44 protein-coding genes, 1 tRNA gene and 1 pseudogene are annotated in these 43,879 nt (G+C 56.2%); 15 read left to right on the top strand and 31 right to left on the bottom strand.

Going from position 1 to position 43,879, the window contains the following annotated elements; all coding sequences use genetic code 11:
- Positions 1-342: pseudogene (gene glyA / locus GOW31_RS20820) on the top strand (serine hydroxymethyltransferase); the annotation flags it as partial.
- 273 nt (positions 343-615) lie between these two features.
- On the opposite strand, the gene GOW31_RS20815 reads toward glyA, so the two are convergent.
- A complete protein-coding gene (locus tag GOW31_RS20815; RefSeq protein WP_171172661.1) occupies positions 616-990 on the bottom strand; it encodes a hypothetical protein in 375 nt (124 codons plus the stop codon).
- Positions 991-1,081: 91 nt separating this feature from the next.
- Between GOW31_RS20815 and GOW31_RS20810 the strand changes: the two genes are divergently transcribed.
- Positions 1,082-1,840 carry an alpha/beta fold hydrolase gene (locus tag GOW31_RS20810; protein WP_171172660.1) on the top strand — a complete coding sequence of 253 codons (759 nt, stop codon included), beginning with the start codon at positions 1,082-1,084 and terminating at the stop codon, positions 1,838-1,840.
- On the opposite strand, the gene GOW31_RS20805 is transcribed toward GOW31_RS20810, so the two are convergent.
- The 6 genes from GOW31_RS20805 to GOW31_RS20780 form a co-directional block, all read right to left on the bottom strand.
- Positions 1,841-2,026 (bottom strand): hypothetical protein, encoded by a 186-nt coding sequence (locus GOW31_RS20805; protein WP_152457401.1) that lies wholly within the window; start codon positions 2,024-2,026, stop codon positions 1,841-1,843. It lies immediately after the preceding gene.
- Between the two features lie 93 nt (positions 2,027-2,119).
- A complete protein-coding gene (locus GOW31_RS20800) occupies positions 2,120-2,497 on the bottom strand; it encodes a rhodanese-like domain-containing protein (protein WP_171172659.1) in 378 nt (125 codons plus the stop codon).
- A gap of 79 nt (positions 2,498-2,576) precedes the next feature.
- A complete protein-coding gene (locus tag GOW31_RS20795) occupies positions 2,577-3,929 on the bottom strand; it encodes an HlyD family type I secretion periplasmic adaptor subunit (RefSeq protein WP_171172658.1) in 1,353 nt (450 codons plus the stop codon).
- 2 nt (positions 3,930-3,931) lie between these two features.
- The gene (locus GOW31_RS20790; protein WP_171172657.1) at positions 3,932-6,148 is read right to left on the bottom strand and encodes a type I secretion system permease/ATPase; all 2,217 of its coding nucleotides are present in this window, start codon (positions 6,146-6,148) and stop codon (positions 3,932-3,934) included.
- A gap of 38 nt (positions 6,149-6,186) precedes the next feature.
- A complete protein-coding gene (locus GOW31_RS20785) occupies positions 6,187-8,127 on the bottom strand; it encodes a type I secretion protein (protein WP_171172656.1) in 1,941 nt (646 codons plus the stop codon).
- Positions 8,128-8,258: 131 nt separating this feature from the next.
- Positions 8,259-10,541, bottom strand: coding sequence for a hypothetical protein (locus GOW31_RS20780; RefSeq protein WP_171120791.1), 2,283 nt, complete (start codon positions 10,539-10,541; stop codon positions 8,259-8,261).
- Between the two features lie 763 nt (positions 10,542-11,304).
- Between GOW31_RS20780 and GOW31_RS20775 the strand changes: the two genes are divergently transcribed.
- On the top strand, positions 11,305-11,895 hold the full coding sequence (locus tag GOW31_RS20775) for a response regulator transcription factor (protein WP_171172655.1): 591 nt from the start codon (positions 11,305-11,307) through the stop codon (positions 11,893-11,895).
- Positions 11,888-12,385 (top strand): hypothetical protein, encoded by a 498-nt coding sequence (locus tag GOW31_RS20770; protein WP_152457395.1) that lies wholly within the window; start codon positions 11,888-11,890, stop codon positions 12,383-12,385. Before GOW31_RS20775 ends, GOW31_RS20770 begins: the two co-directional genes overlap by 8 nt.
- Before the next feature lie 973 nt (positions 12,386-13,358).
- Here the strand turns inward: GOW31_RS20770 and GOW31_RS20765 are convergent.
- From GOW31_RS20765 to GOW31_RS20740, 6 genes are read right to left on the bottom strand one after another with little or no spacing between them, the layout of a single operon-like run.
- Positions 13,359-14,297, bottom strand: coding sequence for an HAD family hydrolase (locus tag GOW31_RS20765; protein WP_171172654.1), 939 nt, complete (start codon positions 14,295-14,297; stop codon positions 13,359-13,361).
- Complete coding sequence (phnE, locus tag GOW31_RS20760) at positions 14,261-15,076, bottom strand: phosphonate ABC transporter, permease protein PhnE (protein WP_171120783.1); 816 nt, start codon at positions 15,074-15,076, stop codon at positions 14,261-14,263. The genes GOW31_RS20765 and phnE (GOW31_RS20760) overlap by 37 nt, the downstream gene beginning before the upstream one ends.
- Positions 15,076-15,891, bottom strand: a complete 816-nt coding sequence (gene phnE / locus GOW31_RS20755; protein ID WP_171120782.1) for a phosphonate ABC transporter, permease protein PhnE — start codon at positions 15,889-15,891, stop codon at positions 15,076-15,078. The genes phnE (GOW31_RS20760) and phnE (GOW31_RS20755) overlap by 1 nt, the downstream gene beginning before the upstream one ends.
- Positions 15,888-16,682, bottom strand: a complete 795-nt coding sequence (phnC, locus tag GOW31_RS20750; protein ID WP_171172653.1) for a phosphonate ABC transporter ATP-binding protein — start codon at positions 16,680-16,682, stop codon at positions 15,888-15,890. Before phnC ends, phnE (GOW31_RS20755) begins: the two co-directional genes overlap by 4 nt.
- A gap of 60 nt (positions 16,683-16,742) precedes the next feature.
- On the bottom strand, positions 16,743-17,717 hold the full coding sequence (gene phnD, locus GOW31_RS20745) for a phosphate/phosphite/phosphonate ABC transporter substrate-binding protein (RefSeq protein ID WP_171172652.1): 975 nt from the start codon (positions 17,715-17,717) through the stop codon (positions 16,743-16,745).
- Positions 17,718-17,775: 58 nt separating this feature from the next.
- Positions 17,776-18,558, bottom strand: a complete 783-nt coding sequence (locus GOW31_RS20740) for a DeoR/GlpR family DNA-binding transcription regulator (RefSeq protein WP_254441781.1) — start codon at positions 18,556-18,558, stop codon at positions 17,776-17,778.
- Positions 18,559-18,829: 271 nt separating this feature from the next.
- Here GOW31_RS20740 and GOW31_RS20735 point away from each other — a divergent pair, with 271 nt between their 5' ends.
- From GOW31_RS20735 to GOW31_RS20715, 5 genes are read left to right on the top strand one after another with little or no spacing between them, the layout of a single operon-like run.
- Positions 18,830-19,294, top strand: a complete 465-nt coding sequence (locus GOW31_RS20735; protein WP_171120775.1) for an NUDIX hydrolase — start codon at positions 18,830-18,832, stop codon at positions 19,292-19,294.
- A 58-nt stretch (positions 19,295-19,352) separates the two neighbouring features.
- Complete coding sequence (locus GOW31_RS20730; RefSeq protein WP_171172650.1) at positions 19,353-20,378, top strand: ABC transporter substrate-binding protein; 1,026 nt, start codon at positions 19,353-19,355, stop codon at positions 20,376-20,378.
- The gene (locus GOW31_RS20725; RefSeq protein WP_171172649.1) at positions 20,379-22,595 is read left to right on the top strand and encodes an iron ABC transporter permease; all 2,217 of its coding nucleotides are present in this window, start codon (positions 20,379-20,381) and stop codon (positions 22,593-22,595) included.
- Positions 22,592-23,662: an ABC transporter ATP-binding protein gene (locus GOW31_RS20720; RefSeq protein ID WP_171172648.1), complete on the top strand. Its 1,071-nt coding sequence runs from the start codon at positions 22,592-22,594 to the stop codon at positions 23,660-23,662. Before GOW31_RS20725 ends, GOW31_RS20720 begins: the two co-directional genes overlap by 4 nt.
- Positions 23,663-24,229, top strand: coding sequence for a histidine phosphatase family protein (locus GOW31_RS20715; RefSeq protein WP_171172647.1), 567 nt, complete (start codon positions 23,663-23,665; stop codon positions 24,227-24,229).
- 3 nt (positions 24,230-24,232) lie between these two features.
- Here GOW31_RS20715 and GOW31_RS20710 read toward each other — a convergent pair whose 3' ends face one another.
- Both GOW31_RS20710 and GOW31_RS20705 read right to left on the bottom strand, forming a co-directional pair.
- Complete coding sequence (locus GOW31_RS20710; RefSeq protein WP_171172646.1) at positions 24,233-25,024, bottom strand: inositol monophosphatase family protein; 792 nt, start codon at positions 25,022-25,024, stop codon at positions 24,233-24,235.
- A 350-nt stretch (positions 25,025-25,374) separates the two neighbouring features.
- A tRNA-Leu gene (locus GOW31_RS20705) sits at positions 25,375-25,460 on the bottom strand.
- Positions 25,461-25,516: 56 nt separating this feature from the next.
- On the opposite strand from GOW31_RS20705, the gene GOW31_RS20700 reads away from it, so the two are divergent.
- The 3 genes from GOW31_RS20700 (at position 25,517) to GOW31_RS20690 (ending at position 27,714) form a co-directional block, all read left to right on the top strand.
- On the top strand, positions 25,517-25,729 hold the full coding sequence (locus tag GOW31_RS20700) for a hypothetical protein (RefSeq protein ID WP_152457382.1): 213 nt from the start codon (positions 25,517-25,519) through the stop codon (positions 25,727-25,729).
- A 117-nt stretch (positions 25,730-25,846) separates the two neighbouring features.
- Complete coding sequence (locus GOW31_RS20695) at positions 25,847-26,773, top strand: MBL fold metallo-hydrolase (protein ID WP_171172645.1); 927 nt, start codon at positions 25,847-25,849, stop codon at positions 26,771-26,773.
- Positions 26,770-27,714: an MBL fold metallo-hydrolase gene (locus tag GOW31_RS20690; protein ID WP_171172644.1), complete on the top strand. Its 945-nt coding sequence runs from the start codon at positions 26,770-26,772 to the stop codon at positions 27,712-27,714. The genes GOW31_RS20695 and GOW31_RS20690 overlap by 4 nt, the downstream gene beginning before the upstream one ends.
- A gap of 1 nt (position 27,715) precedes the next feature.
- On the opposite strand, the gene GOW31_RS20685 is transcribed toward GOW31_RS20690, so the two are convergent.
- The 14 genes from GOW31_RS20685 to GOW31_RS20620 all read right to left on the bottom strand — a co-directional run bounded on the left by GOW31_RS20685 (position 27,716) and on the right by GOW31_RS20620 (position 40,639).
- Positions 27,716-28,774, bottom strand: coding sequence for a YeeE/YedE family protein (locus GOW31_RS20685; protein ID WP_171172643.1), 1,059 nt, complete (start codon positions 28,772-28,774; stop codon positions 27,716-27,718).
- A 58-nt stretch (positions 28,775-28,832) separates the two neighbouring features.
- A complete protein-coding gene (gene hemA, locus GOW31_RS20680) occupies positions 28,833-30,056 on the bottom strand; it encodes a 5-aminolevulinate synthase (protein ID WP_171172642.1) in 1,224 nt (407 codons plus the stop codon).
- A 1-nt stretch (position 30,057) separates the two neighbouring features.
- Positions 30,058-30,492 (bottom strand): DUF302 domain-containing protein, encoded by a 435-nt coding sequence (locus GOW31_RS20675; RefSeq protein ID WP_171172641.1) that lies wholly within the window; start codon positions 30,490-30,492, stop codon positions 30,058-30,060.
- A gap of 81 nt (positions 30,493-30,573) precedes the next feature.
- Positions 30,574-31,836, bottom strand: a complete 1,263-nt coding sequence (locus GOW31_RS20670; protein ID WP_171172640.1) for an NAD(P)/FAD-dependent oxidoreductase — start codon at positions 31,834-31,836, stop codon at positions 30,574-30,576.
- 24 nt (positions 31,837-31,860) lie between these two features.
- Positions 31,861-32,568 carry a c-type cytochrome gene (locus GOW31_RS20665; RefSeq protein WP_171172639.1) on the bottom strand — a complete coding sequence of 236 codons (708 nt, stop codon included), beginning with the start codon at positions 32,566-32,568 and terminating at the stop codon, positions 31,861-31,863.
- 2 nt (positions 32,569-32,570) lie between these two features.
- Positions 32,571-33,896 (bottom strand): c-type cytochrome, encoded by a 1,326-nt coding sequence (locus GOW31_RS20660; RefSeq protein ID WP_171172638.1) that lies wholly within the window; start codon positions 33,894-33,896, stop codon positions 32,571-32,573.
- A complete protein-coding gene (gene soxC, locus GOW31_RS20655) occupies positions 33,880-35,142 on the bottom strand; it encodes a sulfite dehydrogenase (RefSeq protein ID WP_171172637.1) in 1,263 nt (420 codons plus the stop codon). Before soxC ends, GOW31_RS20660 begins: the two co-directional genes overlap by 17 nt.
- A 24-nt stretch (positions 35,143-35,166) precedes the next feature.
- Positions 35,167-36,864: a thiosulfohydrolase SoxB gene (soxB, locus tag GOW31_RS20650; RefSeq protein WP_171172636.1), complete on the bottom strand. Its 1,698-nt coding sequence runs from the start codon at positions 36,862-36,864 to the stop codon at positions 35,167-35,169.
- An 87-nt stretch (positions 36,865-36,951) separates the two neighbouring features.
- Positions 36,952-37,797: a sulfur oxidation c-type cytochrome SoxA gene (gene soxA / locus GOW31_RS20645; protein WP_171172635.1), complete on the bottom strand. Its 846-nt coding sequence runs from the start codon at positions 37,795-37,797 to the stop codon at positions 36,952-36,954.
- 70 nt (positions 37,798-37,867) lie between these two features.
- The gene (soxZ, locus tag GOW31_RS20640) at positions 37,868-38,197 is read right to left on the bottom strand and encodes a thiosulfate oxidation carrier complex protein SoxZ (protein WP_171172634.1); all 330 of its coding nucleotides are present in this window, start codon (positions 38,195-38,197) and stop codon (positions 37,868-37,870) included.
- Between the two features lie 36 nt (positions 38,198-38,233).
- Positions 38,234-38,650 (bottom strand): thiosulfate oxidation carrier protein SoxY, encoded by a 417-nt coding sequence (soxY, locus tag GOW31_RS20635; RefSeq protein WP_171172633.1) that lies wholly within the window; start codon positions 38,648-38,650, stop codon positions 38,234-38,236.
- Positions 38,651-38,697: 47 nt separating this feature from the next.
- The gene (soxX, locus tag GOW31_RS20630; RefSeq protein WP_171172632.1) at positions 38,698-39,174 is read right to left on the bottom strand and encodes a sulfur oxidation c-type cytochrome SoxX; all 477 of its coding nucleotides are present in this window, start codon (positions 39,172-39,174) and stop codon (positions 38,698-38,700) included.
- Positions 39,175-39,305: 131 nt separating this feature from the next.
- Positions 39,306-39,884 (bottom strand): thioredoxin family protein, encoded by a 579-nt coding sequence (locus GOW31_RS20625; protein ID WP_171172631.1) that lies wholly within the window; start codon positions 39,882-39,884, stop codon positions 39,306-39,308.
- Between the two features lie 14 nt (positions 39,885-39,898).
- The gene (locus GOW31_RS20620; protein ID WP_171172630.1) at positions 39,899-40,639 is read right to left on the bottom strand and encodes a cytochrome c biogenesis CcdA family protein; all 741 of its coding nucleotides are present in this window, start codon (positions 40,637-40,639) and stop codon (positions 39,899-39,901) included.
- 80 nt (positions 40,640-40,719) lie between these two features.
- Between GOW31_RS20620 and GOW31_RS20615 the strand changes: the two genes are divergently transcribed.
- From GOW31_RS20615 to GOW31_RS20605, 3 genes are all read left to right on the top strand, one after another.
- The gene (locus GOW31_RS20615; protein ID WP_171172629.1) at positions 40,720-41,094 is read left to right on the top strand and encodes a hypothetical protein; all 375 of its coding nucleotides are present in this window, start codon (positions 40,720-40,722) and stop codon (positions 41,092-41,094) included.
- 100 nt (positions 41,095-41,194) lie between these two features.
- Positions 41,195-41,503, top strand: coding sequence for a metalloregulator ArsR/SmtB family transcription factor (locus GOW31_RS20610; protein ID WP_152459831.1), 309 nt, complete (start codon positions 41,195-41,197; stop codon positions 41,501-41,503).
- A 41-nt stretch (positions 41,504-41,544) separates the two neighbouring features.
- Complete coding sequence (locus tag GOW31_RS20605) at positions 41,545-42,606, top strand: YeeE/YedE family protein (RefSeq protein WP_171172628.1); 1,062 nt, start codon at positions 41,545-41,547, stop codon at positions 42,604-42,606.
- 20 nt (positions 42,607-42,626) lie between these two features.
- On the opposite strand, the gene GOW31_RS20600 is transcribed toward GOW31_RS20605, so the two are convergent.
- Both GOW31_RS20600 and GOW31_RS20595 read right to left on the bottom strand, forming a co-directional pair.
- Entirely contained in the window at positions 42,627-42,878 is a 252-nt protein-coding gene (locus tag GOW31_RS20600; RefSeq protein WP_171172627.1) for a hypothetical protein, read from the bottom strand.
- Positions 42,879-43,498: 620 nt separating this feature from the next.
- Positions 43,499-43,702 carry a hypothetical protein gene (locus GOW31_RS20595; protein ID WP_171120730.1) on the bottom strand — a complete coding sequence of 68 codons (204 nt, stop codon included), beginning with the start codon at positions 43,700-43,702 and terminating at the stop codon, positions 43,499-43,501.
- Positions 43,703-43,879 lie beyond the last annotated feature (177 nt).

Raw genomic sequence — 43,879 nt, 5'->3', positions numbered from 1 at the left:
GGCACCGACACCCATGTGGTGCTGGTCGACCTGCGCCCCAAAGGCGTCAAGGGCAACGCCACCGAGAAAGCCTTGGGTCGCGCGCATATCACCTGCAACAAGAACGGCGTGCCGTTTGACCCCGAAAAGCCGACCATCACGTCGGGCATCCGTCTGGGGTCACCCGCCGGCACCACCCGCGGCTTCGGCGAGGTCGAATTCCGCCAGATCGCCGACTGGATCATCGAGGTGGTCGACGGCCTGGCCGCCAATGGCGAAGACGGCAACGACGCGGTCGAAGCTAAGGTCAAGGCCGAAGTCGCAGACCTCTGCGCACGCTTCCCGATCTATCCGAACCTGTAACTGGTCCATCCTCCAACACGGAACGGCGCCATGAGGCGCCGTTTTTTTGCGTCAGATCCCTGAAAACGTTCTGGATCTCGCCCAGCGCAAATCCGGTGTTTTGGGCAAGGTCCCGGGCCCCACGGTCGCCCAAGCCATTCTGGTCAATACGCGCTTTTTCCGCCCCGACCAGCCTTTCGCGCAGCTGGTCACACCGAATCCGTGCATTCGATGTCACCGCACACAGGGGTTTGCGCCATGTTCAGACCTTGGCGCGTTGTCCAGAATCCAAGCTCAGATCAAGCCGCGCCACCACAGAAAAACCAACAGAAGTGTCGTCAGTGCCAGCATGTTGAAGGCCAGCCCCCCCAGCAGGCCAAGGAACCAACCCCATCTGCGATCCGCAAGATTGATGGACCCCAGATGTTCCTGCACCACGTCGGACGCCTTGATCAGCTTGGGGTTGTCCAGAACCAGCCTCAATTTGGGATGAGAAGCCATCGCCTCGGCCCGGGCCAGAATCAAGGCCTGCTTGTAGACGCGCCGCGGCAGTCGGCGCTTGGCCTTGCGGATTGATGCCTCGAGCGTCTTGTCGCGCAACCCGAGCTTTGCGCGCAGCAACACAACCGTTTCGGCGATCCGAGTCTGAATGTCTGGGTCCTGCGCCATTGGTGGCCTCCTGCGGAGGCAATCTAGCGGCAGCGTCTATGACCTACAATGGGGCTGGTCGTTTCCGGCGGTGACTTGTATCACGCGGTACATGCTGAACACCATCATACATGGCGAACCGACCGCCCGACCGCCCCTTGTCATTGCCCACGGCCTGTATGGGTCGGCCCGAAACTGGGGCGTGATTGCCAGACGGCTATCAGACCAGCGGCAGGTTGTGGCCGTCGATATGCGTAACCACGCCTACAGCGCGTGGGACGCTTGTCATGACTATCCACATCTGGCGCAGGATATCGCCGAGGTCATCGAACGGATCGGCGGGACGGCGGACGTACTTGGGCATTCAATGGGCGGCAAGGCCGCGATGACACTTGCGCTGCAACACGGCGCGCTGGTGAACAAACTGGTGGTCGCAGATATTGCGCCGGTGAAATACACGCACAGCCAAATTCAATTTATCGAGGCCATGCGTGCCGTGGACTTCTCGCGCATTACACGCCGCTCGGATGCCGAACAGCAATTGGCCGAGCAAGGCGTTGAAAAAGCATTGCAGAGCTTCTTCACCCAATCGCTAGACATCAAGGGAAAGCGTTGGCTGCTAAACCTGGACGTGTTGGCGGACCAGATGCCAAATATCATGGGCTTTCCCGAGTTGGACGCCCAGTGGCAAGGCCCCGCGCTGTTCCTGTCGGGGGCCGAGTCAGATTACGTCTTGCCGGAACATCGGGCCAAAATCCGCGCACTGTTCCCCGGCGCGCGATTTGCCAAGATCCCCGGCGCCGGGCACTGGCTGCACGCCGAAAAACCGCGCGAGTTCGAAGCTGCCGTCAGGACCTTCCTGAACGCCTGATCAAGCGCCTTGATACAACCGCCTGGCCACCATCCAGGATGCCGGAGCTGCGATTACGGCCCCCGCGGCCGCGGCGCCCACAATTGCGCTGACGGACACCATTCCGGCCGACAGCACGGCGATTACGGCCGAACCAGACAGAGCAGTTGCAATCAGTGAATACAGCATAGCGGCAAGGCGAAACATGGCCGGGCTTTCCTTTTTATGGCTTCCGGCCAAATATTTCACGATTCGAATGTGTTGTACTTTGATTTGTGTCAGTTTCAGACGGTTCCGAAGCTAGGATTTGGCGATTTCACCGCCCCCATTCACCCAGTCCGTCAATCCACCAAGATTGTACACCCTCTGGTATCCCATATCCTTCAGGAGTTTTCCGGCCAAAGCCGCGCGCCCGCCTGATGCGCAGTACAACACGATGGGGCGATCCTTGCGCAGTTCAGGGTCATGTGATTGCAATGCATCATCTGCCCGAAACTCCAGCATGCCGCGGGGTATATGATGCGCTCCGACGGCGCGGCCCGTCTGTTCCAGCTCATTCGCATCGCGAATGTCCAACAGTAGCGCGCCCTGTTCGGTCATCGCCTTTGCCTTGGCCGCATCGATACGCTCGACCACCGCGTTGGCCGCCTCCATCATCTCTTTCACAGTCACCGGCATGTGAGTTCTCCTTTGCGTCACCGCGCAGAGGTTAACATGCGAATTTTGGAAGGTGTAGACATGGAAGGAAACGCGCGTGTTACTGCTCGCGAAACGCGCGCGACATGCTGTCTGATACCGGTTTGGCGATATAGGCCGCAAAGGTGCGCTCCTCGGTCTGGATCATGATTTCTGCGGGCATCCCCGGTGTCGGAACAAAGCCGCGCACGCGCTGCAACTCATCCGGGGTCAGTGAGACTCGTGCCAGATAGACTTCCTGCGGAACACCGGTCGAATCCTCAAGCAGCGCATCGGCCGAGATATAGAAAACCTCGCCATACAAAACAGGCGTCGTGCGTTGGTTCAACGCGATCAGGCGGACTGTGGCGGTCTGCCCCGTGACGACACTGTCAATCTCGGTACGCGGAATCTGTGCCTCGATGATCAGGGGCGCATCTGCGGGCAGGATTTCGGCTATCGGTTCCCCGGTCTCAATCACACCGCCCGGCGTGTGATAATGCAATCGCACCACCGTTCCGGTTACCGGCGCGCGCACCACGGCCCGGTCAAGAACGCTGCGCGCCTGTCGGGATTTTTCACGCACGCTTTCCAGATCGGCTTCGATCACGCCCAGTTCATCCAGTGCGGCCTCACGATAGGCGGACCGCGTACGCGCGATCTGTTCGTCATATTTCAGCAGCATCTGGTTGATTTCAGCGGCTTCCGCCTGCAACCGGGCCTGCTGACCTTCGGCTTCGGCCTGAACACGACGGATCGTGTTCAACTCCCCTTTGCGGACAAGGCCCTTTTCGAACAGTTGGCTTTTGGCCTCAAATTCCTCCTGCAATATCTCGGCACGCCGGGCCATGCTATCCAGTTGCGCCTCAAATCCGCTGGATCGGATTTTCAGCGCTTCCATATTGCGCTCCAGCAAAGCCAAGTCATTCAGCAGCGTCTTGCGCGACACATCAAAGCTGAGCTTTTGACCATCCAGAATGGCCATTACTTCAGGATCTTCTGATGCTTCGACAAGCGCCTGCGAAAACACGAGGCGGTCGCGTTCCCCGTACTCGGCCAGCAACCGCTCGGTCATGGCCTGAAGGCGCAGCTTGCGAATATGCAATTCACGCTCATTGGCCTGGGCCGAGGTCTGGTCCAGGGTCATCAACACTTGACCTGCCTGAACCGCCTGACCTTCCACAACCTTGATGTCTTCGATGATCCCGCCTTCAAGATGTTGCACAATCTTGTTGCGGCCCGTGGCCACAAAGCTGCCTTGCGCGATGACCGCTGCGGCCAGTGGGGCACTGAAGGACCAGACCCCGAAACCGCCGAAGCACACGACAAGCAAGACCACCCCGATCACTATCAACCTGTTGATCGAGCGCGGAACCTCGGCATACCAGACTTCTGGTTCATTGGCTGAGTTGTTCACAGGTACGAGGTCATTCATGGTCAGCCCCCCTGCTGGCCTTCAATTCCAGTCTGCTTGCGCGGCCCGTTGATCTGCTGAAGAACCTGATCACGCTGACCGAACAGGGCCACACGCCCATCCGTCAGCAGCATGATCTTGTCGACAACATTCAACAACGTTGGCTTCTGCGTAATGACGACAACGGTGATCTTGCTTTGACGTGCCTGTTCGATTGCACATGCCAGCGCCTTGTCGCCCGCGACGTCGAGATTTGAATTCGGTTCATCCAGCACAACCATTCTGGGGTTGCCGAAGAACGCCCGTGCCAGTGCGATACGCTGCTTCTGACCACCGGACAAAGGCGAACCATCAGCGGCCACCACGGTTTCATATCCCTGCGGCAACGTTGCAATCATGTTATGAACATCGGCCAGAACGGCGGCATCGTGGATCTGTTCGTCAGTGGCATCCGCCCGCATCCGGCCGATATTGTCCTTGATCGTGCCCGGGAACAGCTGAACATCCTGCGGCAGGTAGCCGATGCTTTCGCCAAACTGGCGCGGGTCCCAGTTTCGGATGTCCATCAGGTCAAGCCTGACGCTGCCCGATGTGGGCAGAATGGATCCCACCAGAGTTTTCCCAAGCGTGGTTTTCCCGGCACCGGAATTGCCGATGATGGCCAAAGTTTCGCCGGGAACCAGCGAGAACGTGATGCCGTTCAGAATCACGCGTTTGGTTCCGCCCGGTACATAGAGCAGACGTTCGACATCCAGCCGACCTTCGGGGCGGGGCAGACGCAGTTTTTCGTATTGCAGGGCCGAGGTCGACAGAAGCGCCTTGATCCGGCCGTAAGCTCCGCGCGTCAGCAGATAGCTGTTCCATCCTTCAATCGAACCTTCAATCGGCGCAAAGGCACGCCCAGCAATGATCGAGGCCGCAATCACCATACCGCCTGTGATCTCTCCTTGCAGCGCCAGAAACGCGCCCCAACCCAGAATTCCGATCTGCGTCAAAAGGCGAACGGCGCGCGAGATTGCAGCGAAGATCACGTTGCGGTCCTGTGCCCGCACCTGCCAGGTCAGCGATTGGGCGGTATCCCGCCCCCAGATCCGCACGGCCTCGGGTATCATTGCCAGAGCATTAATGATCTGACTGTTGCGAGACATCGAATCCAGATGCAGGTTCGCCATGGACTGCGCCTTGTTGGCCTCGGCAAACGGCTTGGCAGTCGTTTTCTGGTTGATCAGTGCAATCGTCATAAGAATCAACGCAGTAACCACCACGATCATGCCCAGTTGCGGATGCACAAGGAAGATCATCAGAATGAACAGCGGTGCAAACGGCACGTCCAGAAATGAAAGCAGCGTGCCCGAGACCAGAAAACCACGAAGCTGTTGCAGATCGCCCAGTGTCTGATACTCGCGCCCGTTTCCGTGCAGCGACGCATGCGCCGCCGCGCTCAGAACCGGTGCGCCCAGCCGGGCCGCCACTTCAACCCCTGTCCGCATGAGCATGAACCGCCGCACCGCATCAAAAGCAGACTGGAAGATCACCGCCCCTGCCACGATGGCCGTCAGCATGATCAGCGTATCCAGCGACCGGCTGGTCAGAACACGGTCACTGATCTGGAACAGATAGATCGGAATCGCCAGGATCAGGATGTTCGTGGCGCAGGTCAGGACCAGAACAAACGCAAGATTGCGCCGGATCGCCCGCATCGAAACGCGCAACGTGCGCTGGAAATCTTCGGGCGGGGTGCGTTTGTGGAAGGTTTGGGGTGGCCCGTTCCCATCACCGCCGCCGGAATTCGTTTGCAACAGTGGCTGGTTTGCCTTGGCCTCGATCGTGGTGCCTATGCCGTTCTCACCGGATGCGCGTGCAGAGGGGGTCTTGCGCGCAGTCGAGTCCCCGGCGGATGCCGGATCCGGGCCGTCGGCATCGGCCACCCCATTGCCGCCACCCGCCGGGTCTTCATCTTGCGCGGGTTGCGGCTGCGCACGCTGATGGGGAGGATCAGCGCGCCGTTGTTCGCGTGAGTGTTTTTGGTCTTTGGATTGCTGTGGCGCTTCGCTTTCAACCGTCGAATCTGGATCTGACTCAGACACGCGCATCTCCTGCGTCAGGTGCAACCGGGCTTTGACCCGTTGTGTCGCTGGATCTGCCCCACCGTCTGCGCGCTGGCGCTTCGGGCCCAAACCGCCCTGCCTGTCCAGTGGACTGGATAAGAGTGGACGGCGCGACGAAAAAACAATCGACATATACTAACCTTCTGGTCACTCGATAAAAACTTGGGGGGTCAGGCCAGCATGGATTGCAGGCCGTCATCTGGTGTCGTTGTGTCAGTGGATTGTGCGTCCAGTGCCAGGGCCGCATCCGGTTGCGGCACAGACATGTCCGCCATGATTGCGGCGATCGCCTCGTTGGTCATATCTGTGATTTCCTGGTTGTCCGGCACGTCAATCAGGCTGGCCTGATGAAGCAGCAGGTCAGAATAAGATCCGTCAGCGGCCATAACCGTCGAATCCACACCCATTTTGGTCAGATTGACGGAGTTCAAAAGGGCGTTGCTGCCTGCGACGACATCGGTATCGGCGGCACTGGGACCGGACAGGTCAATTTGATCCTGATCCAGCATCATGGTGACCTGTTCAACGATGTTCACCTGCAACAAGTCTCCGTCGATCTTGAGCACGCGCAACTGCTCCATCCCTGCGAACAAGGGATCGTTGAGCAGCGCATTCTCCAACGCATCCACATCCGTTTGATCAAGCGCCATGGCGTCGGACAGGTTCTGCTGCAAATCCTGATGTGTATCTGCGCCTACGGTTTTGACCGACGCGTCATTCATGATCACGTTTTCATCATCTCCGGCCATTGCGCCGGGCATACCGCCGCTGATGATATCGTCATCCATCAGGGCGTTGGTCTGGTACAACATGTCCACGGAAATCATATTCCCGTCGATCATGATCAGGTCGTAAAAACTGCCCAGCTGCACGATGTCGGTGACATTGAACATTTCGTTGTCGCCCAGCGCGTACAAGGTCGATGCGGCCGAAATCTCGGTCTGTATGTTGTCGATATCCGTGGCGTCGATAACTTGCTTGACGAAGTTGGCCACAACCAGATCACCGTGGACCCAATCCACAACGATAAAGTCAGGCTGTCCGGTTGTTCCGGCGCCATTGTCCAGCCAGGGGGCATCTCGGCCTTCGACTTCGATCTTCGAGGACTGAATCACATTGGTGCCGCTGCCCGTTCCCGGTGCCCCCACATCCCAATCTGACACAAGCGCAACCTGGCTGATGGCGGTCAGGCTGATCGCCTGCCCTCCGACGGCGATATAGGGGGCATCAACCCAACCTACAGATGCCGAGACAGCATTGATCGCAAGGTTCCCTCCGGTCACGACCAGGTGTCCGTCGTCAAAGTCAGGATCTTTCGACTGATCCCACTCGGCCGGAAGCATGGCCTCTGCCTCATTCTCTCCGGCTTCATCCGGCTGATGGAACGCAGGCAGGATGTCTGTCCATATCGGAGCTTCTTCAACGTACTTACCGTTTACGATCACCCCCAACGCATCATTGCCATGAAACTGATGTACCGTGACCCCGTCGATATTCGCGTTTGCCGGGGCCAACATCTGTTCGGCCAGCGCCTCGAGCATTTCGGTCGACTTGTAATCCGCGAGCGAAAGCGAAGGGGCTGCCATGGCATGAAGCGACAGCGCCATGTCCATCATCTCTTCGCCCTGGGCGATCAGCGCCTCGGTATCGCGAAAGTCCCCTTCCCCCACCGTGTCGTTGTCGCGCATGACCACCTTTTGCACGGTGAACGTCATTGCCGAACCCAATGGCACCGTATCCGGTCGCAGAATAATCAGTTCAGGTGAAGAAGACGGGCCGGATACGCTGTCTGGAACAAATCGCGTGGATTCCGCGCTGTCACCATTGAGGATGATGACCGACTCATGCACCGGCCCGACAGGAGCCTTCGGCAACGGAAGTTCTGGTTGAGAGGGAAGAAAATTGAATGGCAGGGCTTTGTATTCGCCCGCCGGGACATCCAGATCAGCTTTGATGTTGATCGAGGTAGGCTCGTCAAGCCCGTCTATTTCGGCTTTACGCCTCAGGGCGCTGAATTCCTCGTACTGATCCCTCAGGCGGGCTTGTTCTATCGTAAGCTCAAAAGTTCCAACAAAATGCGCTATCGTTTCCGTAATACCGTCAAGTGCCATGTCGGTTATCCTTTTTGCCCGCGGCGGCTCGTAATTTCCGCTTTGGGTTCAGTTGGGCCGGGGCCGCGTTTTGCGGCCCCGGCATTTTCGAAAGGTAGCAAGGCCCGAAAATGCGAGCCCCGCCTTTTGACTTAAACGTCCGTGTCGTCGCTGGCGTGGGACATGTTCATCGAACCACCCACCATGGTCGTATCGACCGTGTTGCCCAGGACGTTGGCGCCCATGATGATCGACTGGTTGAACGCAGACGTATCAACAACAGCTGCCGCCGATGCATAGGACTCACCGGTCACGATGCCATCGCCACCATTGTTCGCGCCCCAGGCACCACCATTGCCGCCGGCACCACCGTCACCTGAATAGGCGCCGCCACCGTTACCACCGGTGATCATGCCACCCATGGTATCGCCTGACGTTGCAGTGCCCATCGAAGCTCCGCTGGTTCCACCGTTCGCGGCGGATGCGCCACCGGCACCACCGTTGCCCGAGTCAGCCGCACCAGCTGCGTCGCCCGACCCAGTCGATGTGGCATCATTGTCGGAACTGCCTTCGCCGCCGTATCCGGCAATTGCTTCGGCCAAGCTGTCAGCCGCACCGTTTGTGTCGGCGTCTCCGAAGATGTCGGCAGCTCCGCCGTTGCCTGCGGTATTGGCCGCGTCGGCAGACCCGGCTCCGTTGCCGGTAGACGATGATGTTGGCGTTGTGCTACCGCCCGCACCGCCGTCGCCGTCGGCAGCCGATGTTCCGGTACCGGCCGCATCCGCTGCGCCATCTGCTGCGTTCGACCCGCCGTCACCGCCGCTTCCGTCGGTGTCTTGCGAGTTGCTGGCCGCGCCGTTCACGTCGCCCGGGCTCTGGTCGATATCCGGCCCGCTTGCCGACTGATCGCCAACACCCTGAGCATCGGAATCCGCGTCAGCGGTCCCACCGGAGCCGTCGCCGCCCGAGCCGTCGCCACCTGAACCGTCGCCGGCCGTGCCGTCGCCACCGGTGCCGTCACCGCCGGTTCCGTCGCCGCCTTCGCCTGCTTCGGCGTCAATCATGCCCAGCTCTTCCTGCAGAGCCATGATTGCAGCTTCGACCATCGCGCCGAATCCACCTTCGCCGTCGCCGCCAGTGCCGTCGCCACCGGTGCCGTCACCACCAGTGCCGTCACCGCCGGATCCGTCACCACCGGTTCCGGTTCCGCCAGAGCCGTCAGCCGAGCTGTCTGCGCCGCTGTCAGCAGAGCCGTCCGCAGTGTTGTCACCCGCAGTGGCATCATTTGCATCAGTGTTGCTGTCGCTTGTGTTCGAAGCCGAACCATCTGCCGCAGCATTACCATCGCCACCGTCCGCGCCGGACGCGTCCGCAGCGTTGTCCGCCGTTCCGGTCCCGGTTCCGGTCGAGTCGGAATCGCTGTCGCCGCCGTTTGCGTTACCGGCTGCGTTCGAACCGGACAGACCCAAGCCCAGACCCAGACCAAACGAATCCGCGCTGCCGCCGGCTCCGCCGGTTCCGCTGCCATCGGCACTTGTGCTGCCATCATTGTCGGACGAGGCTGAGCCATCTGCGGCACCGCCATCTCCACCGGCACTGTCACCGTCGGATCCTGCGCCCGCCATACCAACACCATTGCTGGCATTGCTTGCGTCACCGGTCGATCCGCCCCGACCAGCGCTGGAATCGGCATCCGCACTGCCGGTATCGCCACCGTCAGCCCACGCGTGGCTGCCCAAGGTTGATGAATCGGCCGCGCCACCGTAGCTGGTTCCACCGTCGCCCGATTTTCCACCGCCGGCATCCGAGCTGATACCTTCAGCCGCAGTTGCCGTGCCACCATTGGCATCGCCGTTCTGGGTGAAGTCGGCGTTGTTGGATACGGTCGGTGAATCAAGCGTGTCGTCGTCGCTCAGGCTGGCGACCTGGCTGTTCACGGATGACATTGCCGTTCCGGCGCCGTCCATCGAGATATCCAGATTCATGTCATCGCCTGGATCATAGGTCAGATCGCGACCAGCAGTGATCACGTCACCCACTGTCGCCGAATCGCCGAGGTCCAGATCAACCTGATCATCGTCGCGCGGAATCCACTCACCGCCACCGAAATCGATATTGATTGAGTTGCTGTTGGAGTTGTCGTTGGTGTTGTCGCCGGCATTAAGCGTCTGGTCTTGATCCTGACCCTGGTCCTGATCCTGACCTTGGTCCTGATCCTGACCCTGGTCTTGATCCTGGCCTTGGTCCTGACCCTGATCCTGACCCTGTTCGTTGGCGTTCTCTACATTCTGGTCCTGCTGCTGTTGCTGCGCAGTCACATCAGCTTCGACAAGAGCCTCATCAACCTGAATTTCAACATCCACCGGAGCATCCAGGTTTTCGACAACGATTTCGTCAACGGTCGTTACGTTTGTATTATTAACATTGCGTCTCATAACAAATTCCCATTTCTGGAACGCCTGACCGCCATTCATCTACAAAGCGGCAACGGGCGTGATTGAAACTAAAATACCCGCACAGCGTTCAAGCACGCTGAATGCGGTTCACGGTAGTTTTTCTGAGGCCACCTCCTTTCCCGGCTAAGCCGAATACGCGGCCGTTCACAATCGATGCTGAAATGCGCAAGGAACGGGCGCGGCAGGGACAGACGCTTTCACAATTAAAGCCTGACCATGTTCGCAGCGACGCACGCTTGCGACTAGCTAACTGAAAGTTCTGATGAGGATAAACTATTGTTTTTTATGTTTATTTTGAGAATATTGCGGAACTTTCGCCGGGCTGGAACAAAAAGTTCTAAATTAAGAAAGCAATAAAAAATAATGCAATTGTTTCCGCTGGTTACACAATGCCACACCGAAAAACCTAAACAATAGTTCTATATCTAAGGCACTTGAACTATACCGTCTGGTTGTAGAAAATCACGTTTTCAGCTACAATAAACCTCACGTAATTCTTTGATTAGTTAACTACTTTTACACCGGTAATTCCATTTCGATAAAGCCATTTCCGATTAACCCCGTTTTGTGAGGGAATATAATGAGTGAGTCTTTGAACAATGAATCTGGCAATCAGAGTTTTTATTCAGAAGATTTTTCAATTGTCTTCCTCGGGAAAGAACTATTCTATTCAAATCAAACCCTAAGAAGCGTTCAAACCGAGTTTGGTGTCCGCGCTTTTCGCTTCGAAACACTCGAGGCTATGCGTGCAAGTGTTCCGGACAGCGGCAAGATCGTCGTCGTGGATCAGATGTTGATCGAAGACCTGTTGGCGCGCCCAAATGCATACACCAAAAGTGCAGGTTCCGGCTGTCTTGCCTTCGCCTATCGCAAAGAGGAATCGGCCCGGCACCTGTTCGAAGGCTGGAACCGCGCGCAGTTTGGAGATGTTGGCTTTCTACCGATGAACGTGGCACCGGACGCGTGGCGCGCCATCCTCAGACTGCTGATGCACGAGGAACTTTATCTTCCCAGCTTTCTGGCTGACTGTGTTTCAACCCCCTGTCAGCGCGCGCCCGAGAGACCACGGCAACGGGAGACAATTACATCCAACGGCGCGGATCGGCACGCACAGTACTCCAAGCTGACACGCCGCGAAAAACAGGTTTTGCAACTGGTCTCAGAAGGCAAAAGCAACAAATTGATTGCGGCCAAGCTGGGCATCACGGAACACACGGTCAAGCTGCACATGCATAACGTTGTCGGAAAGATTGGCGTCAGCAACCGGACGGCGGCTGCTCATTTCTATTTCGAGGTTGCGCCTCATGAGGCGCAGCAGACCGCCCTTGACTGATCCCTTTGAAGCCCGGTTCGACCGCCTGATCCTTTTGGTCGGCAGGCTGAACTACATGTGGACAAACACCGAGAGCCTGCTGATCCATCTGATCGCTGGCCTGACTGGAACGTCCAAGGACGTGGCCGTAATCATCTTTCTGACTTTGAACACCACCCGCGCGCGAATAGATCTGGTTGAAAGACTTGCAAAAATGGAAGGGCGCCCTGCCCAGCTCCGAGATCCGATCCTTGAACATACGCAAAGGCTGGCCAAGCTTTCTGGCATCCGCAACAAGTACAACCATTGCATCTATTCCTTCGACCCTGAAAGCGGAAACCCGAAAACGATCCTTATGCGGATCGCTGACCGAAAAACCGACATAAAACTCGGCCGCGAAGATACCGTGGACGACAATGCTCTGCTCCAGATCGAAGCAGTCGTTGATCAGCTGTCAGCCGCGAACAGGGACATTTGGAAACTGATCCGACAATTGGGGTTTCCGGTTTAAGCATAGTTGCACAGCAGAGTATTATGGGGGGCTTTGCAGCTCCCGTGCGTTCTGCCACGCACACATAAGTCACGGCATTTTTCTTATTCTTTTTGGTACGGGCGGTGAGCACGATGCGGCTTGTACAACATGCTGCATATAGACCCTAAGAACTTAATATTATTATTAAATTAGTCCGTCACCTGCAGGACACTGCAACAGAATTTGGGAAAGCACCGCGCTGAAAATGTGGGGCAGTTAAAGCAAGAGACGAAAACCGACTATCAGCAGCGCAGGTAATAAATGCCGCGCTTTGTATCGTTGTTCAATACAGTGGCGGGCTCTTTCTCAAGAAGTCGCAGAACGGCAGTCGCTGGTTCTATCGGTTCTAAGACAACGGCAAGCGCCAGGATGGGGGATTGGATCTTTCCCTGACATGTCCCTGTTTGATGCGCGCACAGAACGAAAAAATGGTCCTCTAAAACGGAACGCGACGACGATCCGATTGCGGAACTTGAGCTCCGGCGTCTTGATGCAGAAAACAACCCGAACGACCCGACATTTGAGGACATGGCGCTCATCGCGTTTGATCGGTTCAAGAAACGGCTGCGCGGCGACGGTGCGCGCGGTCGCTGGTTCGGGGACTTGATTCGATGAGATAGACGGCGACTTGTGAACGGTCTCGAAAGAACCCATAAAAAGCTAATGGAAAAAGTACACGGTTTCTGAAACCCGCTGTGGACTGAGGCCGTGAACCTGATTGAGATATGCTGCGAATTGCGGTCAAAGCGGCCGATACGTCAGTTTGTTGGGATGTGTGATAACAGTCCAATCCAGACATGAGTTCAGAGTTCTGTGGTTGCGGAGGAGTTTTCCAAAGCCGCCGCTCACACGTGGCACTGCATGTATATGGTCGGCATGTTTGCCACGCGGTGTCAGCCGACATACGAGTAAGCGTTAACAGGAAAACGCATCTAAGGGTGACGCCTTAGAATCAAGGCCGGCTTACGACAAAGTTTGGGACTATCCCTGCCTTTATGATCGCTGCTTTAACATCATGCCCTGCGAAGAAACCGTATCCCGAGATGAGGGCGGAAGCTATGCCTGCTTCTCGTGCGCCCAGTATGTCGGTGTGCAGGCTGTCGCCCACCATCAGAACCCGAGACTTGTCGATGTGCCCGAGACATTGGAAAGCAAGATCATAGATATTGGCAAAAGGCTTTCCAAAGAACTGAGGGGCGACGCCTGTCCGGTCTGCCAACCGGTGCGCGTAAAGACCGGGTTCCTTGGAAAAACCGTACTCGCGCGGAGCGACAATGTCAGGGTTGCCGACCAATACCGGGCGGGGACGCTCTTGCAAAGTGGCCTCCAACATGGCTTGTCGTGCTTCAGTCCAAACCGCTGACCCGATCAACAAGAACCCGTCGACGGTTTCGTAGGGCTTCGGGTCATCCTCCAGATAGGACAGTTTCAGCCCCTCCAGATCGCGAAGGCCGGCACTGGGAGCCGCCATCAACCCCCACTGCAAATCACTTTGGCCGTTCAGTTCAGACAACAACGTGGCCCGGCTGGTGATCACGTCTTGTGGTGCGAAATCGTAACCAAGCCTATTGTACTTCTCCATAAGAGTTGCGTGGGGAAACCCGGCGGCATTCGACACGATCAGAACACGTTTGCCAGCGGCTGTCAGCGACCTGACCCGTTCTGGCGTATCCGGGATTGCCGTATCGCCAATATTGAGAACCCCGAAAGCATCGAGGAGGAACACGTCAAACTCATGAGCTATGTCCTCCAGCGTGTCCGCCTGGCGATAGTTCAATTCAGTAGATCTGGTTTGCGGCAGGCGATGTCGTACAGCCTCGTAGGCGTCAAAAGCATCTTGCACAGAGAAACCGGTCAAATGATGGCTCCTCGTACCTTCGCCGAAACCCATTCGCTGATCATAACCGCGACGAGAATGACAATCAGGATCAGGCTGACTTGTGGCCAAGCCAGAACGTTGAGCGAAGCCGACAATTGCAACCCGATACCTCCGGCTCCAACTAGCCCGAGCACCGTGGATTCGCGGATGTTGATATCCCAACGGAAAACAGCAATGCCTGCAAACGCGGGCAGGATTTGCGGTACGATCCCATAGGCCATTACCTGCCAGCGTGAAGCACCGGTTGCCGTTATTGCTTCGACCTGCGTGTGATCAATCTCCTCAATCGCTTCGTAAAGAAGCTTTGCGCAAAACCCGATTGAACGAATGGCGATTGCTATGACACCGGCGAACACTCCGGGACCAATAATCGCGATCAGAAGAAGCGCCCAGATCAACGAGTTGATAGAGCGAGTCGAGACAATGACCAACAGGGCAATCGGCCGTATGAACAAAGCCGACGGCGTGGTGTTGCGGGCCGCCAAAAAGGCAACGGGCACTGCCATGCATAGGGCGATGATTGTTCCCAGGGTGGCAATGTTCAGAGTGTCCCAAATCGGGCGGCCCAGTTGGGTGATGTACTCCCATTTGGGAGGCGTTGCCCGGGTCCAGATATCATTGGCGATGCGGGGCGCGTCCCAGACGAAAAACCAAGTGGTCGATTCCGAAATCAGCTGCCAGCAGTAAACAAAGATCGCCACGCCCAACAGCCAGCCGAACCAACGAACCAAGCTCTGACCTGTTGTCCGGCGACGCCAGATTTGCGCATCGTCGCGTTCAAGTATCGGCATTACTGAACCCTCGCTCGAATAATCCCCGAAAGGTATTCCAGAGCCATCACGATGCCGATGATCAGAATGAGAATGGCCGCCGCGGTGTCGTATTCATAGCGGTCGAATGCGGTGTTCAAAGTCGCACCAATTCCGCCAGCCCCCACGAGCCCGAGGATCGCGCTTTCCCGGAAGTTGATGTCGATCCGATACATGGAAAGGCCCACAAGTCGCGGCATCACTTGCGGCTGAACTCCATAGTTGATCCATTGTGGCCAACGCGCTCCAGAGGCCTTGATCGCCTCGGCCTGAACCTTGTCCATGGCTTCGATATCTTCGGCCAGAAGTTTCGAAAGAAACCCTATGGTGGCGAAGGAAAGCGTCAGAAATCCGGCCAACGGGCCAAAGCCGAAGATCGCCACAAGCAATATGGCAACGATGATCTCTTGCAATGCCCGGCTTATCGCAACAATGCCTCGGCAAATCATATAGACTGGCAATGGCGCGATGTTGCGTGCAGCCCCCAGCCCAATCGGGATCGATATCAGGATACCCACGACCGACGCGGCCACGGTCATCACGATACTCTCCAGAAGGCCGCTCCAAATATCTGACCACCGTGAAATGAAGTCTGGGCTGGTGAATGCAAGCACAAACGCCCAGCCGCGATCCAGCCCTTCATAGACACGACCCCAATCGACTTCGATGGTCATAAAGGCTGCGATCAGGTAGGCGAAAAATCCAAGGAGCAATGCCCAGCGGAGCACTGGGTTCTTGACAAAGGCAGGTTTACGCCAGCCTTTTCCCAGCATGTCGTCCAGTTCTCGATGGCTCATTCTGCGGCCTCGACATCTTCATCTTCGTCCACTTTTTCGATGGTTGCTTCCCAGTCCTCTTCCCCATAGATCTCGGTCAGCTTCTCAGGGGTAAGGCCGGTGGGAAGCCCATCATACACAATTTCGCCAAATCGGAGCCCCACGACGCGCGGAACAAACATCTGAGCGAGCGCCACATCATGGATATTGATAATGGCTGCCAATCCGCGTTCCTGACATAACTCGGTGATTAGCCGCATTATCTGACGGCTGGTTTTGGGGTCCAGCGACGCAGTTGGCTCATCAACCAGCAACAGTTTCGGGTTTTGAATCAAGGCGCGGCAGATGCCCACCCTTTGGCGTTGACCACCCGACAGTTCATCCGCCCGTTTATCCGCCATGTGCAACAGCCCCACCCGATCGAGCAAGCGGAAGGCTTCGTCCACATCCGATTGCGGATACCGTCTTAGGAAGCTGCGCCAGAATCCCACGTATCCCAGCCTGCCGGACAATACGTTTTCCATCACAGTGAGGCGTTCGACCAAAGCATATTCCTGAAAGATCATACCCATTTCGCGGCGTGCTTTCCGCAACGCTCCCGAGCCGAGTTTGGTCACGTCAACGTCATCCAGAAGGACACCGCCGCTTGTCGGTTCAACCAACCGGTTGACACAGCGGATCATGGTCGATTTGCCCGCGCCCGAAGGCCCGATCAATGCAAGAACCTGTCCTTTTGGAACGTCAAGATCAATCGCCTTCAGCGCCTGATCTCCGGTCTTGTATGTTTTCGTCAGCTTTTGAAGACGCAGCATGAAATGCCCCAGATTAGGGTGAACAGCGGGCCCTTTCAGGCCCGCCGGATTAGTGAAAGGTTATTGGCAGGCGTAGGAAACGCCATTTGCTGCGTCAATTTTACGAATGACGTCCCAGAACTCCTGATAGGTCATCTCGAGGAATTGGCCTTCGTTTGATTTTGAGAACTCAGCTTCAAGTGTCGTCCCCTCCCAATCGAAATTGAAGAAGGCATTGCGGATCTTTTCCTGCAGCTCGGGCGTCAGGTTGTAGACGGTCCCAAACCCTGTGGTCGGGAAGGTCTGCGACTTGTAGATCGTAACGACATCATCTTCCTTGATCACATCGCGCGAGATCATCCGGGATTTTACCGAATTCGCGATCGAAGCCGCCAGGTAATCCTTGTTGGCTACACCCAGGATCGAGTTGTCGTGCTTGCCCGAGTAGACAGGTTCGAAATCGCGTTCGGGCAGAAGATCAAAATCGCTTTTCAGGATCGCCGAGGGCGCTTTGAATCCCGAGTTGGATGTAGGCGATGTGAAAGCCAGTTGCTTCCCCTTGATGTCTTCGACCTTTTCGATGCCCGAACCCGGATAGGTGATGATCTCCATCTCGTAACCAAAATTTCCGTCCTTCGAAGCCATGATCGTGAACGGACGGAACCCGGCGCAGTTTACCGCAAGTGGGTTGGAACCGGTGTTGAAGCCTGCAATGTGCAAACGCCCCGAACGCATCGCCTCGATCTGGGCCGCGTTGTTTTGAACAGGGAAAAAGACGACGTCCTTGCCAGTTTCCGCTTTCAAATGGTCAAGAAAATCTGACCACGCGGTTTTGTATACGGCGGGATCTTCAACCGGCGTATAGGCAAAAATCAAAGTGTCAGGATCTATCTGCTCGGAAGGATCTGTGGGGATATCCGCGATCAAATCCCCGTCGGCATCACAAAAACGCTCGTCCAAGTCACCGCGTGGACAATCCTGCGCCGACGCCGTTCCACTTATCGACATGAGCGCGATTGCAGATGCCCCAAGCAATAGTTTGATATCGATCTTCATGTTTTCCTCCCAGTCAAGTGCGGTGCTTTTTATCCGCCGTTAATCAGTCATTTCATATCTACCCGGCGACGAGAACGTCGACCCGGGCGCTTTCAATGGCGTTACGCAATTCTCCTGTTGGTTTTTTGTCGGTGACTATTGAATCCAGGTCGTCAAGGTCCCCTACTTGAGACAGGCCTTTCCGGCCGAACTTCCCGGAATCAACAAGAAGGTGCCGTTTCTGGGCGCGCGACAGCATTGCCCTCTTTATTGCCGCAAAGCCGCGCACTGTTTCTGAAGGTCCATCGGTCGAAAACCCCGAGGAACCAATCATGCACCTGTCGACGTTGAAACGGGACAGAAACTCCAGCGTCTCGGTTCCGATCGTTGCAGACTCAGTTGCCAAGTATTCCCCCGGGCATAACAGCACTTGTGCAGCCCCATGGCCAAGGGTCATGGCTACGGGAATGGAATTGGTGATTACGGTGCAAGATGTGCCAATATAAGCCAGTGCACGTGCCATTTCGATTGTGGTCGAGCCGGAATCGATCATGACCGTTTCACCGCTCTGGATCAGTTCTGCCGCTGTCGCACCTATCCGTTCGCGCTCCTCAACCTGTGCGTTTGTTCGTTCATCCAGACCCGGATAGTGCCCTTGCGCGGCGGCCGATGCCCCCCCGTGTGCCCGCGCTATCAAGCCATCATTCGACAGAGCATCGAAGTCTCTGCGAACCGTCTCGGTGGAGACGTTGAACCGCTGCGCCAGTTCGTTGATGCGAACGTGCGGGCGCAGCTTCAGTTCCAGCAATATCTGCTGGCGCCGGTCGGATTTCTTTACCCGGCTGTGGTTCTTTTCAGACATTTTGCCGCGCGTTTTAGTTTTGGACATCCGACGACCCGACTAGGTTTCGAAATCCACTTTTGTGGGCTTTCGGTCATAATGCAATATTTTTTGTTGCATAACCCTCGGAAGGTTGTGAGAATTCGAGCGAACACAAGTATTTCGAAGCGCAAAGCAAAGATGCACAGGCTGATCAAATTCAGAATACGAGCCAAGGCAAAGCGTTGACCGGCCAACTTGCCAACAAGACAGCTTCCTTTTGGTTCTTGATCGTGTGGCATTGAGAGGCGGCATGAGCGACAGCGAAACGGCAGATCAGATTGCGGCGCTTCCGATGCGCTGGGACAAGACTGGCAAGTTGCGCGTTCTTATGGTCACTTCGCGGGACACCGGCCGGTGGGTTATCCCGAAGGGCTGGCTAATGGACGGCAAAAAACCATGGCAAGCTGCTGAAATCGAAGCGCAAGAAGAAGCTGGCGCCGTCGGCACCATATCGAAACGGCCAATCGGTCATTTTTTCTATGATAAACGATACGAGGGGCAAAGCAGCGTTCGCTGCCGCGTCACCCTTTATCCGATGGTCGTCGAAAAACTGAAGCGACGCTGGAAGGAAAAAGGTGAACGTACGCGTCACTGGTTTTCACCGGCAAAGGCCGCAAAGTTGGTTCAAGAAAGCGACCTGTCAGATTTACTGAACAATCTGACAGACAATCCAGAAGTCAAAATTGTCATAAAGAAACTTCGACAGGCTGCATGAGGAAGGGCATGAAAGAACCGGGAAACCCGGACGCATCAAGCTCAAAGGGAGGAAGAAAATGAGGAAATTGATATCCACCACGGTTGGATCGGTGATCGCCCTGGCTGCGTCACTGTCGGCGGCACAGGCCGACAAGCTGACACTTTATTGTTCGGCGCAAGAAGACTGGTGCCAACTGATGGCGCGCAGCTTTGAAGATGCGACAGGCATCGACGTCAACATGACCCGGAAGTCGTCAGGGGAAACCTTTGCACAAATACGCGCCGAAAGCTCGAATCCGAAAGGAGACGTTTGGTGGGGCGGTACGGGTGATCCGCATTTGCAGGCCGCCGAAGAGGGCTTGACGATGGAATACACTTCGCCGATGCGCGACCAGCTTCATGATTGGGCGATATCCCAGGCAGAAAGCGCGGGCAACAAGACGATCGGCATCTATTCAGGCGCACTTGGCTACGGCTACAATTCCGATCTTATCGCTGCAAACAACCTGCCCGAACCGGCCTGTTGGAAAGACCTGCTGAAGCCCGAATACAAGGGCCACGTTCAGATGGCGAATCCGAACTCATCAGGTACGGCCTATACCACGCTGGCGTCGATGGTTCAGATCTTTGGCGAGGATGAAGGCTTTGAGTTCATGAAAGGTCTGCATTCGAACATCAACCAATATACCAAGTCTGGGTCTGCGCCGATCAAGGCCGCCGGTCGTGGTGAGAACACCATTGGTATCGTCTTCATGCATGACGCCGTGAAGCAGGCCGTTTCAGGATTCCCGATTAAGGTCGTCGCGCCATGCGAGGGCACGGGATACGAAATCGGCTCGATGTCGATTATTGAAGGGGCGCGCAACGAAGAAGAGGCGAAAAAGTTCTATGACTGGGCGCTGTCTCCAGAAGCTCAGAATCTTGCTCTTCAGGTCAACGCGTTTCAGGTACCGTCGAACAAGAACGCAAAAACTTCGGAGAGCGCGCCAGACATGAATCAGATCAAGCTGATTGATTATGACTTCAAAAAGTATGGGTCCTCGGACGAACGGAAGCGTCTGTTGCAGAAATGGGACGAAGAGGTTTCGACTCTGCCGCAGTAAATGACTGACCAGACTTCAAAAACGACCCATCCCGTCCTGATCTTCTGGATCACGGCCGGGTGGGTCGGATTCTGCCTGTTACCTTGGTACATGGTCGACGGCGGCCTTTGGTCGTTCGAGTGGCTTTTGGACGGCTATCCATTCGATGAGGATTACGCCCCCGCTGCGTTTCTGATTGGGCAAGGTGAAAGACTTTGGCTCGCTCCGCTTTTGATCGCACTCGCCCTGCCGCTTCTGGTGTTGAAGCGCACCAAATCTGATCCAGTTTACGCCCGCATACTGATCCTGTCAGGGGCGCTTGGCTTTGGCTGGCTGATCGCTCAGGGGTTCAGCATTGGCATCAGAGGTTTCAACTTCAATTGGCTGGAGGCGATGTTTGGCGAACTTGGCGACCGTCAGTTTGGCATGGGCTATGGCGCGATGATATGCGCCTCGAGCTTTCTGTTCCTGCTTACTCAGGGGATTGCGGCAAGGGGTGCCATTAACGGTGACGTCTTTGTCGTAAGCGCCATCGGGGGCGTTATTACAATTGTCACCGCGTTTGTCTTTTTTCCCATCGCGAAGATGCTTTTCGCTGCCTTCATCACCGAAGACGGCGCGTATTCCATCGCGGTCTTCTTCTCGAAGTTTTTCGATGATCGACTGTGGGGTCTGGGGTGTTTTCAGGGCGCGCGTTGTGGCGCAGCCTGGAATTCACTGTTCCTTGCCATCCTCGTTGGCGTCATCACCACGGTTCTTGGTCTTTGCTTTGCACTTGTCGTGACGCGCTCGGGCTTTCGCTACAAGCGCGCGCTGCGGGCTCTGACCGTTCTGCCAATAATCACCCCGCCATTCGTGATCGGCCTGGCGCTGATCCTGCTTTTTGGCCTGTCCGGCTCTGTCACCCGGTTCGTTGCCGAACTGTTCGGCACGCAACCGACACGCTGGCTTTACGGAATGCCGGGCATCCTGATCGCGCAGACACTCGCGTTTACGCCAATTGCGTTTCTTGTTCTGATCGGTGTGGTTGAAGGTGTCTCTCCGTCGATGGAAGAAGCGGCGCAAACGCTCCGCGCCAGCAGATGGCAGACATTCAAGACGGTTTCCTTGCCCCTGATGCGGCCTGGTCTTGCGAACGCATTTCTTCTGGGCTTCATCGAAAGCATGGCCGATTTCGGAAATCCGCTTGTATTGGGCGGGAATTTCGACGTGCTTTCGACCGAGATATTCTTTGCCATCGTCGGCGCTCAGTACGATCAAGGCAGGGCTGCGGTTCTGGCCATGGTGCTTCTGTTCTTTACTCTTTCCGCCTTTTACGCGCAGCGTGTCTGGCTGGGGAAGAAAAGCTATACAACCGTCACTGGCAAAGGGGATGCCGGCGTTCATCCACTGATGCCCACTGGCCTTTCTGTTCCGGTGCTGCTCATCGCTCTGGGTTGGGCGCTGTTCACAATTGTTGTCTACGCGATGATCATTTACGGCAGTGTTGTCGAGCTGTGGGGCGTCGATAACTCGCTGACGATCAAACACTATATCACTGCATTCTCGGTCCGCTTCGAAGAAGAGGGTATTCGCTGGACCGGGGCAGCTTGGGACAGTTTCTGGACCACCATAACCATCGCGGCCATTGCTGCGCCATTGACTGCCGCCGTTGGCCTGGTGACCGCCTATCTGCTGACAAGACAAAGTTTTGCAGGCAAGAACGCTTTCGAATTTGGAACAATGCTGTCCTTCGCCATCCCCGGGACAGTGATCGGCGTCAGCTACATCCTGGCCTTCAACGTTCCGCCGATTGAAATCACGGGTACGGGTGTCATTCTCGTTGTCAGCTTCATCTTCCGCAATATGCCGGTCGGCGTTCGTGCGGGGATCGCGAGCATGTCGCAGCTTGACCGCAGCCTTGATGAATCCTCGCTGACCCTTGGTGCAAACTCGTGGCAGACGTTCCGAAATATCATTCTGCCGCTGTTGCGCCCTGCGATACTTGCCGCGCTTGTATACAGCTTTGTGCGCGCCATGACGGCGATCTCGGCCGTCATCTTTCTGGTCAGCGCAGAATATGACATGGCGACCAGCTACATCATCGGTCGGGTCGAGAACAACGACTATGGCCTTGCGATCGCCTATTCGACGACGCTGATCTTCGTGATGCTCGCGGCGGTCGGCTTATTGCAACTTCTAGTCGGTCGGGTCCAGATTGGCCGACGCACGCAGCACGGAACGGAGACATCGCCATGACCGACACCAAAATCGGTTCCAAGGCCGCCCCGGTACGCTTTGAGAACGTGTCGAAAGTGTTCGGCAAGGATGTCGTTGCCGTCGACAACATCAACCTGAACGTCGAGTCGGGAAAGCTCGTCACACTGCTTGGCCCGTCAGGCTGTGGGAAAACAACGACTCTGCGCATGATTGCCGGGTTGGAAATGGCAAGCTCGGGCAAGATCCTGATCGGAGATCGGGACGTGACCAAGTTGCCTGCCACCGACCGTGACGTATCCATGGTGTTCCAGTCATACGCGCTTTTCCCTCACATGAGCGTGCTGGAAAACGTGATGTATGGCCTCACATTCTCGGGCTTTGCAAAGGAAGAAGCCAGCAGCCGCGCTCTGAATGGATTGGAACTTGTTGGTCTTCAGGGGTTCGACAACCGTCTTCCCTCTGAACTGTCGGGGGGTCAACAACAGCGTGTTGCAGTCGCCCGCGCGCTGGTTCTTGAGCCGCAGGTTCTGCTGTTCGACGAGCCGTTGTCCAACCTCGATGCCAAGCTTCGCCGTCAGGTACGAGAGGATATTCGGGCAATCCAGCAAGATCTCGGTTTGACAGTTGTCTACGTGACCCACGATCAGGAGGAGGCACTGGCGGTCTCGGATGAGATTGTTGTCATGCGCAACGCAGCAATCGCCCAAATGGGCACACCCCGCCAGCTTTACGATGCCCCGAACGACCGATTTGTTGCCGATTTCATAGGCGAGGCAAACCTTTTGGAGTGCCAAATCGTCGAAATCAATGGCGACGCGGCAACGATAGAAATAGAAGGGTATCGCCACACGCTACCACGTCGCGGTTTGTCCGAAGGAGCTGCGACCATCGCCGTGCGCCCCTCACGTCTGGTCATCGGCTCAGACCAAGGCATCCCGGCCACGGTGGCCAAGGCGACCTATGTTGGCGTTCGGATGGAATATACGCTGACCGGTGAATTCGGTCAGGTTTTTGCTGTACACGATGACGTCGATATGCCGCTTGATCCCGGCACCGAAATCAAAATGGGCTTTGCTGAAAATGGCCCCGTTCTTTTGCCGGACTAAATGCCGAAACTCATTATCATCTCGCACCCCGAGGTCTCTGTCGATCCGGCCGTCCCGATAACTGAGTGGGGCTTGAATGCTGTGGGCCGCGAACGCGTTACTGAATTTGCATCCAGTGAAGTCTTGTCCAACGTGACGCAGATCTGGACCAGTGGCGAGCGGAAGGCCCGCGAAACAGGTGAGATTCTTGCTGCACCACGAGCGCTACCCGTGAATTGCAACTTGAGTCTTGGTGAGAACGACCGCAGCGCAACCGGTTACTTGCCTCGGGACGATTTTGAGGCAGCGGCCGATGCTTTCTTTGCTCAGCCGTATACGAGCTATCGCGGTTGGGAAACAGCTGTCGAGGCGCAGAAACGCATTCATCGCGCAGTAACAGAGATAATCCATACGCATCATGCCGGGGATCTTGCAATCGCGACACACGGGGCAGTAGGCACATTGCTTTGGTGCGCACTCTCGGATTGTTCGATAGACCGCAAGTATGACCAGCCCTCGCAAGGCCATTTCTGGCAGGCTGATCTAGCGACGCTCAAACCTGAATCAGGTTGGGTCTCTTTTACCTAGACGTTAAGCGCTCCAAGCGTTTTCTGCGATCTCACGCAACGTCTCGAACACATCTGGTGTGCCTGCGATTACGCGTCCGCCGTCTCGGATCATCGCATCGGCGTTCTGATCCTCGACAACGCCGCCCGCTTCCGCGACCAGCAATTGCCCAGCCAGACAATCCCAAGCATTCATGTGTTCCTCGACGTAACCCAAAAGGCGTCCGGCAGCGACGTAGGCCAACGAAAGCGCTCCGCTGGCATTTCTGTGAAACATCGCCCCGTGCTCGATCAGATCCTCGATCACGGGTAAAACATGACGGCTTTCAATCCGGTTCGAGTATCCTACGGCCACAGTTCCGTCGCGCAACGGCACTCCTGAAGCGACGCGTATCGGTGATCCGTTAAGTGTCGCTGTTTCTCCGCGCGTTGCGACAAATGTTTCATCCACGTTTGGATCATGGATCACGCCAATCTCCGTTTGGCCGTTGGTGACACCAGCCAGAACAATGGTCCATGCTGGAATACCGTTCACGAAATTCGTGGTTCCATCAATTGGATCAATAACCCAGTCAAAACCACTCTCTCCCGCTACCGCGCCATGTTCTTCACCGTAAATGCCATCTTTGGGCCAAGCCTCCGAGATCTTTTGACGAATGAAAGTCTCAACGCTCCTGTCCGCCTCGCTGACCCAGTCCTGAGCGCCTTTTTGATCAACGACAAGATTGACCCGATCTGCAAAGAACTTTTTGGCCATTACCCCAGCCTGCTTGCAGATTTCGGTGGCAAAGTCTCTGCGTTCTGAAAGTCGGGACATAGGTGCTCCTTTTTCGGTTGGAGAGTTGCCCAGCAACACTGTAGGCCAAGCGAAGACCAGGCTCCAGACTGATCGAGTTTCAGAGCCTATGCGTTCCTCCCTGGATCACTAGTGAATGGTCTACACGCCATTTCAATCGGATCAATCGTTCTTGTGCACCAAGAAAGACCGCAAATTGATGATTCACTAGGGCACAGGCGTCAATCTGGCGAAGGTTGCTGAACTGGAAAGTCTAATGGAAGAAAAGGCCGCCTGATTGGCAAGCATACCTCAACAAGTGTGGCGCAGAATGTGGGGCACGAAAGTTGCCATATTTTATTTGTTTTCTCAAAAACGCTTATACGGTTTTTTGGTGCGGGCGGTGGGACTCGAACCCACACGGGCATACGCCCTTCAGATTTTAAGTCTGATATGTCTACCATTCCATCACGCCCGCACGGCGCAGCCCCTGGGGCCGTGCAATTTCCTTACAAGCACAGCGGGATGAGAACAATGCGCTTTGACGCAGATGGGCCGGGATTTTTCGGTGGAAAGCTGCGTCTGCCGTCGCCGTCGTTCAGCGGCTGGGCCTCTCCCCTGTTTCGAGGTCACGTAACAATCGCCTTTCCGACATCATCTCTTCCTCGGCAAACCATCATGGCGCGGATTGCGCTGCACGTTCACTTTGCGCATGACCTTGGTGTCGTCTCCATTTACCACCGCTGAAAACCGTTCTTCGCCCATTCACAAAGAAGACCCGGCCGGTTTTCCAACGTCTAGGAATGATCCTTTGTAGGTACTTCCATCGTTTACAAATAATAATATTCATTTTAATGATTGCGTATGAATGGAATTTCTTTGTCCCGACGCAGCTTCCTGTTCAATGCCACGTGCCTTGCGGCACTTGGAACTCAAGCCAAGATCGTGCAGGCAGAGCTGCGGCTCGGACCTTCAGCCCGAATTACGACCGTGTCAGACGGATACCTGTCATTGCCACCTGATGTTGTTTTCGGAGCCATGCCCAAAGAGGAGGTCGAGCAATTTCTGACCCGCACTCAAGCGGACGCGACCAAGTACGAGCCAGAGTGCAACGTCACGCTTTATCGAGATGATGAAAACACCGTGCTGTTCGATGCTGGAGCGGGGCCGGACTTCATGCCCACATCGGGCAAACTTATGGAAACTTTTGAAGTAATTGGCTTGTCGCCCGAAAGTGTCACGCATGTGGTTTTCACCCACGCGCACCCGGATCATATCTGGGGTGTTCTGGATGATTTCGACGACCTGCTTTTCCCTAATGCGACGCACCTCATTGGACGCAAAGAATGGGATTACTGGTGGAACCCCTCAACGGTGGACACGATAGGTGAAGATCGCACCGCGTTCGCGGCCGGTGCAAAACGGCGATTGGAAGCAATTGAAGATCAGGTCGCGTTCTTCGAGGATGGGCAAGAGATACTTCCGGGCATTGCGGCACGGGCAAGCTTTGGGCACACGCCCGGTCACATGGCTTTTGAGCTTCGAAATGGGAATGAGTCCGTGATGGTCGTCGGCGACGCGCTGGGAAATCCGCACGTGGCCTTTGAGCACCCCGATTGGCACAGTGGTACGGATCAGGATCCCCAGGTCGCCACAGCTGCGCGTTACTCTCTGCTGGATCAGGTTTCCGAAGAGGAAATGAGAATAATCGGCTTCCATTTGCCGAACGGTGGAATTGGCCGCGTCGAAAAGACCGGTTCGGCCTACAGATTCATTGGAGAGGCGTCATGATACGATCACTCATGATTGCGGTTGCTTTCGTCACACCAGCTTGGGCAAGCGAGGATATTGCAGACCAGTATCCGCAAAGCGTTCTGTATTCCAAGCCGGTCGAATTCATCCCTGGCGTCTATTCCGCCATTGGCGCAACCGCTCCGCCGACCTACGAAAACTCTGGTCACAACAACAACCTGAGCTTCATCGTGACCGGTGAGGGCGTGGTCGTTGTCAACGGCGGTGCCGCCTTTGTCCTTGCCGAGGCACTTCACAAGGAAATTCAGGCGATTACGGATCAGCCGGTCACGCTTGTCTTCAACGAGAACGGTCAGGGGCACGCGATGCTTGGCAATGCCTACTGGTCGGAAATCGGGGTTCCGATCCTCGCCCATTCGGATGCAGCAGCTGAGTTCGAGGAGTATGGCCCTCAGATTCTGGAGGGCATGAAACGATACAATCAGGACAAGGCAGAGGGCACGTTTCTGGCAGGCCCAACAGAGACATTCGATGATGAATACGTGATCGAGATGGGCGACTTCCGGATCGAGGCCAAATACCTCGGACCGGCCCACAGCCCCGGCGATATCTCGATCTGGTTGCCGAACCAAAGCCTTGTCATCGCGGGTGACATGGCATTCCACGAGCGCATGCTGCCGATCTTTCAGGATACCTATACCGCGGATTGGCTGGAAACCTGGGACAACGAGTTCGAGGCTTTGAATGCCACATATGTCATACCCGGGCACGGTCATCCCACGAATATGGATCAGGTGCGCCGTTATACGCGCGATTACCTGCTGTATCTGCGAACCAGGATTCAAGAACATATGGATGCGGGCGGCGATCTGACCGAAGCCTATTATGTCGATCAGTCCCCCTATGCCCATCTGGACGCGTTCGAGGAACTGGCGACCAAGAACGCCGGGCGCGTTTTCGAACAGATGGAGTTCGAGTAAGTCAGGAATGCTGCAATACCGGCAGCCGCATCAAAAACCTGTGCGTTCCTATCGCCCCAACCCACATGAAGAAAACGGCAAGCCAGGCTGTCAATGACAGGGCGGACCCGCCTGAAAGTCCGGCGCCCACGGCGCAACCTCCGGCCAGCATCGCCCCGAACCCCATGAAGACAGCTCCGACGAGGTACCGTTCCATCGGAGTGTCCGAGCCAAAACGCTCGATCCTCCACTCGCCGGAAATGATGGCAGATCCTGCTGCGCCAATGGCCACGCCCGGCACAAGACCGATACCGAAAGACAGCACCACATTTCGCTCTGCAACCAACGCCATCAGCGTGTCAGTGGCCGGACCGGTAAAAGTCACCGAAGACACGGGGACGACCTCAAAAGATGCCTGCGCGATGGAAAACGTCATGAACCAGCCAAGCGCCACTGCCCCGCCAACTCCGGCGGCTGTCACGATCTTTGCAGGCGCGACTTTCCTGTGAAGGGCAAACACGATCGACAGGACAAATCCAATTGCGGCAACGGCCGAATAGACCGATGGGGGGAACCCCATTATTTCTGCAAGATCGCGCTCTGCGCCTCCTGAGATGGTCCAAAGACCAGAAACCGCTTCACGGGCCGGGCTGAGAACGCCTGTATAGGCGGCCTGAGCCACCAGGGTCAAAATCAATCCTGTCACAAGTGCACGCAAATTGCCGCACGAGGCCAAGACCAGCAGGCGAGATGCACATCCTCGCGCAAGAACCATGCCGATGCCGAACATCGCCCCACCAATAATCGCACCGCTAAGGCTGCCGGTTGACGCGATCGCGCGTGCCTCGGAAAGGTCCAGCAATTCAAGCGAGACAAGCGCCTGTACCAGCGTCAGTGCTGCGGTAAAGGCGATCAGCCAAACCGCCAAGCGGGGGCCAAACTTACCTTCGGCGACTTCCACAGTCGATGCGCGCAAACAAAAATGGGACTTCTGAGCCGTCACGCCGAACAAGATACCGACCAGCACTCCGGCAAATGCCAGGGTGCCCGGGTCTCCCAGCAAATCGATGAGCCTCTCCATGGACAGAAACTCTCACTTCGTTGCGTGTGTGTCTTTGTCTTTGGTCAATTCGTCAGTGTCATTGCGCAGCCATTGGCCTGCGCGCCAATTGACATTGCGTCCACAACTCGCCCAATGCAGATACCAGCCGGTCCACGTCTTCACAGGTGTGCACCGGCGACGGCGTAATCCGCAGACGTTCCGTTCCTTTGGGAACAGTTGGATAGTTGATGGGCTGGATGTAGATCCCATAGTCACGCATCAGCACATCCGAAATGAATCGACACTTGACCGGATCGCCGACCATGACCGGAATGATATGGCTTGGGTTGGGTGTATGGGGAATACCCAGATCGTCCAGCCTGTCCCGGACTTCGCGCACGCGCTTTTTGTGCTGTTGCCGCTCTGCATTGCATTGCTTCAGGTGCTTCACCGAAGCCGCAGCACCTGCTGCAACGGCCGGAGGCAAAGCAGTGGTGAAAATAAACCCGCTGGCAAAGGATCGGACAAAGTCGACAAGCTCCTTCGACGCCGCGATGTACCCGCCGACCACGCCGAACGCCTTGCCCAAAGTCCCTTCAATCACGGTCAGGCGGTCCATCAGGCCCTCGCGCTCGGCGATGCCACCGCCGCGCGGACCGTACAGCCCGACCGCGTGAACCTCATCCAGATAGGTCATCGCGCCATATTGGTCCGCCAGATCACAGATCCCGGCAATCGGTGCAATATCGCCATCCATGGAATAGACGCTTTCAAACGCGATCAGCTTGGGCGCATTTGCAGGCAGGTCCGCAAGATGTCTTTCAAGGTCCTCAAGATCGTTGTGCTTCCAGATCCGCTTTTGACAACGGCTGTGACGAATCCCCTCGATCATCGAGGCATGGTTCAATTCGTCGGACAGTACCGTGATGCCGGGGATGCGGGACGCCAAGGTTCCCAACGTAGCCCAATTGGATACGTAGCCGGACGTGAATAGCAATGCTGCGTCCTTGCCGTGAAGGTTCGCAAGCTCCTGCTCCAACAGCACATGTTCGTGCGTGGTCCCCGAGATATTCCGCGTCCCACCGGCACCTGCACCGCATTTGTCGATCGCCTCGTGCATGGCCGCAAGAACCTTGGGATGCTGTCCCATTCCAAGATAGTCGTTCGAGCACCAGACAGTGACTTTTTCGGGACCACCCCCTGCGTAACTGCGCGCCTTAGGAAACGCGCCGCACTGACGTTCGAGGTCTGCAAAGACCCGGTAGTTTCCTTCCTGTTTCAGTTGATCTAGTTGATCTCGAAAATACTGCCGGTAGTTCATTTCAATCCCCAACAGCCTCTTCAACGATTGCGGACAACAGGGTCTGGACCTTTTGCATTGGGCCGTCCGGATAGCTTCGGTATCCGACCTTCACCCCGTCATCGTCCTCGGCCACGAAAATCCCGTATGGGCAATATCCGATATTCATCGGATCAGCTTCCATCACCTCTCGCGAAATCTTTGCCGAGCAAAAAATAAAGATGTCCGCCGCCGCGAATATCTGTTTGTCGCTGCCGACATCAGCGCCCGTTCGGTTCAACATTTCGCCAACGTGGCTCACATAGTCGATGACCAACCCCTGCCCGACAATGGCGGATTCGACCGCGAAGGTGGCATCATCAAAACTTCCGTCAAAGGGGGTCGTGATGATATCCTCGGCAAGCCCTTGACTGGCAGAGACCGCAAAAAACGCGGCCGTGATGATTAAGTGTTTCATGATCTTGATCCTCCTCCTGAGCCGCAGTTTCTCAGATTGAGCTTCGGGGGCTTTGACCCGTGTCAAAACCCCCGAGAACTTCTATCCAAACATGTCCGAGGTGATACCGGCATACCAACCCAGCGACTCTTCATACGTTGCTTTTCTCAGATCGGCATCTTCGCCGGTCTGGCTGATGAAGCCGTCCACCTTGGCGATTTTTTCCGGCGTCGCCTCGTAGGTTGCGCCAACCTTCACGCCATCATCCGTGTCGATCAGCGACCAGCAGGTGTTGGAGAACTTGGCCGGGAACACCTTGGATCCGGTCAACGCGCCCCGCACGGCATTCGCGCACACTTTCGCCTGACTGTTGGCCGAGAAACCCGATTTCGGCATGTCACCCTGCTGGCTGGCATCGCCCAGGACATAGATGTCCGGATCCGCCTTGGAGGACATGTCCGCGGCGTTCACCGGCGCCCAGTTGCCTTCGGTCACTCCGGCCATTTCGGCAATGCGTCCGGCTTTCATCGCCGGGATCACGTTGCAGACGTCGACTTTGGTCTCTTCTCCGTCGATGGTCACCGTCATCGCGTCCGGGTTTACCGAGACATTTCCACCACCGAAGTCTTCACCGATCCAGTCGACCATGCCTTCGTAATGGTTTGCCCAGCCTTCCTGGAACAATGCCATCTTCGAAAACTTCGGCTTCGGATCCGCCACGATGATTTTCGCAGTGGGATTGTTTGCTTTCAGAACATGCGCAACCATCGAGACCCGCTCATAGGGTCCGGGCGGGCAGCGGTACGGGTTTGGTGGTGCAACCATCGCAAAGGTACCGCCTTCGGGCATCGCCATGATCTGAGCTTTCAGAAGCTCTGTCTGCGAGCCGGCCTTGTACGCATGCGGCATCTTGTTTTGCGCCGAGACGTCCCAGCCTTCAACAGCCCCGTCGACAAAATCGATACCCGGGCTGAGGATCAGCTTGTCATACGGGACCGAGCCACCCCCGGCCAAGGATACAGTCTTGGCATCGCGGTCAACACCGATGGCCCAATCGTGGACCACGTTTATTCCATAGTCGGCAGCAAGCGTTCCATAGCTGTGCGCGATATCCGAAAGTTCCTGGAACCCTCCAAGATACAGGTTCGAGAAGAAGCAGGTGTAGTAAGTCCGCGACGGCTCGATCAGCGTCACGTCGATCTCACCTTTGCTGTCCTTCGCAATATAACGGGCAGCCGTAGCGCCGCCTGCACCGCCGCCGACAACAACGACCCGGGGCCTGCCCTGAGCCAGAACCATCGGTGCAGATAATCCGGCTGCCGCCACCCCGGCGGCTCCTAGAAATGTACGTCTATTGAGTGTCATCGCGTTTCCTCCCCTTAGGCACAATTACTCTGGGTTATTGAAATATGCGGCCAACGCCGCAATCTCGTCATTGCTCAGCCTTCCGGCGATCATTTGCATAACCGGGTGTGGCCGCTTTTTGTCCTTGTATGCGTGCATGGCGACGACAAAATCCTCGTCGGGCCAATACACGATCGACGGGATACCCTCGTCACTTCCCTCGATCTGATGGCACGTCGTGCATTCGCTGCTGAGATATGCGCCGTATTCGGGATCCCCCTGAATCGCCAGGATCGCTGGATCGACGGAATGATCCGTACCTTTCGCGGTTGGGTCCGCTTCGGGAATATCACGGGGATTGTCTGAAAACGCCCGCAAATAGGCAATCACGTTGGCACGGTCTTCCGGGTCTTTCAGGCCGCGAAAGCTCATCCTTGTGCCCGACGCAAATGCACGTGGGTTTTCGATATAGGCCGACAAGGTGTCAGCGTGCCATTCCAAACCCGAATTTCCCGCGCGCACAAGGCTCTTGGAATAATTGAAACCATCGAGACCCGCGGCCTTGCGCCCAAAGACACCATTCAGATGCGGGCCGATTTTGTTTTCAGCGCCTTCGCCAACCTGATGGCAGCCTTTGCATTTGGCGAACACTGTTTTCCCGGCCTCGGCATCACCCAGGTTTTCGGTTGCGTAGGTCGATGAGGCGAAAGCCGCCAGAACCGCTGCGCACGACAATATGTTCGACCACCGCATGATCAGCTTCCGAACGATTTAAGGTAGACAATCACGGCCTCAATGTCATCCGGCTTCCTGAGCCCCGCAAAAGACATTCGCGTGCCCTTCATGTAATCCTTGGGTTTCGTCAGGAAGGCCGCCATTTCCTCATCCGTCCAAACAAGGCCGGCCTCGGCTGCGGCTTTCATCGCCTTGGAGTATTTGAACCCCTCGACCGATCCTGCATTGGACCCGACAATCCCGTTCAATGCCGGCCCGGTACTGTGCTTTGCACCTTCACCCACCTGATGGCAGGCTTTGCACTTCTTGAAGACTTTTGCTCCGGCGGCAACCAGTTCCGTTGCCTCGTCAGTCTTTTCGGCCTCTTGAACGGTTGGTTCCGCAGCGGCTTCTTGCTCGGGCTTGGGTGCCGCTGCCGGAATGAACGACGGGCCGTCCGCAGTGAATGTCGGCAACCCGTCCACGGTGGCATCATTCATAACCGAGTTCGACCCACCTTCGGGCGGCGTTTCGACCAGAAAAACGGAACGCATCGTGACAGCGGCCTCTGCCTTGCAGTTTTCCATACAAGGCTCTTTGCGCCATTCAGTGTACTCGGTCTCGGGTCGTGTATCGACGACGAAACCGTCTTTGTTGTACATCTCGAATTCGGCGAAGTTTTCGTTGCTCAGTTCGAAATCGTCATCCACCAAATCACTTGAATACAGGATGTAGGCAACAATCGCATAGGTCTCATCCGCGGTCAAAGTGCCCGCCTCGCCAAATGGCATGGATCGGGAAATGTAGTCCCAGGCAGTAGACAAATGCGGCCAGTAGGACCCGACGGTCTTCACGGGATCTTCGTTTGCAAGCGTGTCGAACCCACCGGCAAGAACAGGCCAGTTGTCCACACCTTCCGCGAATTCTCCGTGACAGGACGCGCAGCGGTCGGCAAAAACCTCTTCCCCGGTCCAAACGTCGCCCGATCCGACAGGCAAGCCCCGCCCGTCCGGCAGAACGTCAACGTCCCAGGCCGCGATCTCTTCCTCCAGCGCAGGCCGTCCAAGCCCATAGGTACCCTCGCGGCTGGGCGCGGGTGCGGTCAGGTTCGCGCCATTCGCAACCCGTTCCGCGGCAGCAGCCTGAATTTCCTGAACTTTGAGCTCAAGCTGGGCTGCTCGTTCGGCTTCTGACTTCGCTTTTTCCTGTGCGGCTGCTGCGTGGGCCTCAACCTGGCCAATCCGGGTTTCCAAAGTTTCGATCTTCGATTGGCCGAAGTTTCGGTTGGCGAAAACCAACGCCCCCGCAAGCACCAACGCTGTGCCGCCGAATACGGGCAGGAAAACATGACTAAGAGACTTCGACATTCTCGGCGATCCCTTCTGCGCTTACGTACCACGTCTGGATACAGTTGTTGTGATAGACCGAGTTTTCGCCGCGCTTTTCGCGCAGCTGGTCTTTGGTTGGCTGTACATAGCCGGTCTCATCCATTGCTCGGGCCTGTAGGAGCATGGGCGCCCCGTCCCAATTCGTGTCGAGATAGAAACGTGTCAAAGCCTTGGTGTCGCCCTGCTTGCCAAGGCGTGCCGATTCCCACGTGATGCCACCGTCCTTGGATACATCAACACGGGTAATCTGTCCGTGGCCTGACCATGCAAGCCCTGAAATCACCAGCGGCCCGGGCCCATGTTTGATCGGCATTTGCGGGCTGGGCGAGGTTATGACGGATTTCGCATCCATCACCCAGGTCCATTTCTGGGCTGTGCCGTCGGCATAGACATCGGTGTATTTCGAAGTTTCTTCGCGGCTTTCCACCGCCCTGTCGACAACCTCGATCCGGCGCAGCCATTTGACCCACATGTTGCCTTCCCAGCCTGGCACGACCAGGCGCACAGGATAGCCATGCTCCATCCGCAGGGCTTCGCCATTTGCCTTGAAGGCCACCAGAACGTCATCCAGCGCTTTTTCCATCGGAATGGAGCGGCCGTTGGACGACGCGTCCGCGCCCTCGACATAGACCCATTTGTCGGGCGAGATATCGGCACCGGCCTCCTGCAACAGCGTGCGCAGCGGGACACCGGTATATTCCATGTTGTGGATCATACCATGGGTGAATTGAACGCCGTTGAGCTGCGCGCCTGCCCACTCCATCCCGGTATTCGCCGCGCATTCGCAGAAATACACGTGGTTTTCGCGCGGGAACCGCTCGATGTCGTCATACGTAAAGACCAGCGGGCGATCGACCAGCCCGTTGATCATCAGCCGATAGTCTTCCTTGCGCAGTTCAATCGCGCCAGAGTGATGACGTTCAAAGGCGCAGCCCTGCGGCGTTATCGTCCCTTCGAGCGCATGGATCGGCGTGAAGTTGATCGACGAAATCGGAGAGGCGGTCAGCCATTCCACATTGCGGCGCACGACATGGGATTCATAGCTGATCGGCATGCCATAAGGTGTCTCGTCAACGCCTGCACCCGTGTACGATGCCCAATCCTGAAGCTCTGTTATCAGGGGGTCGGGCGTTTCTGCCACTGCCGCACCTGCAACTGACCCCGCGGCGACCGCGGCACTGCCTTTCAGGAAGGCCCGGCGCGACGGTTTGAACGCGTCATCCATATCTCTTAGGTCTCCATCTGTTTCTTAAGCGCCGACGACATCGACACTGGTGTTTTCTTGCACCGTTACAGTGCCTAGATTGCGAATGTGGTTTTCGACGACATCCCAGATCGGCGGGCCCTCGGTACCCTCGTTGACACTGGCCCAACCCGCCACAACGTAGGTTTTCGACGGATCAATCGCTTCACCTGTCTTGAGCAGGGTCATTTCAGTGATCCGCTGCCCTTGCGGCTTGGTCACGTCGATGCGGTAACCCAACCCACCGACACGGACCATGTCGCCGCCCTGCTGGTAGTAAGGATCAGGGTTGAACAGGTTGTCGCCAACATCCTCGAGGATCACATGGATGAATTCACCCGTCATTTCCGTGCGATAGGCATTCGGGTAAGACATCGAGGTGACGTTCCAGATGTCCTCGCGCGTGATCTCCTGCCCCGGCAGGATCGACGGGCCCCATCGAACGCCAGGCGACATGGCAATGTCTGCCTCACGTTCTTTGAGCAGGGCGTCGCAGATCAGATCATCCCAAGTGCCGTTGAAATTGCCGCGACGATAGAGCAACGAGTCCGTTTTACCGATCACTTCGCTGAGCGTGGCCTCATACGGCGCGCGCTGCTCATCTATCAGAGCGGTAATCGCAGGATCCGGAGCGATAACATCAGAGAAAATCGGGATCAGCTTGTGCTTCAACCCCATCAACTGCCCATCCCGTACATCCAGGTCCACGCGGCTGACGAATTTGCCGTTCGAGCCTGACGCGATGATGTGTGTTTTGCCCACCAGAACCGGCTCGGGCAGCGCGTCATGAGTGTGGCCGCTGAGGATCACGTCGATCCCCTGCACCCGGCCTGCCATTTTTTTATCTACGTCAAAGCCGTTATGGCTGAGGACGACGACGACATCGGCACCGGCACCGCGAACCTCATCAACCATTGCCTGCATGTTCTCATCCCGAATGCCGAAAGAGTATTCAGGGAACATCCAACCCGGGTTCGCAATTGGCATGTAAGGGAACGCCTGCCCGATCACGGCAACCTTTGCACCGCCTCGGTCAAAGAACTTGTAGGGCTTGAACAATTCCGCAGGTTCATCCCATTCGGCATCAAAAATGTTCTGACCCAAAGCGGCAAAGGGCAGCCCTTCGACGATTTCGTTGACTCTGTCGCTGCCCAGCGTGAACTCCCAATGAAAGGTCATTGCATCAGGTTTCAGCGCGTTCATGACATTGACCATGTCCTGACCGGCCGTTTGAAAACAGGTGTAAGACCCGTGCCAGGTATCGCCGCCATCCAAAAGCAGGGCATCGGGCCGGTCCGCACGGATGGCATTGATCACCGTCGAGACCCGGTCCAAACCACCGACCCGACCGTAGGTCTTTGCCAGGGCCGCAAAGTCGTCGTATGTCAGCGCATAGGCGGACGGGCTGCCATCCTCGATCCCATAGGCCTTGCGGAACGCGGCCCCCGTGACGTGCGGCATCTGCCCTTTCGCCTCGCCGATACCCAGGTTTATCTCGGGTTCACGGAAGTAAATCGGTTTGAGTTGCGCGTGGATGTCAGTGACATGGATCAGGCTGATATTGCCAAAGGTCTCAAACTCCAGCAGCTGATCCTGCGTCAGACTTTGCTGCGCGCAAAGCCTGGCCCAATTGCCAAACCCGGATGCTCCGTACAGAGCCGATGCCGCCATTGAAACCTGCAAGAAGTCACGTCGAGAAATCATCTTTCGGCTTTCCTGTTACACATATAAATGTGTGAATGTTGCATTCTTGAAAAACCCGCGCCAGACATCGCCCGCGCGGGTCGTTCGTTATTGGCGCACAGCCGGGGTTTCGACTGAAAGCCCGTTGCCACGCGAGGCAACATAAAGCTCCAGCGCACGGAATTCGTCTGAACCTTCGGCAAAGGTTTCCGCCCGCGTATCACGAATACAACCGCGGAAACGATTGTGTCGCGAAATCAGCTTGGCCTGTTTCAAGCGATACGTCGGGAACCCGTTGATCATTCCCTGGCTCAGGTGATCTGCCCGGATCATGTTGCCCCAATTGTCTTCATGACAGTTGGCACAGCTCAGCTCCAACTGGCCATAGCGAGTATAGTACATTTCCTTGCCCTGTTCCCAATACGGGGCGGCATCACCGTCGATGGCAACGTTCATGGGCATCCCGCGTGACTGTAGTCCGATCAAAGCGACCATGCCCTGCATATCGCCGCCGGACCATTTCCAGGCATCGGCCTCCATGTGCTCGGTCCGGCACGCGTTGATCAGATCTTCCATGACCACCAGCTTGCCGGTTTCGGCATCAACCTTCGGCATGGAAGCCTGCAATCCCTTGAAGCTTTCCACCCCGTCGTGGCACGAGGCACAGCTTTTGCCGGCAGCCCCATCGACTGTCTCAAAAAGGTCGGCAGCCTGATCGACGAAGATCATCGCCGGATTGTCGAAATCATCAATCTGAAGGGCCTGGGTTTCATCCGTACGGAAATGCCAACCGGAATAGATCGTGTCCAGGTTTTCCAGATGCGCCGGCGCTTCGGTGACCGAGGTCATGTCCAGCTCGTCATTGATCACAAGATTGTCTTCGTCAGGTCCGGCCATTGCTGACACTGGGAAAACCAGAACTGCCGCGATCGCCGTTAATGCCTTTGTATTCATTACGTTCCTCCCTTGGTGGACCAGCGCCAAACGTCATGTCCGGCGCTGATCTGCCTTAGTGGTCGAGCCGTCAGGCGATCTCGATCGATTTCTTCTCGTCGTAGACAGAGCCGTCGTCATCGTACCAGGTGAACACGAACTCACCTGCCTCGGGCACGGTTGCCTCAAACTGGAAATACGGGTTGGTTGAGATTGCCGGCTCCATCGTCACATCGATCACCATTTCGCCGTTAAACTCACAGGTGAAACGGTTGATGATCGACCGAGGTATGACGTTGCCTTCTTTGTCCTTGCGCTGTCCGCTTTCCATCTTGTGGCTGATCAATGTCTTGATCGTGACGGTTTCGCCAGCTGCGGCTTTCTTGGGAACCTTGACGCGGGGTTTCACACCGGTTGCCATTGGTTAGTCTCCTGTTCTTCGAGGCGCGCGTGGCTATCAGCCGCCGCAGCCGCCGATTGTCACTTTTACGGTCGCGGATGCCTTGGCAAAGCTGCCATCTGCCATCTTCGCCACGGCAATGACATCCTGCGTTCCGGCAAGGCGGATACGAGTTGAAGCAGCCTGTTCAGCAGCCAGCGGGCCGAAGTTGAACGTTGCGACGCCCGGTTCGGGGTTGCCTGCTGCAACGATCAGAATCGACGCCGCACCCGGGGCGCTTACTTCGATCGGAACGGTGTTTCCGTTTTCGGCGATTTCAGGTGCCGTCAGTGTAACACCGCCGTCAGCCACATCCGCCCCACCGGTAAACGCGGCAATCGCATGCTCAGCGGCCGCATTTGCACGAAACGGCATCATTGTCAGGAACGCGGCACCCAGCCCAAGGGCCAGAGTTTCGCGGCGAGAGAGTTCCATTTTCAATCTCCTTTGAATCTTCGAAAAATCACGCTGGACAAGCGTGACTATTCCTCTTTCAGGGTTGCAAGAAACGCGACCACGTCTTCGATTTCCTGCGCTGTCAGGATCGACGTCAGAGGCTCGGTCGGGGCTTTGCCGGTATAGGCGTCGCCCGGGCGGATATAGCCGTCATCCTTGTAGAATGCCGGCATCACCGTGCCTTCGAACGTCATTTTCGCGTTTGCAACCAATCCGCGAAGCTCGGCCTCGGACCAACGATCACCGGCACCATCCAGCGCCGGGCCAACCTCGCCATGGAACGGAATATCGGCCAAAGCCGAGACCGCATGGCACGCCACGCAATTGCCTTTTGACTTGTCGCCAACGATCAGCGCGCCATTTGCCGCGTCACCGGCCGCGCCGGTCAACGAGACCTCTACGGCACCATATTCACCATAGGTTACGTTTTTCGGGTCGGTATCCGCGGCAAACGCGGCACCCCCTGTCATTGCGCAGACCAATGTTAAGAGTCTCAGCTTCATGATCCCTCCCATTTGCTAACACGCCGACGGCGCTTTGCGACCCAAAGCATTTGTGTACCGTAGTCGACGAGGGTGGCCTGTCGCAACATTAAATTCATTACAATGAATTTTTTTATTTATATCCCCCGACCTCAGTCTTGCGAAATATTGTTTCGCTCCTGAATGCGCCGTGCGTGGTAGCGCTGAAAATCTTCACCATTTTCAAGTTCGTAGCGCTTTTCAAAGACCCAGGTGAACAGATCCAAGGTTGTTCCTTTCGAAAACGCCCCCGGCATGACTGCAACCGCTGCATCAATGGCGGTGGCGTCCTCGGGAACCTCTTCCGGCAGAAATACAAGGGTCGGCGTAAACAGAATCCCCCAATTGCGCATCAGCGCTCTTTGCTCGCTCTCTTCCCCGTCAAAGTCGGTGGCCGTGGTGCTTCCGTGCAGATCCAGTTGGACGACAAAGAAGTTCTCTTCGATGTACGCCGCCAGGTCGGGCTGGGGGAAAACCTCTTCGTGCATTTTCTTGCAATAGATGCAGCCCTGTTGCTCGATAAACAAAACCAGGCGTTTGCCTTCATCTGACGCCTCTTCAAGATCCTCGCGAAGGTCTTTGAACGTGTCGCGCATCCATAGTGTTTTGTGCAACCCGTCGTCGCCAAGCTCGGCGGCTGAAACCGCCACGCCCACTAAGCACGCCATCAAAACTGACAATGTTCGCTTCATGTTTTCCTCCCGTATTATCCGATGGCCGCAAGCCAGGGCATATGGTCCAGCATCCATTGAGCCACGCGATTGATCGAGTTGGTTGCGATCAGAGCGCCGAACAGAATCAACAGACAGCCCATGGCCTTCTCGATCAGGGGCAAATGCTTTCTGAACCGCGCCATCCACTGCATGAAGGGGCGCACCAAAAAGGCCGCCAGAACAAAGGGGGCGGTCATTCCCACCCCGTAAACGAATAGAAGCATCGCACCGCGCCAAGCCGTCTCGGTTCCGGCCGCCGTAAACAGGATTGCAGCAAGCACGGGCCCGACACAAGGCGTCCAGCCAAAAGCAAATGCCAGTCCCAGAACATACGCACCAATCAGGCTCAGGTTTGATGTTTCACCGACATCTGCCCGAAACTGGCGATACAGGAATCCGATGCGAATCAGCCCCAGGAAATGCAAGCCCATCGCTATGATGATGGCCGCGGCAATCCAACGAAGAATATCGAAGTATTCGCGGATCATTTGACCGAATATCGAAGCCGTGGCCCCAAGGGCCATAAATATCGTTATGATCCCTGCTGCAAAAGCGATTGCAGAAAGCGTTGCCCTGCGGCGAACGTTGCCGGAAATGACTGAACTGGCAGAAATCTGCTCCATCCCGACACCCGCCAGGTAACTGAGGTAAAACGGGACAATCGGCAGGATGCACGGGGACAGAAATGACAACAGCCCTGCGACCAAAGCCCCTGCAAATGTAATGTCGAGCATGGTCAAACCCGTCCTGGCACGCTATCATTCATACATTCAAAGTAATAAAGATATGACGCTGCGGTCAATCGGAGCTTGAGATGCGCCACCTTTTCCTGCTTGTGCTTGCGGTCACGTTGCTTATTTCGCCTCTGGCTTTACGGGCGGAAATGGCGCTTCTGATGGCCGAAGAAGATGGGTGCATGTGGTGTGCCCGATGGGATTCCGAAATCTCGGGAATCTACCCGAAAACACAGGAAGGAAATGCCGCCCCGCTTCGGCGTGTCGACATCCATGAAACCCTGCCGGATGGGATCACCCTAAAACGACCTCTCTACTACACTCCGACCTTTGTTTTGCTGGACAACGGCCACGAAGTCGGCCGGATCGAAGGCTACCCCGGCGAAGACTTTTTCTGGGGGTTGTTGGGCGTGATGCTGCGTGACGCAGGGGTACAGGTTGAGACCTCTGGCTAATCGGCGGCAAATTACATAAACTGTTTTGAATGCGTGAAGCTGAGAAAGCGAGGCGATCCTTTTGGACAAACCATCGAAACTGCCGGTGTTCACAAAGGACATGTGTGCGGAAGATCTGGACCGAATGATGGAGAATGCCCAGACGGCATCAAACTTCCTGAAGGCCATCAGCCACGAGGGGCGTCTGATGATCTTGTGCTATCTGTCATCGGGTGAAAAGTCCGTCACCCAAATGGAAGAGATGCTGTCGGCGAGACAGGCCGCCGTATCCCAACAATTATCCCGACTGCGCTTTGAAGGCTTGGTCAAAACACGGCGCGAGGGTAAGACAATTTATTACAGATTGGCTGATGATCGTTCGACGCAAATTCTGGAAGTCGTTTACGATCTTTTCTGCCGGGAGACGTAGAAGCCGGTCAAGACGCCGCCAGCTTTGGGAGGAGACTGGCAATGTTCGAAGCATTGGGAGACGCAAATGCCGTTGCTCTGATCGGTTTGATTGGGGGCATCGCTTTGGGGCTGGCTGCACGCATCGGTCGCTTTTGCACGCTGGGTGCAATCGAAGACTTCCTTTACGCAGGCGATGATCGGCGACTTCGCATGTGGGCGGTTGCGATTGGCGTTGCGATTGTTGGATGCCATGCCGCCATGGCGTTCGGGTGGCTTGACCCTGTAGGAACACGCTACCTTGCCCAGACCTGGAACCCGATCGGTTCGATCGTGGGCGGCCTCATGTTCGGTTATGGAATGGCCATCAGCGGGAACTGCGGCTATGGGGCGCTGGCAAGGCTGGGAGGTGGCGACCTTCGATCCTTCGTCATCGTCCTGATCATGGGCCTTTCGGCGTATGTCGTAATGTCCGGCCCCCTGGCATATCTGCGGGTTTGGCTGTTTCCAGTGGAAATGGATATCAGCGCGCCCCAAAGCGTCAGCTTTCTAGCTGAACGGTTGACCTCTGTTCCGGCGTGGTTCGTCGGTTCTGCCGTCGGTGTCGTTTTGGTGGTCTTCGCTTTGGCGAACCAGCAGTTCCGCCGCACGCCAGCGCAGGTGTTCTGGGGATCTGTGGTTGGACTGGCGATCGTCTCGGGCTGGCTTGGCACAAACTGGGTAACAACCCACGGTTTTGACGGTGAGCCGGTGCAAACCCATACCTTCGCGGCACCCTTGGGTGACACGATATTCTATTTGATGACAGCGTCCGGAAACACTTTGTCTTTTGCCGTCGGATCAGTCTCGGGCGTTCTGATCGGCGCGTTTTTGGGGTCCTGGTCAAAGGGTCATTTTCGCTGGGAAGCCTGCGAAGATCCGCGCGAATTGAAACGGCAGATGCTGGGCGCGGCGATCATGGGCCCCGGAGCGATCATCGCAGTAGGTTGCAGCGTCGGACAAGGCATATCTGCCTTCTCACTTCTGGCCTACAGCGCGCCTGTGACATTCGCCGCGATCTTTGCAGGCGCGGCGCTTGGACTGAGACAACTCGTGTCCGGGCTGTCCTTCATTACCGAGCGCTGAGTTCTTAACACCACCATGCCTTATGCCAAAAAGGTGTCGGTCGCGCCGAGTAGCCCCACTTGAGTGGTCAGGCTTTGTTGGTTGGTACATGACCGGTCTTTTGGTTGATCTAAAGAATGGTTTGCGGCGCTCGCACCCGCAATGTCCCAGGGTCGGTCGAGAATTCTGCACAGCCCAATCGCATGCGTCACTCCGCAAAAGGCGGAACAGGAATCTTCAACGATCTTCAATGCCAAAAGAACCCAGCCTTTGAGCCGCAAGCCTTCAGGCAATCACGAGGCAGGTCTTGCCTCGGATAAACTATCAAAAAAGGCAACAAGGACTTCAGCAACCGCAGTTTCGGCTTTCTGACACATTGAAGACCTGCCAGCGAAAACGAGATTTGGTCGTCAGCAAGGACCCTGCAATCCCACAAGGCCACCGAGGCAAAAAAGCAATCACCGGACAGCCAGCCAAGTCTGCGATTTTTGAAATCTCCGCCCTGTCTGGCTGTACATGTTGCAGCCTTGGCCAGTGACACGCTTTTCTTCGCAAAGCTTTCGTCAGCTTGACTGAATTGGCGCTTGGCCAAGAACCTGCCTTAGTTCATGCCCAAGGCTTCCTTATTATGTTGGCTAACAATCCGAGTCGTAGCTATTTCCATTACTTGCGCCAGCTTTGAATCGGTTCGCGACCGCATCATAGCTGACTTGCAGACTTGAGACACATGGTGCGCAAATGGAAGGTAAGATGACGCCAGGACACCTGGTGTACTGGTAAAACTGAGTGATCTGGCATCGCTGTTGTCTGAGGCCTCGTATTATTTACCTGCGCATCCGAAATAAAAGACGACTAAATGCGCCGTTCAATTGCTGGTTCATGGTCTCGTGGCGGCATGCCACGTCCTCTCCAATCAAGACCCTGCGATAGAGATCTCAAAGTGGGTGTTCACCACACGCAACAAGTGCTCAAAGTCACCCTGTACGGCATCCTCCAAAAAGGTCTGAATTTTGGCTTGCTCGGCTCCGGCTCTCTCGGCTGCGGCCTGGCAGCATGCTAGCACTTCAAGGGCGTTAGTATTTGTTCTTGGCAGGTCGATGGTTGCAAGTTTTTTCATGCTAAATCCTCATGTTGAATATCGGTTAACTATCGCACGCCAAAAATTAATCTCAGGTGTAGAAATTGCGGCTTTTCCCCAATGCAGAGTGTCAACGGCAGCGTAAAAACCGGCCATGGGGCGGAGCAAAAGTCGTCCACTGATTGGGTGACCGGCGCCTTGGCAAACGGGCTCCGA

The sequence above is a fragment of the Ruegeria sp. HKCCA0370 genome, from assembly GCF_013033705.1.
In the GTDB taxonomy this organism is placed as follows: Bacteria; Pseudomonadota; Alphaproteobacteria; order Rhodobacterales; family Rhodobacteraceae; genus Ruegeria.
Note: the sequence above shows the minus strand (reverse complement) of the source record. Positions and strands in the feature narration are given on the sequence as shown.

Coding starts and splice junctions, on each gene's coding strand:
- GOW31_RS20780 (WP_171120791.1), bottom strand. CDS start 10,541: ATGAGACGCAATGTTAATAATACAAACGTAACGACCGTTGACGAAATC.
- GOW31_RS20800 (WP_171172659.1), bottom strand. CDS start 2,497: ATGCCGGTGACTGTGAAAGAGATGATGGAGGCGGCCAACGCGGTGGTC.
- GOW31_RS20660 (WP_171172638.1), bottom strand. CDS start 33,896: ATGTCGAAGTCTCTTAGTCATGTTTTCCTGCCCGTATTCGGCGGCACA.
- GOW31_RS20690 (WP_171172644.1), top strand. CDS start 26,770: ATGATACGATCACTCATGATTGCGGTTGCTTTCGTCACACCAGCTTGG.
- GOW31_RS20625 (WP_171172631.1), bottom strand. CDS start 39,884: ATGAAGCGAACATTGTCAGTTTTGATGGCGTGCTTAGTGGGCGTGGCG.
- GOW31_RS20615 (WP_171172629.1), top strand. CDS start 40,720: ATGCGCCACCTTTTCCTGCTTGTGCTTGCGGTCACGTTGCTTATTTCG.
- GOW31_RS20735 (WP_171120775.1), top strand. CDS start 18,830: ATGAGCGACAGCGAAACGGCAGATCAGATTGCGGCGCTTCCGATGCGC.
- soxB (WP_171172636.1), bottom strand. CDS start 36,864: ATGATTTCTCGACGTGACTTCTTGCAGGTTTCAATGGCGGCATCGGCT.
- GOW31_RS20810 (WP_171172660.1), top strand. CDS start 1,082: ATGCTGAACACCATCATACATGGCGAACCGACCGCCCGACCGCCCCTT.
- soxC (WP_171172637.1), bottom strand. CDS start 35,142: ATGGATGACGCGTTCAAACCGTCGCGCCGGGCCTTCCTGAAAGGCAGT.
- GOW31_RS20720 (WP_171172648.1), top strand. CDS start 22,592: ATGACCGACACCAAAATCGGTTCCAAGGCCGCCCCGGTACGCTTTGAG.
- GOW31_RS20725 (WP_171172649.1), top strand. CDS start 20,379: ATGACTGACCAGACTTCAAAAACGACCCATCCCGTCCTGATCTTCTGG.
- phnE (WP_171120783.1), bottom strand. CDS start 15,076: ATGCCGATACTTGAACGCGACGATGCGCAAATCTGGCGTCGCCGGACA.
- GOW31_RS20665 (WP_171172639.1), bottom strand. CDS start 32,568: ATGCGGTGGTCGAACATATTGTCGTGCGCAGCGGTTCTGGCGGCTTTC.
- phnE (WP_171120782.1), bottom strand. CDS start 15,891: ATGAGCCATCGAGAACTGGACGACATGCTGGGAAAAGGCTGGCGTAAA.
- phnC (WP_171172653.1), bottom strand. CDS start 16,682: ATGCTGCGTCTTCAAAAGCTGACGAAAACATACAAGACCGGAGATCAG.
- soxX (WP_171172632.1), bottom strand. CDS start 39,174: ATGAAGCTGAGACTCTTAACATTGGTCTGCGCAATGACAGGGGGTGCC.
- GOW31_RS20595 (WP_171120730.1), bottom strand. CDS start 43,702: ATGAAAAAACTTGCAACCATCGACCTGCCAAGAACAAATACTAACGCC.
- GOW31_RS20685 (WP_171172643.1), bottom strand. CDS start 28,774: ATGGAGAGGCTCATCGATTTGCTGGGAGACCCGGGCACCCTGGCATTT.
- GOW31_RS20775 (WP_171172655.1), top strand. CDS start 11,305: ATGCGTGCAAGTGTTCCGGACAGCGGCAAGATCGTCGTCGTGGATCAG.
- hemA (WP_171172642.1), bottom strand. CDS start 30,056: ATGAACTACCGGCAGTATTTTCGAGATCAACTAGATCAACTGAAACAG.
- GOW31_RS20815 (WP_171172661.1), bottom strand. CDS start 990: ATGGCGCAGGACCCAGACATTCAGACTCGGATCGCCGAAACGGTTGTG.
- GOW31_RS20765 (WP_171172654.1), bottom strand. CDS start 14,297: ATGGGTTTCGGCGAAGGTACGAGGAGCCATCATTTGACCGGTTTCTCT.
- soxY (WP_171172633.1), bottom strand. CDS start 38,650: ATGGAACTCTCTCGCCGCGAAACTCTGGCCCTTGGGCTGGGTGCCGCG.
- GOW31_RS20730 (WP_171172650.1), top strand. CDS start 19,353: ATGAGGAAATTGATATCCACCACGGTTGGATCGGTGATCGCCCTGGCT.
- GOW31_RS20620 (WP_171172630.1), bottom strand. CDS start 40,639: ATGCTCGACATTACATTTGCAGGGGCTTTGGTCGCAGGGCTGTTGTCA.
- GOW31_RS20670 (WP_171172640.1), bottom strand. CDS start 31,836: ATGACACTCAATAGACGTACATTTCTAGGAGCCGCCGGGGTGGCGGCA.
- GOW31_RS20605 (WP_171172628.1), top strand. CDS start 41,545: ATGTTCGAAGCATTGGGAGACGCAAATGCCGTTGCTCTGATCGGTTTG.
- phnD (WP_171172652.1), bottom strand. CDS start 17,717: ATGAAGATCGATATCAAACTATTGCTTGGGGCATCTGCAATCGCGCTC.
- GOW31_RS20675 (WP_171172641.1), bottom strand. CDS start 30,492: ATGAAACACTTAATCATCACGGCCGCGTTTTTTGCGGTCTCTGCCAGT.
- soxA (WP_171172635.1), bottom strand. CDS start 37,797: ATGAATACAAAGGCATTAACGGCGATCGCGGCAGTTCTGGTTTTCCCA.
- GOW31_RS20790 (WP_171172657.1), bottom strand. CDS start 6,148: ATGTCGATTGTTTTTTCGTCGCGCCGTCCACTCTTATCCAGTCCACTG.
- GOW31_RS20695 (WP_171172645.1), top strand. CDS start 25,847: ATGAATGGAATTTCTTTGTCCCGACGCAGCTTCCTGTTCAATGCCACG.
- GOW31_RS20795 (WP_171172658.1), bottom strand. CDS start 3,929: ATGAATGACCTCGTACCTGTGAACAACTCAGCCAATGAACCAGAAGTC.
- GOW31_RS20805 (WP_152457401.1), bottom strand. CDS start 2,026: ATGTTTCGCCTTGCCGCTATGCTGTATTCACTGATTGCAACTGCTCTG.
- GOW31_RS20610 (WP_152459831.1), top strand. CDS start 41,195: ATGTGTGCGGAAGATCTGGACCGAATGATGGAGAATGCCCAGACGGCA.
- GOW31_RS20785 (WP_171172656.1), bottom strand. CDS start 8,127: ATGGCACTTGACGGTATTACGGAAACGATAGCGCATTTTGTTGGAACT.
- GOW31_RS20700 (WP_152457382.1), top strand. CDS start 25,517: ATGCGCTTTGACGCAGATGGGCCGGGATTTTTCGGTGGAAAGCTGCGT.
- GOW31_RS20710 (WP_171172646.1), bottom strand. CDS start 25,024: ATGTCCCGACTTTCAGAACGCAGAGACTTTGCCACCGAAATCTGCAAG.
- soxZ (WP_171172634.1), bottom strand. CDS start 38,197: ATGGCAACCGGTGTGAAACCCCGCGTCAAGGTTCCCAAGAAAGCCGCA.
- GOW31_RS20715 (WP_171172647.1), top strand. CDS start 23,663: ATGCCGAAACTCATTATCATCTCGCACCCCGAGGTCTCTGTCGATCCG.
- GOW31_RS20740 (WP_254441781.1), bottom strand. CDS start 18,558: ATGTCTGAAAAGAACCACAGCCGGGTAAAGAAATCCGACCGGCGCCAG.